The organism is Paraburkholderia sp. (assembly GCF_035656215.1).
Taxonomy (GTDB): domain Bacteria; phylum Pseudomonadota; class Gammaproteobacteria; order Burkholderiales; family Burkholderiaceae; genus Paraburkholderia.
The window spans coordinates 1-43,725 of the sequence record NZ_DASRSY010000477.1 but is presented as its reverse complement, the minus strand read 5'-3'; the positions used below and the strand labels follow the sequence as shown (position 1 = coordinate 43,725).

Sequence of the window (43,725 nt, the reverse complement as noted above, 5' to 3'; positions counted from 1 at the left end):
CTCGCGGTGCGGCAGGCCGAATGGGAACGCCAGCACGCGCACAAGACCCGCGGCGAGGCGGTTCGGGTAGTTCGCAAGCACACCGTCGAGCGCGTATTGCGCCTTGTACAGCGAATCTTCGACGCCCCAGCGCACCAGCGGCAAATCTTCCTCCTGACGGCCTTCGTCTTCGAAGCGCTTGAGCGTTGCCGAGATCAGGTAGAGCTGCGAGAGCACATCGCCCAGACGCCCGGAAATGCGTTCACGCCGTTTCAGATCGCCGCCGAGCACGAACATCGAGACGTCGGCGAGCAACGCGAAAGCGGTCGAAATACGGGTCGCCGCGCGGTAGTACGACAGCAGCGGTGCGTACGCCGTGCGCGGCCTGGCGATGAAGGCGCCGCCCGTGATGCCATAAACGAAACTGCGCACCACGTTGGAGAGCGTGAAGCTGACGTGACCGAAGAAGGCCGCATCGAAATCGCGCAGCGCCTTGGCGTGATCTGTTTCGCGCGTGGCTGCCATTTCCTTCAGCACATACGGATGACAGCGAATCGCACCCTGGCCGAAGATGATCAGGCAACGCGTCAGAATGTTCGCGCCTTCCACGGTGATCGCAATCGGCACCTGCTGATAGGCGCGCGCAAGAAAGTTCGACGGGCCCATGCAGATGCCCTTGCCGGCGGCGACGTCCATGCCGTCGTTGATGACCATGCGGGCGCGTTCGGTGATGTGATACTTCGCGATCGCCGAAATCACCGACGGCTTTTCGCCTAGATCCACCGCATGCGCGGACAGGCGGCGCGCCGCGTCCATCACGTAGAGATTGCCGCCCATGCGGCCGAGCGCTTCCTGCACGCCTTCGAACTTGCCGATGGCGGTGCGGAACTGACGGCGGATCGCAGCATAGGCGCCGGTGCCGCGCACGGCGATCTTCGCCATCCCCACATTCGACGACGGCAGCGAAATCGCGCGGCCTGCCGCGAGACACTCCATCAGCATGCGCCAGCCGTTGCCGACTTGCGCGCGGCCGCCGATCACCCAGTCGAGCGGAATGAAAACATCTGTGCCCGAGTTCGGACCGTTCTGAAACACCGCGTTCAGCGGCCAGTGACGGCGGCCGATGTTGACGCCCGGATGGTCGGTTGGAATCAGCGCACAGGTGATGCCGGGCTCTTCCCCGGAGCCGAGTAGGTGGTCCGGATCGAGCGCGCGGAACGCGAGGCCGAGAACAGTCGCGATCGGTCCGAGCGTGATGTAACGCTTGTCCCAGGTGACGCGAAAACCCAGCGTCTCGCGGCCATCAAACATGCCCTTGCAGACGATGCCGACATCGGGAATCGCTGCCGCATCGGAGCCGGCGTAGGGGCTCGTCAAAGCGAAGCAGGGGATTTCGTCGCCGCGCGCGAGGCGCGGCAGGTAGTGGTTTTTCTGCTCTTCGGTGCCGTAGTGCATCAGCAATTCAGCCGGGCCGAGCGAATTCGGCACCATCACCGAAACGGCGGCGGCCGAGCAGCGCGTGGAGAGCTTCATGATGACCTGCGAATGCGCGTAAGCGGAGAACTGTTTGCCGCCGTACTGCTTCGGAATGATCATGCCGAGAAAGCCGCGCTCCTTGATGTACTGCCAGGTTTTCGGCGACAGGTCCTGCCACACCATGGTGGTTTCCCAATCGTTCGCAAGATCGCACAGATGCTCGCATTCGACATCGAGAAACGATTGTTCTTCGGCCGAGAGCGTGGCCGGTCCGTAGCCGAGCAGCGTGTCCCAATGCGGGCGTCCGGAGAACAGTTCGGCATCCCACCAGACGGTGCCGGCCTCGATTGCGTCGCGCTCGGTCGGCGACATCTCCGGCAGGATCTTGCGGAAGATGTCGAGCACCGGCTTCGTGAGCCACGTACGGCGCAACGGTTTGATCGTGAGTAGGAGGGCAGGGAGGACGAAGACGATCGCGAGTACCGTTGTAGCCACCGGACCCGCTGTTCCGCTGACATGCGCGGCTGCCACCCAGACGATCATGAAGGCAAGCCACCATGAGGCACGCGCCTGAACATAGACGAGTGCGAGAGCGGCAATGACGAGTACTAGGATGAACCACGGCATGACGTTTCCTCCTGTTTCGATAGTGCGTGCGAACGCATCCACGGGTTGCGGACGGCTCGCGTTCTGTTGATCTTCTAACTGGCGGTGTTGCTTGCTACGCTGCGCGCTCGGGGCGCTTTCAAGTCGCCTTTAGCCGCTTCTTTTCAGTCGCTTTTTAGTCACTCATCAGCGGCTTTCGAGTCGTGCCTGCTTCGCTTTTTCGTGTCATGTCTGCAGTTCGACAGCGTGACGTCGCTTAGGTGCGGGACTTAGACGTGCTGCTCGGGTATGCGGTATTCATGATGTTTGCGAACGGACGGCCTGTGGCAGCGCCGTCCGCACCGTTCGGTTCAAGCCGTGCCGTGCAGCGCGGGCTGAAACGAACTCGCCTCGATGTTGCCACCGCGTCGTTCACCGTCCGAGACTGCCGGCCCCGACGATTCAAACCCGCCTGACGCCGGTTGTGCACCCGCAGCCGGGTTTGTGCCTTCCGCCTCGCCTTCCAGACCGCCGTCAGTGGCGTCGCCCAGCACGGCGGCGAACGTGGCCAGTTGCGAGCCGTCGGGCAGCGGCGCTTTAAGCGCGGCCACCATCAGCGAAGCGAGACGCGCGATCAGTTGCAGGTCGTTCATCGACTTGCCCTGCGAGAATTCCGAAATCAGGCTGTCGGTATCGGTGCCGGCCAGCACGCCGGACAGCGCGCCGATCGCGAAGTGCAAACGCCAGCCGAGCTCTTCACGCGGCAGATGCGGCAACGCACGCTGGAAGGCATCGAAAAAGCGCATCGCCACCGACTCGTAGTGCGCATTCAGAAAGTCCCGGATGAATGCCGACGGATCGGTGTAAGCGCGGCCCAGCAGGCGCAAAAACGCCTTGCCGCCGACACGCGGATCGCGCGACAGACGCAGCGCGGGAATAAACATTGCGCCGAGCACGTGCTCGCAGGTCAGACGTGCGCCGAGCATTTCGTCGAAGCGGTCCAGCAGTTTGAGCCGCTCCTGGTTGAGCCGGTCGAGTCGGCGCGCCAGCATCGAATGAATCAGCGATTCCTTGCTGCCGAAGTGATAGTTGACCGCTGCGAGATTCACCTCCGCACGCGAAGTAATCTGGCGCAGGGACATGGCCTCATAGCCGCATTCGATGAAGAGTGTTTCGGCGGCGTCGAGGATGCGGGACTTCGTGTCGCCGGCGTGCCGGCCTGTTGTGCGAACTGCCATTTTGCGTCTCCCACTTGCCGGGCATCCGGCTCGCAAACAAGCGATTCAAATGATCATTTGAAACAGCCGTTTTTTTCAGGATAAAGAAGGATCGGGACTGCGATCAAGGGCTCTGTGTGGACTAACTCCTCTAGAAGACCTGACGAAGGTCCGTTTTTCCCAATGAGCGCGGGCGCGTCAAACCGCGCGGAAATAAAAAAGGCCGTTCCGATCGAAATCGGAACGGCCTCGTATTGCTTGCTACCTGTTTGGCCTTGCGTCTGCTTTCTGCCGCCAGCTTTTTGCGCATTGCTGCTTCTGCTTTGCGCCTGCTTGCTTTTGCTTTGTGGCGGTTCGAGCCGCCTTTGTATCTATTGTGCCCGATAACGCGGCGGTGAAATAGCTGTTTAGTTCGAACGCTTAAAGCTGTGCTGCGACCTGTTTCGCCGATTGCGTCATGTCGATGCCGCGGCGTTCGCGGCTGAACGGAATCAGCACTGCGATCACCACCGCCACGATACCGATCACGACAGCCATGATCAGCGCGTAGTTGTTGCCGTGCGCTTCGGCGGCACTCGCCTGCAGCGGGCCGTTCACCGACGCGATCAGATTGCCGAGCTGATACACGAGGCCCGGGAACGTCGCGCGAATTTCATCGGGCGAGATTTCGTTCAGGTGCACCGGAATCACACCCCAGGCGCCTTGCACGGAGATCTGCATCAGGAATGCGCCAACGGCGAGCAGCACCGGCGTGGACGAGAAAGCCCACAACGGCAACACCGGCAACGCGATCAAGGCGGCGATGAAGATCGCGCGCTTGCGGCCGATCTTCTCCGAGATGTACCCGAAGAACAGACCGCCGCAGATCGCGCCGATGTTCAGCGTGATCGTGATCAACGACACCGTATGCGCGTCGAATTGATGCTGCACGCGCAGGAAGGTCGGATACAGATCCTGCGAACCGTGCGAGAAGAAGTTGAACGCGGTCATCAGCACGATCGCGTAGAGCGACAGCCCGACGTTCTGTTTCAAGGTGGCGATGAGGCCCGGACGCACTTTCTTCTCGAGCGTCTTGAAGGCGGGCGATTCCGGCACGTGCGCACGCACATACAGCACCAGCAGGGCCGGCAGCACGCCGACGAAGAACATGCCGCGCCAGCCGATGTATTGATAGAAGAGGCCGAACACGACCGAGGCAAGCAGGTAGCCGCTCGGATAGCCGGCCTGCAGGAGGCCCGAGACGATGCCGCGCGATTTCGGCGGCACGGTTTCCATCGTCAGTGCGCCGCCCACGCCCCATTCGCCGCCCATCGCGATACCGAACAGGGCGCGCAGCACCAGCAGCGTGGTCAGGTTAGGCGAAAAGCCGGACAACAATTCCAGCAGCGAGAAGCATGCGATGTTGACCATCAGCGTCGGACGGCGGCCGTATTTGTCGGCGAGCCAGCCGAAAATCAATGCGCCGACTGGACGCATTATCAGGGTCAGCATGATGCCGAAGGCAACCGTCGGGATTTTTGTATTGAATTCAGCCGCGATATCTTTCAATACGAACACCATTAGAAAGAAATCGAATGCGTCGAGAGTCCAGCCCAGATAGGCGGCGATCGTGACGTTTCTCTGTTCCCGTGTCCAGCTCATTGATTGTTCTCCTGAGTCTCCAATAACCCGTGTTTGACGACGGGCGGCTCTGCAGCCCCGTGCGCCCCGTGGTGCGGGCTTCGAGCGAGTGTACGCCGAGCGTTAAACGCTTGCATGATTGAACCCGCGTTTATCCGTATTAATCCCTGGAGCGAATTTCATGCTGAATCCCGCTGCATGGAAAATGTTTGGTAAATGTAATTATCGTATTAATCATGTTTGCCTGTTTGTTTGCTATTTGTAATGTTTATTGGGCGTCTGCTAACGATAATCCGGTCAATCCGGCTCCCGGATTTCGCGTGTCGGGTAGAGGTGGCACTCGCGGGATTCAGGTTGGCGGCGGCGGATGCCTGCAGGTATAACAGCGGCTCGCGGCATTCACGCCGTGCATACAAAGGGACTAACGAATGACGATTCCGCATCTATGCCTGCTCATCGTGGTAGTGCTGCCGTTTCCGTGGGTCATGCTGGCGAAGGTCAGCAAGCGCTATGACAATGGCGCGCCGCGTACCTATCTGTCGGGTCTCGAAGGCTGGCGCGCGCGTGCTTACGCTGCGCATCAGAACGCGTGGGAAGCACTGGCGATGTTCACCGCCGCGGTCGTCGTCGCGGGGCAGGCGGGCGGTTCGAGCCCGTGGATCAACTGGCTGGCGGTCACCTTTGTTGTCACCCGCGTGTTGCACGGCATTTTGTATGTGGCGAACCTGGCGTCGTTGCGTTCGCTGGTGTGGTTTGTCGGCGTCGCGTGTGTGGTGTCGATGTTTTTTGTGTCGGTGAGCTGAGGCAAGACGAAGCGTGGGGCGATGCTGGCGGATGCGCACGTCGTCCGTTGGCTCCCACGATACGGATGGGCTCAAGCGCTTGCGCTGCCGCTGAAGAAGGTTGGTGTGTGCGACCTATGCATATAGCGCATCAGTCGAGCTGAAAAATCAATGGACTCATGGTGCGGCACGAGGCGCTCATGCGCACAGTGCTTGGCAGGGATGCGGAGGCGGCGGCAACAGCGCTGTCAGAGCATCTGGCGATTCCGCCTCAGGAGGTTTATGGGCCAGGTTCGAGGATGACAAAGCGATAACTCGCGCACGACGACGGGTGTGTTCACACGGTCCTGGCCGTGCGACCTTTATTGACCTGATTCCGGTCTCACCGAATCGAAAATCTGATCCAGGTCGTACGCAAGCAGGAATACGCACCCCGTTATGCTATGAAAACCGCGCTCGACCGTCCCCGCTTCAGCCACGCCGACGTTTCCACGCCCTAGCACTCGACCGTTCCAGGTCACTTCGCCCTCCAGGACATAGATGAACTCAGGGCCAGTGTGAAGGTGATCGGGAAACGCTGCGCCAGGTGCGAACCTCACGAGCTGGATTGCGCGGCCGTTCGCCTTGCCCACGTTTTTCACTTCGACGCCCTTTGCGAGCGTTGACAATATCCATGGGACGTCGTTCGAATCGCACCAGCGAAATTGTGGCGCTGTCGACGGATCATGAGTCATATCGTGTCGCCTTTCCGCCTGCGTATGCCCACATAGAATTTCGCCGGTAACGAAAGCGGAAACTCGGATTGTTCGAGCGTGGCTGCTGTGATCAAAGCCACTGCGCCTTGCAGGCATGAGACCGCGGCAATCCGGGTCGATCAGCGGAACTATGCGTAAACGATGCAGGAAAACACCAGGCTCGCTACCGACACCCACCAGTATACTGGCCAACTGCCGGACGCCCTCACTTCGGGAAGGTCAGAACGAATCAGGTCAGGCGCCGTTCGTCGGACTCAACAGGAGGAAGACAAAAATGAAGCGCTTCGTTTCCCACTATCTGGTTGCACTCGCAACGACCATGGCCTGTTCGTTCGCGGGACCGGCGCACGCGGATGCCGCGCATCCAGTCGTCGCGTTGCTGCCGGGCGTCACCGATCCTTTCTACTTCACGATGCACCGCGGCGCGGAGCGGGCCGCGAATGAAGAGCACGTCCAGTTGTTATTCCAGGTGCCCAAAGCATGGAACACCACCGAGCAGGTGCCGATCCTCAAGGCGTTCATTGCCAAACACCCTGATGTACTGCTGGTTTCTCCGGTCGACAAGCAGCAATTGATCGGACCACTGAAGGAAGCGGCTGACGCAGGCATCAAGGTCATCACGGTCGACACGTATATCGGCGATGGCCACTATCAGACCGGCAAGGGCGATGCGGATTTCCCGCTGTCCTATATTGCTTCGGACAACATGGAAGGCGGACGCATTGCGGCGCGCTCGCTGGCGAAGGCCATCGGCGACAAGGGTACGGTCTATTGCGAAAACAACAAGCCTGGCATTTCAAGTACCGATGCGCGTGCCGATGGTTTCCAGGAAGAGATGAAGAAGCACCCGAACATCAAGGTGCTGCAAACGCAATATAACGAGGATGATGCGAACCGCGCTGCATCCCACGTCGCCGCGGTGCTCGCGCGCAACCCCGACCTTGCCGGCGTGTTCGGCGCCAACACCTTCTCCGGCAGCGGCGCCGCCCAAGGCGTCAAGGCGGCCGGCAAGCAAGGTGTTGTCAAGGTCGTGGTGTTCGACGCCGTGCCTGGCATCGACCAGCAGATCAAAAGCGGCCTCGTGGACATTGCGATTGCGCAGCGCCCGGATGAAATCGGCTATTACGGCGTGAAGTTCGCGGCAGATCTGATTCGCGGCAAGAAGATTCCGCCATTCAAGAGCACAGGCTTCGTGGTGCTCGACAAGACGAACATCGACCAGCCGGACATGAAGCAGTACATCTATTCGAACTAGGCAAGCGTTATCGAACGAGGACGTATCCCCACGTGCGCCGATGCGCACGTGGATATCGCTGCCGATTTCCCGGACGACTTTATGGACAACTCACGGCTTGACCGGCTCGCACTGGTCAGCAAGGTGTGGCCCTGGATTTTCCTTTGTGCGCTACTGGTGTTTTTCGAAGTCTGGGCACGGATATCGGACCATCGCTCGTTCATCTTCAACGTCTACAACCTGCAGTCGATCGGGCTGGCGGCCAGCGCGCCGCTACTTCTCGCAATCGGCCAGACGTTCGTGATCATCACCGCGGGCATTGACCTGTCGGTGGGATTTGTCATGGGGCTGGCCGCCGTGTGTGTCGCGCAATTCACGATATTGGGCAGCGGCTCGCCGTGGATCCTGCTGTTTTCCATTCCATTGACCGTCGCGGTATGCGCGATTCCGGGCCTCGTCAACGGCGTACTGATTGCGCGGCTCGGCGTACCTGCCTTCATCGGCACGCTCGGCATGTATGGCGTCGCCCGAGGGGCGGGCTTTCTGGCGGCGGGGAGCGGCATGACCGTGGCGGTAGACAATGCCGGGCTCGCGTGGCTCGGCCGCGGCTGGACCCCCGTGGCGCTGACCGCTGTTTTGCTGGTCATCATGCATTTCGTGTTGTCAAAGACGCGCTTCGGCCAGTACACCTATGCAATCGGCGGCAACCCACAATCGGCGATCCGCGCCGGCATCAATGTCAGGCGCCATCTGCTGGTGATCTATCTGATCGCCGCTGCGTTTGCCGCGATCGGCGGTATCGTCTATACGGCACGCTTTGCTGCGGGCGCTGCCAACGCCGGGGAGCCGATGCTTCTCGACTCGATTGCCGCGGTCGTGATCGGCGGCGCGAGTCTGTTCGGCGGTACCGGGAATGTTATTGGCACGCTGATTGGCGCGCTGATCATTGCGGTGATCGAGTTCGGACTGGTATTCATCGACGTCAACGCGTTCTGGCAGTTCATCGTGGTCGGCATTGTCATCATCATGTCGGTGCTGATCGACCAGTACAAGGAACGTCTCGGAGGTGCCCAATGAGCACGCCGATTCTCGAGGCGCGTGACATCTCGATTCGCTTCGGCGGCGTGGAGGCGCTCCGGCGCGTTTCGCTGCAACTGATGGCGGGCGAAGTGCTGGCACTCGCAGGCGACAACGGTGCAGGCAAGTCGACCCTCATCAAGATCATCTCCGGGGTCTACCGCGCCGACGCGGGTCACTTGCTGTTCAACGGCACGTCCTTGCAGATGCGCGACCCGCAGGACGCTCGCGCCCAGGGGATCGAGACGATCTATCAGGATCTCGCGCTTGCCGACAACCTGGATGTCGGGAGCAATATCTTCCTCGGACGAGAGCCGACGCGACGCCAATTCGGACTTCAGGTGATCGACCGGCCGCGCATGGCGCAGGTCGCACGCGAAGTGCTCGAGCGGCTCGATATCGTGATTCCCGAGCGCAAGCTCAGCGGTCCGGTGAAGATGCTCTCGGGTGGCCAGCGGCAGGCGATTGCCATCGGCCGTGCCATTTACTGGAATGCACGTGTGCTGATCATGGACGAGCCGACCGCTGCGCTCGGCGTACCCGAACAACGCAAGGTGATGGAGTTGATCGCCGCGCTGAAAGCCCAGGGCGTCTCCGTGATTCTGATCTCGCATAACCTTCACGACATCTTTGCCATTGCAGATCGCATTGTTGTGCTGCGGCGCGGCGAGATCGCTGGCGAACGGCTGGTGGCGGGAACTAACGGCGACGAAATCGTGCATCTGATGGTGGGCGACACGTACGCGAACGCGCGCGGATCGGGGCACTGAGCGCTGTATCGACTTTATGGGCCCGCAATCGGAAATTTCTTCGACGTTTAGGTGGGGCCACAGGCTCATCAAGCCCGCCCGTCCACCGTGTTGACTCCTGCGCGTCCGGATCGCGCCTATGAGACCACTTCGCGTGTGGCTATTTCGAATTATTGTGGCCTAACTGTCGCGCTTCCAAAACCGCTGACGACACAGTCAAGCCGTTATTCAGGAACCGATGCTACTCGAAACAGCGTGCGCAACATATCCTGCTAATCAGAGGGGTGACGAATGGGTCGGGGCGGGGCACGTCTGACACCACGGATTTGCCTACGAAATTTTGTTTCGTCTTTCTTATTTTAGAAGAAATTTCAGTTTGCTCAATTGTGAAAAAACACCATTGATAGCTTGCCTCAGCCACAATCTTCGCAACCACGTTTCGCAGCATTTTCTCTAAGATTTGGTGGTGTGCCGTCGACGCGAGATGTCCGGCGACGAAGTCCACCGTCCTATCCATTCGGAGAACTTGCGTGAACCTTGATCGTTTTCCTCGTCACAAGCTGACCTTTGGTCCTACCGCGATTCATGCATTGCCCCGTTTGAGCGAATCCCTCGGGGGCAAAGTCCATCTTTACGCCAAGCGGGAAGACTGCAATAGCGGTCTGGCGTTCGGCGGCAACAAGACACGTAAGCTGGAATACATCATTCCCGATGCATTGGCGCAGGGCGCCGACACACTGGTTTCGATCGGCGGCATCCAGTCGAACCAGACCCGGCAGGTAGCGGCCGTCGCTGCTCATCTGGGTCTGAAGTGCGTGCTGGTCCAGGAGAACTGGGTCAACTACTCGGACGCTGTCTACGACCGCGTGGGCAACATCCAGATGTCGCGCATGATGGGCGCGGATGTGCGACTGGTCAGCGATGGTTTCGACATCGGCATCCGTCCCAGCTGGGAACAGGCGATGCAAAGCGTTCGCGATGCGGGCGGGAAGCCTTATCCGATTCCCGCAGGATGTTCCGAACATCCGCTCGGCGGACTGGGGTTCGTCGGATTCGCGGAGGAAGTGCGGGCACAGGAAACCGAACTTGGGTTTAAGTTCGACTACATCGTGGTCTGTTCGGTGACGGGCAGCACGCAGGCGGGCATGGTGGTCGGCTTTGCGAAGGACGGCCGTGCCGACCGGGTGATCGGCATCGACGCGTCAGCGAAACCTGAACAGACGCGTAATCAGATTCTGCGCATCGCGCGCCACACAGCCGAACTCGTGGAGCTTGGCCGGCCGATTCGCGACGAGGACGTGGTGTTGGACACGCGCTATGGCGGTCCCGAATATGGTCTTCCGTCGGAAGGTACGCTCGAGGCGATTCGTCTCAGCGCGAAGCTGGAGGGCATGTTGACCGATCCGGTGTACGAGGGTAAATCGATGCAAGGCATGATCGATAAGGTTCGGCGAGGAGAGTTTCCCGATGGCTCCCGCGTGCTGTATGCGCATCTCGGCGGGGTGCCCGCGTTGAACGCTTATAGCTTCCTGTTCAGGAACGGTTGAAGCCCTGCTCGTGCACGATCGCCGGTCGCCGTCTGATTCCGTGACCCAATGGCGCAAAGGCTAAAAACACGATTTCTTTCTCTTTGCAGAATTCCAGCAGTTCCGTTTCTGGAAGATACGGATGAGCTTAGACCTGCACCACCGCTGACTTGATTTTCGGGGTCACGAAAATGTCTTCGCGCGCGATTCCTCCGGCAGCAAGGCCTATGCGCAGAGCCTCACCCACTTCGCGCTCGTTCCGATATCGCTCGGCACAATCGAAGTATCGATAGTCGGCTTCCAGCGCGTCTCTGGTCGCACGGGTAGTTGTAGCGGAATCGGGAATCAGCGTGCCAAATCCGAGCGCGGGCATACGGCCGCGTCCGTGATTAAGCGCTATCTTTTTGCTCCGGAAATTGGACGACTCAATCACTGCGACACCTCGCACTATTTCATGCCCTGCGGGACTTCCTCCCGGTCGCAGCATCGGTCTCGTATGGAAAGGTAGCGCGCAACATCGGAACGCTGCAAACCGGTCGCTGCGATCGCTTGCGATGCTGGCGCCACTCTGGCGCATCCCACGCGTCAGCTTTGTGAGTCTGCAAAAGGGTGAGGGCGAGGACGAAGCCCAATCGCCGCCCGTCGGCCAACCGCTGCTGCGTCTCGGGTCGGACGTAGCGGAAATGACCCCTCAAAATCACTGCGCCTTCGCGTCAACCGCCCCCGCTGCCGCATCTCCCGTCTGCGCCGGTGCTGCCTGCCTGTCCGGATGTCGCGGATCGTGCAACTGGTCCGCCGACCAACCGCCGCCCAGATCGCCGAATAGCGACGCTGCGTCGAGCAGGCGCGTCTCCTGAACATTCAGCGCGGTCTGCTGCGTGCTCAATTGTGTGGCCTGCGCGGTCGCCACCGTCGTGTAGTCCACCGTTCCCGCCTGATACTCGTTGAAGGCGATCTCGGCGCCACGGGTTGCGTCTTTCACGGCCGTATCCAGGACGACCGATTGCTCGGCCAGGATTCGCAACCCGCTCAAGTCGTCTTCAACGTTCTGGAACGCCGTCAACACCGTGCCACGATAGTTGGCGACAGCCGCGTCGTAGGCCGCTTTCGCCGCGTCGACGTCGGCGCTGCGCAAACCACCGTCGAAAAGCGTTTCAGTAGCGCTGCCACCCAGCGACCAGACGTAGTTGGCCACGTTGAACAGACCGGACAACGGCGACTGCGTAAAGCCGGCCAGCCCGGAAAGAGAAATATCCGGGTAATACGCCGACACCGCCACGCCGATCGCCGCGTTTTGCGCGGCCATCTTGCGCTCGGCGGAGGCGATGTCGGGCCGGCGTTCGAGCAGCGTCGACGGCACGCCGACGGGCACGCCCGGCAGCGTCGGCATCGCGGTGCTGTGCGTAATCGACAGCTCTTCTGGATTCTTGCCCACTAACACGGCGATCGCGTGCGCGTCTTGCGCGCGCGCCACGCCGAGCGCGATCAGGTTGGACTGCGCCGTCTCGAGCTGGGTGCGGGCAGTGATCACGTCGGACGGTGCAATAGTGCCCGCCTGATCCTGGTCGGACACGACGTCCAGAAAGTGCTGGTAGGCCGCGACCGTCTTCTGCAGAAGGTCGATATTGGCGTCGCTGGTGCGCAGTTCGATGATCGCCGTGGCCAGCGCCACCTCCTCGGAGAGCGTCGCATTGGCGAACGTCGCTTCGCTCGCTTGCGCCGTCGCGGCGTTTTCTTCGATCGTGCGCCGCACCTGGCCCCACAGGTCAGGCGCCCAGCTGACGTTGCCTTCCAGCGAACCCGAGTTGACTACTCTGGCCGCATTGCCGCTCCCGGCACGCGCCTTGGTGGCCGAGCCGGTTGCGCCGATGGTCGGAAACAGGCCGGCATGCGCCGCCCGCACTTCTGCCAGCGCTTCCTGATAGTTCGCGTAGTCCGCGCGCACGGTCTGGTTCGACACCGACACCAGCGGTTCGAGCTGGTCGATCAGCGGATCGTTGAATGCCGTCCACCAGTCGCCTTTCGGTTTCTCCGCCGCGGGCTCGGCTTGCGTCCAGCCCGGCAACTCCGAGTAGGTGGCGGCCACGTTGACTTGCGGGCGGTGGTAGTCCGGGCCGACCATGCAGCCGCTGGCCAGCAGGGCCAGCGTCGCGACAGTCAGCGACCGAAGCGGGCCAAGGCGGCCAAGGCGGCCAACGCTGCCAACAGGGCCAACGCGGCTCAGTGGGTCACGAAGCGGTCTACCAGGCGACCCGCCAGGTGACTCACCTGGCGACCCAAAGCGGTTACGGGAAATCTTCATCGTCATGCCCTCGTATCCGGTTGTCCGGGTTGCTGCGCGTCGCGATTCCATGGCAGGTTTGCGGACCATCTGACCAGCTTGAAACGCAAGCGGTCGAGGTAGAGGTAGATCACCGGCGTCGTGTACAGGGTAAAGACCTGACTCAGGATCAGGCCGCCCATCACCGTGATACCGAGCGGTTGCCGCAGCGACGCGCCCTGGCCGATGCCGATCGCCAGCGGCACCGCGCCGAGCACGGCCGCGAATGTGGTCATCATGATCGGCCGCAGACGGACCACGGCGGCCGAGTGAATCGCCTCCTTCGCCGGCATACCTTCGCTGCGCTGCAAGTGGATCGCGACATCGACCATCATGATCCCGTTCTTCTTGACGATACCGATCAGCAGGATGATGCCGATCATCGCGATCACCGAGAACGGCGTGCCGAAAATCAGCAATGCCAGCGTCGCGCCGATGCCCGCGGACGGCAGCGTCGACAGGATGGTCAGCGGGTGGATCGAGCTTTCGTACAACACGCCGAGCACGATATACACCACGCCGAGCGCTGCCAGGATCAGCAGCGGCACCGTCCCCATGGACTGCGAATAGGCCGCCGCCGCGCCGGCAAACGATCCGTGGATGCTGGCGGGCATGCCGATGTCGCGGATCGTGTTGTTGATCGACACGGCCGCCTTGCTCAACGAACCGCCCGCCGGCAGGTTGAACGAAATCGTCGCGGCCACGAGGCCGCTCTGGTGGTTCACCTGCGTCGACGTATGGCTGTTCGAGTACGAAGCCAGTGCCGCCAGCGGCACCATGGTTTCAGCCGACGTGCTGTCCGCACTGCCGGTCGAACTGCCGCCCTTGCTGTTGGCGATGCTGTTGGTGGTCGCGTTGGCTTGCGCGTTCGAATTGAGTGTGTTCGTGCCCGACGAAGTGGTCGTACCGGCTTGGGTCGCCACCGTTACGCCCGACACCGTGGCGCCCGGCATCTGCGTGCCCGCCGTGCCGGTGGCGTTGCCCGATGCCGTGCTCAGGTAAATCTGATTGAGCGCTTGCGGGTACTGCCAGTAATCCGGCGCCACCTCCATCACCACGAAATACTGGTTGAGCGGGTTGTAGATGGTCGACACCGTCCGCTGGCCGAACGCGTCATACAACACGTTGTCGATCTGGTTCGGCGCAAAGCCGTAGCGCGCCGCCGTCGTGCGATTGATTTTGACATACGTCTGCAGACCGTTTTGCTGCAGGTCCGAGTTCACGTCGAGCAACTGCGCGCGCTCCTTGCCGAGCGCGGCGACGAGTAGCGGTGTCCACTTGAACAGCGCGGCGGAGTCGTCGCTGGTGAGTGTGTACTGATACTCGGCAGCGGATTGCCGTCCGCCGATTCGCAGATCCTGCTGGGCCTGAATAAAGAGCCGCGCGCCCGAGACCTCGTTGAGCTTGGGCCGCAGGCGGTTCACGACCTCGGTGGCCGTGGCATGGCGTTGCGCCAGCGGCTTGAGTTCGATGAACACGTTCGCGCTATTGAGCGCGCGGCCGCCGGTAAAGCCAGCCACCGAGGCCACGGCCGGATCCTTCTGCACGATCTCCTGCAATTGCGTGAGCTTCTTTTGCATCGCCGGAAAGGAGATGCTCTGGTCAGCGATGATCTGGCCAATCAGGATGCCCGTGTCCTGTTCGGGAAAGAAGGTGGCCGGCACCAGCTTGAACAGGAACACGTTGGCCACGAGGAGTCCAATCAACAGCAGGATGACCAGCAGTGCATGGTCCAGTACGGCCGTGAGCGAGCGCGAGTAGGCATTCCTGAAGCGATCGAACTGCTTTTCGATCCACATCGCCCAACGGGCTTTCGAATGCCCGGCGTTGTCGCGGCTCAGCACATAGGCGCACATGGCCGGCGTGACCGTCAGCGAAATGACCAGCGAGATCAGGATGGCGACGGACAACGTGACCGCGAACTCATGGAACAGCAGGCCGACGACGCCCGGCATCAGCATGATGGGGAGGAACACCGCAATCAGCGACAGACTCATCGAGATCACCGTGAAGCCCACTTCGCCGCTGCCTTTCAGCGCCGCCTCTTTCGGACTGAGCCCCAACTCCATGTGGCGCACGATGTTTTCCAGCACCACCACCGCATCGTCGACCACGAAGCCGGTCCCGATGGTGAGCGCCATCAGCGAAAGGTTGTCGATGCTGTAGCCGAGCAGGTACATCGGCCCGAAGGTGCCCACGATCGACAGCGGTAGCGCGACGGCCGGCACCAGCGTGGCGCGCGGCGACTGCAGGAAAATGAACACCACGCCCACCACCAGCAGCACGGCGATGAACAGCGTACGCTCCGTGTCGCCCACCGACGCTCTGACCGACTCCGAGCGGTCGATCGCGATGCCTACGTGCACACTGCTCGGCAGCGTCGCCTCGATTGACGGCAGGACCTTGCGGATCTGCGCGACGGTGCTCACGACATTGCTGCCGGGCGTCGGATACACGATGACGAGGATGGCGGACTTGCCGTTGAAGAGCCCGGCATTACGGATATTTTCGTTCGAATCCCTGACCTGGGCCACGTCGCGCAACTGGACCGGCGCGCCGTTGCGGTAGGCGACCACCAGGTCGCGGTACGGCGCGGCATGCGTGATCTGGTCGTTGGATGTGACCACGTAGCGCTGGTCGCCCTCGTCGAGATGGCCCTTCGCGCTGTTAGCGTTGGCTGCGCTGATCGCCGCGCGCACGTCTTCCAGACCGATCCCGTAGCTGTTCAGCTTGCCCGGCTGCAGCTCGACGCGCACCGAGGGCAACGCGCCGCCGCCGAGCGTGATCTGGCCCACGCCCTTGACCTGCGAGAGCTGCTGCTGGATCACCGAATCCGCGGAATCGTAGAGCTGTGCCTTGGTGAGCGTGTCCGACGTCAGCGAGAGCACCATGATGGGGGCATCCGCCGGGTTGTACTGGCGATAACTCGGATTGCTGCGCAGCGTGGTCGGCAAGTCGGCGCGCGCCGCCTGGATGGCCGCTTCGACGTCGCGCGCGGCGCCGTTGATGTCGCGCTTCAGCCCGAACTCGACAACGATCATCGACGAACCGACGTAGCTGATCGAAGTCAGTTCTTCAACGTCGGCAATGGTGGCAAGGCGCCGCTCGAGCGGCTCGGCCACCGTGGACGCCATGATGTTCGGGCTCGCACCCGCCATGTTCGCCTGCACCACGATCACCGGAAAGGCGATGTTCGGCAACGGCGCAACCGGCAACCGGAAGTAGGCGAGCGCCCCGGAGATCAGGATCGCGATGGCCAGAAGCGTGGTCGCGACGGGCCGCCGGATGAATAACGCCGAGATGTTCACGGCGTGTCCTCCGCCCCGCCTCCAGGCGAATTTTCCGGTTTATTGCGGTTGCGCCAGCGTCTCGTACGCTCGGCCATTCTGTCGAAGAACAGATAGATCACGGGCGTAGTGAAAAGCGTCAGCATCTGGCTCAGCGTCAGACCGCCGATGATCGCGATCCCCAGCGGCCGGCGCAATTCGGAACCCGTGCCGCTGCCGAGCAGCATCGGCAGCGCGCCGAGCATGGCCGCGAGCGTGGTCATCAGGATCGGGCGGAAACGCAGCAGCGACGCCTCGAAGATCGCCTCGCGCGGCGCCTTGCCGTGATTGCGTTCGGCGTCCAGCGCGAAGTCCACCATCATGATGGCGTTCTTCTTGACGATACCAATGAGCAGCACGATACCGATGATGCCGATCACATCCAGGTCGCTGCCGGCGATCATCAGCGCAAGCAGGGCGCCGATACCCGCCGAGGGCAGCGTGGACAGAATCGTCACCGGATGGATGAAGCTCTCATACAGCACGCCGAGCACGATATACACCGCCACCAGCGCCGCGATCAGCAGATAGACTTCGCTTGACAGAGAATCCTCGAATGCCTGGGCCGCGCCCTGCAGCGACGAGGTGATCGACGGGGGCAGGTTCACCGACTGTTCGGCCTGATGGATGGCTTTGACGGCAGTGCTCAACGACGCATCCTTCGCGAGGTTGAACGAGATGGTGACCGACGGGAACTGCGCCAGATGGCTGATCACGAGCGGCGACTTCGTGATCTCGATCTTCGCGATGCCCGACAGCGGCACCTGGCCCCTGCTGCTGGTCTGGCTCGGCAGATACAGATTGCCGATCGACTGCACGTTCGGCAACGCTTCCGGTTTGGCGACGAGAATCACGCGGTACTGGTTCGACTGCTCGAAGATGGTCGAGACGATCCGCTGGCCGAGCGCGTCGTACAGCGCGTTGTCGATCGTCGCGGGCGTGATGCCGAAGCGCGCCGCCAGTTGCCGGTTGACCTCGACGTTCACGCTGAGGCCGTCGGTATTCATGTCGCTTTGCACGTCGGCGAGCGACGGGATCTTCTTCAGGCGCGCGATGAGTTCCGGCACGTACTTCTGGAATGCCTGCTGGCTCGGTCCGCGCAGCACGAAGCTGTACTGGTTCGGCGAGACCGTCGTGTCGAGCGTCAGATCCTGCTCAGGCTGCATATAGAGCTTGACGCCCGGCACATTGGCGACTTCCTGTTGCAGACGGCGCGCCACCTCTTGCGCCGTGTCGGAGCGCTTGTCGCGGTCGCGAAGATTGATCAGGAAGCGGCCATTGTTCAGCGTCGAGTTAATGCCGTCGATACCCACGTAGGAGGTCAGCGAGACGACATCCGGGTCTTTCAGGATCGCATCGGCGAGCGCGCCCTGGCGCTTCACCATCGCGGCGTACGAAACCGAGTTGTCGGCCACGCTGATCCCCTCGATCACGCCGACGTCCTGCACCGGAAAGAGGCCCTTTGGAATCACCACGTACAGGATGCCGGTCAGCACGACCGTGCCGACGGCCACCATGAGCGTCAGCACCTGGTGATCCAGCACCCAGCGCAGACCGCGTTCATAGGCGGCGAGCGTCTTGTCGAACAGGCCCTCGCTGATCCGCTCAAAGCGACTCGGATGACGTTCGGCCTGCGCGCGCAACATGCGCGCACAGAGCATCGGCACCACGGTCAGCGACACGATCGCGGAGATCACGATGGTGACGGCAAGCGTCACCGCGAATTCGCTGAACAGACGCCCGATCACGCCGCCCATGAAGAGCAGCGGAATCAGCACCGCAATCAGCGAGATGGTCAGCGACAGAATCGTGAAGCCGATCTGCCCCGCGCCTTCCATCGCGGCTTCGAGCGGTGTCTTGCCCGCCTCGAGATAACGCACGATGTTCTCGATCATCACGATCGAGTCGTCGACCACGAAGCCGGTGGCGATGATGAGCGCCATCAGCGAGAGGTTGTCGATCGAGTAATTCATCTGGTACATCACGGCCAGCGTGCCGATCAACGAAACCGGCACCGAGACGCTCGGAATCAGCGTGGCCGGCACGTTGCGCAGGAACACGAAGATCACCGCGATCACCAGCACGATGGCGAGGATCAGTTCGAACGCCGCCTCGTGGACCGACGAGCGGATCACGCCCGTGCTGTCCGACACCACGGTCACTTTCATGCCGGCCGGCAGCGTGGATTCGAGCTGCGGCAGTTGCTTCATGATCTGGTCGACGGTCGCGATCACGTTCGCGCCCGGTTGCCGCTGCACGTTGAGCACGATGGCCGGTGAGCCGTTGTACCAGGCGCCGCGCTCGACGTCCTGGGCGGCCTGACTGACCCGCGCGACGTCGCGCATGAACACCGGGGCGCCGTTCTGGTAGGCGATCACCGTGTCCAGATAGTCCTTCGGATCGGTGATCTGATCGTTGCCGTTGATCGTGTAATCGAGGTCCGGGCCGTCGAAATTGCCCTTCGGCTGGCTGACGTTGACATAGCTGAGCAGTGTGCGCAGATCGTCGATGTTCAGGCCGTAGGCGGCCAGCTTGTGCGGGTCCGCTTCGACGCGGATGGCCGGCACATTGCCGCCGCTGGTCGTGACCACGCCCACGCCCGATACTTCGGAAATCTTGGTGCCGAGACGGTTGTTGGCGACGTCCTCAAGCTGGGTCAGCGACATCGACCGCGATGTGACCGCGAGCGTCAGGATTGGCTGGTCGGCCGGATTGACCTTGGCATACGTCGGCGGTGCCGGCAGGCCGGAGGGCAGGTAGCTATTGGAGGCGTTGATGGCCTGCTGGACGTTCTGTTCGGCGATGTCGAGGTTCAGCGACAGATCGAACTGCAGCGTGATGACCGACGCGCCGTCCGAGCTATACGACGTCATCTGTTGCAGGCCGGGGATCTCGCCCAGTTGCACTTCGAGCGGCGCCGTGACCGTGGTGGCCATCACGTCCGGGCTCGCGCCCGGATAGAACGTCTGCACCTGGATGGTCGGATAGTCGACGTTGGGCAGCGATGAAACCGGCAGCACGCGCATGGCGACGAGGCCCACCAGCACGAGGGCGATCATCAGCAGCAGGGTGGCTACCGGTCGAAGAATAAACAGGCGGGAAATATTCATCGGCGCGTGAGTCTGCTACGACGAAGCAGCACTGGCCGACGCCGCCGCGGACGCCGCAGCGGGTTCGGAGGCGGCAGGCTCCGTGGCGGTGCCGCTGGCCGATGGAGCGGCCGACGCGGGTTTCGGTTTGGCCGCCTCGATCCTGGCGCCGTCGTTCAGCCGGTCTGTGCCGTCCGTGACCACCTGGTTGCCTTGGGAGAGGCCGGACAGGATGACCGTGTTCTTGCCGTCGCTCGGGCCGAGCTTGACCTTGTGCACGGAGACCGTATTGTTCGCGTTGACCAGATAGACGAAGTCGCCCGGTGCGCCGGTTTGCACGGCGGCGGTCGGCACCAGCACGGCGTTCTGCATCGTATCGACCAGCAACTTGACGTTGACGAACTCGTTGGGGAACAGCGCTTCGTCCTCATTGGCGAAAGTGGCGCGCAAGGTGACGGTGCCGGTCGCGGTGGCCATCTGGTTGCTGACTGCGTAGAGCGCTCCTGTGGCAACTTCGCGCGCGTTGTCGCTGGAATAGGCGGTGACCGGCAAGGTAGCACCGCCATTCAGGCGCTGCACGATGGAGGCCAGCGCGTCCTGCGGCACCGTGAACTGCACGGTAGTCGGCTTGATCGTGGTGATGACGACGATCCCCGTCGACGATGATGCCGTCACGTAGTTGCCCGGATCGACCAGGCGCAGGCCTACTTTGCCGGAGACCGGCGCGGTGATGCGGCAATAGGTCAGGTCGAGGTCGAACTGGGCGATGTTGGCGAGATCGGCCTGGACTGCAGCCTCGTCCTGCTGCACGAGGAATTGCTGATCTGCGAAGGTCTGCTGGGCGATCGACTTGCGCTCGTTCAACTGCGTGAAGCGGACAAGATCGGCACGCGCCTGGGCCAGCGACGCGCGGTCTTTGGCGAGTGTCGCCTGAGCCTGCTGCTTGCTGATCTGATATTGGCGCGGATCGATCTGGGCGAGGAACTGGCCTTTCTGTACTTCCTGGCCTTCGTGATAACCGACGGCAGTGAGGTAGCCGCTTAACTGCGGCAGCACGGTCACGGTAGCGGTCGGCGTGACCGTGCCGAGTTCGCTCAACGTGACTGGCATCGAACCGAGTGTGGCGCTCGCCACGGTGACGACGATGGGCGCGACCTTGCTCGCGGGTTTCTTCTGGGTCAACAGGTGGACAAGGACAAGCGCGATCAGCGCCAGCACGACAACCGCAAACAGAATGAGCCCGCGTCGGGAGCGCTTTGGTTGCCTGGACACGGCTTCGCTCATAGGTATCTCCGAAAACAGATGCTGCCGATGATAATCGGGCGGGGAGTCATTCTCTGCCGGGATTTTGGGAACATGCCACGGTTCTCGTGCGTTGTCACAACTCAATGAGTTTTTGGCATGGCGTTAGCTAATTGCAAGCAAAGCGACTGCGCAAAATGCATCACACCATGACCGGCACACGGCGACGTTATGGCCTCGCGATTGGATCCGTGACGATGAACACGCTTTGCAATCGGCGGTAATGTTTTGTCCAGGTGGCCCGGCGGAATAGCGCGTACGGCGAGTTGCCGACTGCCGGGAGGGCCTTGCTGACAGACTGTGTGTTGCACATGTTCGCCTTGGTGGAAGCGGGTGGACAACGATTGGGACGCGGCATGGCATCAATGTACCGGGTGCGCGTAAGGCTTGAGTTACCAGCTTGAAACATGTTGGGGTCTGAAAGACGCCATCGGGTGTCGTTCGGCCAGCAGCCTGCGGTAACGGATGGTTGAACGTGGGCTTTTGAGGGGGGCGGCTGTCACGGCGAGTGGCAATATTCGTCGAAACTCGTCGAAAGTTTTTTGAAATTATTCAAGCAGCGTTATCGCCCGCTCGACAGCCCGTCCGATACGAGGGCACGTCTCGGATGATGCAATGGCGAATACGCCTTTCTTCGCTCGCGCCCGTAATTTGCGCCATAGCCTGACCAGTAATCTTCAGTTTCATCGACGATCGGATTGCTGGGTGGGCTGCGAAGCCGCATCCCAATAGACGTTGAAGCCCATCAATGAAGTGAGCGTTTCCGCTGCCCGTTCCATCATGTCGCCGACTTCGGCCATCGACGGCACGGGGGCGTCGTCGATTCGCTCGATATAGGGGGTTGTCAGTGCCGCAATGGCATGACCGTCCCGGCCGAACACAGGGTAGGCCAGATTCTTCACCCCCTTGACCTGCCGGCTGGGCATACGTGCATTACCGTGTTTGCGGATCTGCGAGAGGTCCTTCGCAAGCTGTTGTGGGTCCACGGCCCGTTCGCCGTCCACCGGAACGTGCAGCTCGAACATCTCGACGCGTTGCGGTTCTTCCTGGAAGGCGAGCAGTACCTGTCCGGACGCGGTATCGGTGAGCCCTATCAACGTGCCGACCTTCAACGCAAAGCCCCAACGCTCCGGACTTTCGACGCCGGCGACGATCAGCACGCGTCCCTTCTGATACACGCACAGATGAAACGACTGGCAGGCATCTTTGGCGAGTTGTGTCATCAGCGGCAGCGCGCTCGATACTAGCGAGCGCACGGGCTGATGCCGGTGCGCCAGCTGGAAGAGCAACAGCGATAGAACATACCGGTCGCCGATGGTGCACAGGTAGCCGCGCGTTTCCAGCGTCACGACCATCCGGAATATTTCGGCGGTGGTGCGGCCGAGTTCTTTTGCGAGTTCCGCAAGAGACAAACCCTCCGCGTGGTCCGCCAGCAGTTCGATGATGTCCAGACCTTTTTCCAGTGCAGGTGCCGAATAGCGCGGTGCGTTGGCGTTCAAGTTTCCTCCTGAAATCGCAGATGAAATGGCGCACATGATAACCAGACGGATTGTAGGGTGACTGAGGGTTGTGTGAGCGTGAAACGACCCGTTCGGCGGACGGGGAAAACACCTACCAATTTTTCATCAATAAAATGTTATTTCATATATACAATTTACTCAGTGGTACGGCGAGAGTGGTCAGTTGCGCTCAACGGCCGGTTACTGAACAACCCGGAAAGGAGGGCGGATGGCCGCCGTAGCATTCGAGCAGGTCAGAAAATCGTTCGGTGAACAGGAGGTGTTGAAGCAGATCGACCTGCAGGTTCCGGACGGGGAGTTTGTCGTACTGGTCGGGCCGAGCGGATGCGGGAAATCCACGCTGCTGCGTGCGCTGGCGGGTCTCGAAAGCGTCAGCCACGGGCGCATCCTGATAGACGGCGAGGTCGTCAATGCGCGACCGCCACGCGATCGCGATATCGCGATGGTTTTTCAGAACTACGCGCTCTATCCGCACATGACGGTGCTCGAAAACCTGACGTTCGCGCTCAAGCTGCGCAATCGCGATCCGCAGGAGATTGCCTCGCGGGCGCAAAAGGCGGCGACGATGCTGGGTCTGCAGGATCTGCTAGACCGTCATCCCCGCCATCTGTCGGGCGGTCAGCGGCAGCGGGTGGCGATGGGCCGCGCGATTGTGCGCGACCCGAAGGTGTTCCTGTTCGACGAGCCGCTCTCGAATCTCGATGCGCGGCTTCGCGTGCAGATGCGCGCGGAGATCAAGGCGCTGCACCAGCGCTTGCGTGCCACGACAGTCTATGTGACTCACGACCAGATCGAGGCGATGACGATGGCAGACCGCATCGTCGTGCTCAACGGTGGCGCGATCGAACAGATCGGCACACCGCTTGCGTTATATGACGATCCCGACAATCTCTTCGTAGCGGGATTCATCGGCTCGCCTGCGATGAACTTCTTCGAGGGTACTTACGAACGGCACGAGGATGGCGCATGCGTGCGCCTCGGCGGGCTTGCGTTGCCGGCGCCGCTCGTCAACGCCACGAATGGACAGGCGGTGACGTACGGCGTTCGTCCCGAGCATCTGAGACTTGCCGGCGCGGACGGCATGCCGTTCGCGCTCGAAGTGATCGAGCCGACCGGCGCAGCGACTGAATTGTTCGGTACGGTCACCGGCCAGGCCTGTTGCGTGATGCTGACCGGCCGTACCGATGTGCGCGCCGGCACTACCATCGCGCTGCTAGCGGACCCCGCCAGGGTACTTGTGTTCGACCGCAGCAGCGGGCGACGGCTGCGCTAGACAGGATGGCGAGCCAAACCGTCGCGGGGCTCGCATTGCACAGTAGCCGCCGGCAAGCCGCGCGGTCCACGGCGGAACCCATAAAGGAGGAGACAATGATGCGTTATAAAACCATGTTCAGGCTCGCAGCTTCGGTACTTGCGCTCGCGGGTGTTGTCGCGTCGGGTCTCGCACATGCCGACGGCGAATACAAAGGCTACACGCTGCGGGTCAAGCTGATCGGCGGCGTCCAGTATGAGGCGCTCTACACGCGCATTCCGCTGTGGGAAAAACAGACGGGTGCGAAAGTCGAGATCGTATCGCGCAAGAGCCATTTCGAGCTCGACCGCGAGTTGAAACAGGACATCGCATCGGGTCATGTCGACTATTGCGTGTCGTCCAACCACACGAATTTCTCGGCACAGTATCCGATTTTCCGTGATCTGAAGAGCCTGTTCCCGGCCAGTTACCTGGCGGCGTTCTCGCCGAGTTTGCTCAAGCAGTCCGAAATTAAGGGACATCTGGTGCAGATTCCGCGCTCGGTCGACATTGAGGCGCTCTATTACAACAAGGCGGCCTACGCCGATCCGGCTAACCAGAGCGCCTATCACAAGCAGTTTGGCGAACCGCTCGCGCCGCCGAAGAACTATGTTGAATTTACGCAGCAGGCGAAGTTCTTCACCAAAGCGCCGAACTTTTACGGCACGCAATTCCCCGGCAAGGATGAAGCAATCACAGGCACGTTCTATTCGTTGTTAGTCGCCAATGGCGGGCAGTTGCTGGATGGGAAAAACCGTCCTGTGTTCAACTCGCCGATTGGCGTCAAGACGCTGAACTGGTTCGTGGACCTATACAAGGCGGGGGCCGTACCCAAGGGGGTGCCGAGCTATGTGTGGGACGATCTCGGCAACAACTTTGCTGCAGGCAAAGTGGCACTCGATCTTGACTGGCCAGGCTTCGCTTCGTTCTACAACGATCCGAAGACTTCCAGATTGGCTGGCAACGTCGGCGTGGTGCCGGCGCCGCTCGGCATTGCCAACAAGCGGCCGGGCTGGTCAGGTTCGCATAGCTTCTCGATCACGAAGACCTGTGACCGCCCGGAAGTCGCAGCGAGCTTCATCCAGTTCCTGACCAGCCTCGATTCGCAGATGGTGGAGGCGCGGCTCGGCACGATTCCGTCGCGGGTCGATGCGCAGCAGGCGATCGTGAAGGAGTTCGAGGCGAAACAGGATGCGTATATGGCGCATGCGATCTCGGTGTTCAGCACGGCGGCTCAGCAGGATGCCTTTACGCCTCCGCGGATTCAGCAATGGGACGAGATCTCCAATGCGCTGTGGCCGGAACTGCAGAAGGCGCTGATCGGCGACAAATCGTCCCAGCAGGCGCTTGACGACGCGGCGAAAAAAGTTTCCGACATCATGCAGGACGCATCCAACTAGTGACATGCATGGCGCGGCCCGTGCGCCGCGCCATGCAGTCGATCCGTTTCCCCCTGCCTCAATATGCGCTTCAATATGCGATTCAATATCCGCTATTCGTCTGCCGCACAATCCCCCGGGCCGGCCCTGCATGAGAACCTGGCAGTTCCGTTAAGATTGCTATTGCCGGCTTTTTTTTCGGTAGCGATCGTCGTTGTGCTGCCGCTGCTTTTTTCGCTCTACACGAGTTTCACCGCGTACAGGCTCATCGATCCGGACACGATCTGGAACGTCGTCGGGCTGCGAAACTATATGCGCGCGTTTGCGAACGGGGATTTCTGGGCCGCGTTCGGTCGTACCGTGCTGTTCCTGACGATTGCGTTGAATCTGGAACTGTTGCTGGGCCTCGGAATCGCGTTGCTGCTCAACCAGATTGTGAAAGGCCAGCGCGCGCTGCGCACCATCATGATGTTCCCGATGATGTTTTCGCCGGTGCTTGTCGGCTTTCAGTTCAAGTTCATGCTTAACGACAGCACGGGCGTCGTCAACCATGTACTGCAAACGGTATTCGGACTGAAGACCACGATTCCGTTTCTGGTCGATGCGCAATCGGCGCTTGCTTCGCTGATCGTGGCGGAGGTATGGAATTCGACGCCGGTGTTCGCGGTCATTCTGCTCGCTGGCCTGATGGCGCTGCCGAAGGATCCGATCGAGGCGTCCAAAGTCGACGGCTGCACGCCGTGGCAAACCTTCCGTTACGTGACGCTGCCTTACCTGATGCCCTTCATCTATATCGCGATGACGATCCGTTCGCTGGACGTCGGCCGGGCCTATGACATCGTGCGCATCATGACCAACGGCGGTCCGGGCGGCCGTACCGAACTGCTCTGGACGATGGTGGGCCGCATCGCCTACGACGACTCGCGCATGGGTTACGCGAACGCCATCGGCTACGTGTCCGTGCTCGTATCGGTGCTGTTCACGCTGTACTTTTTCCGCAAGCTCAACGCGGCGCGCAAACACATGGGGCCGGCCTGACATCATGCGTACGACATTCAATCGCGCTTCCAATCGCGCGTCCACATTCGATTCGCTGCGAGCACCGGTGAAGCGGGGAGCTTTGTGGCTCGCGGTCTTCCTTGTCATGGCGGTCATCTGCCTGCCCGGCCTTTGGGTCATGCTCAACGCCTTCCGCTCGAATGTCGCGATCCTGTCGAACCAGCCGCTGCTCGATGCCGGCAGCTATACGCTCGATAACTTCCGCAATGTGTTCGGCTTTGGTGGAATGGCGTCACTGCCGATTCGTCAGTACTTCGTGAATTCGGTCGTGATTTCTCTGGCGAGCACGATTGCTGCGATCGTGGTCGGGGTAGCCGGCGGCTATGCGTTTGCACGTTTCGAGTTCCGCCACAAAAAGCTGTTGTTTGTGGTGCTGATGCTCACGCGTGCGATTCCCGGCATCGCGCTCTCGCTGCCGATCTTCATGTTGTGGGCGTGGACAGGTCTGCTCGACACGCATATCGGCGTGATCATCGTTTACCTCGCGATGAACGTGCCGTTCACGGTCTGGCTGATCGACGGGTTCTTTCGCGAAGTGCCGGCGGAACTCGCCGAGGCCGCTCAGATCGACGGCTGCAGCCGCTGGCAGGCGTTCTGGCATATCGAGCTGCCGCTCGCCCGCTCGGGGGTGGCGTCGGCGGCGATCTTTGCGTTTCTGACCAGTTGGAACGAGTTCGCGCTGGCGTCGCAACTGTGCCGCAGCCCCGATACCAAAACCCTGCCCGTCGGCTTGATGGACTTTACAGCGCAGTTCACGGTGGACTGGGCCGGCATGTGCACGATGGCCGTAATCATCATTATTCCGGCCATCATCCTCACATTCATCGTTCAGAAACACCTGATCGCAGGTCTCACGCTTGGCGGCGTCAAAGGATAGAACAACCATGACCCACATCGAAACCGTAGAAATCCGGCAGGTCGACCTTCAGCCGAAGGTGCGGCGCACGGATGCCATCCAGTCGTTCGTCGTTCAGGAAACGGTGCTGGTCACGATCCGTTGTAGCGACGGCAGCGAAGGCACAGGCTACACATACACGATCGGCACGGGCGGCTCGTCGATCGTCGCGTTGCTGCACGACCATCTGGTGCCGCAGTTGATCGGCCGCAATCCCGCGGAATATGAAGCGATCTGGCGGCATCTGTTCTACCACACGCACGCGACGGCGGTCGGCGCGATCACGAGTCTCGCGCTGGCCGCGATCGACACCGCGCTGTGGGATCGCAATACGCGTGTGGCCGGACTGCCGTTGTGGATTGCCGCGGGCGGTGCAAAGCCACGCGTGCGGACCTATACGACGGAGGGCGGCTGGCTGCACCTGTCGGAGAGCGAACTTGTCGAGCAGACCTTGCAGGCACAGGAATCGGGATTCTGCGGCGCGAAGCTGAAAGTCGGGCGCCCACATCTTTCCGAAGATGTGCGGCGACTTGTGGCCGTGCGGGAAGCGGTGGGCGACGGTTTCGAGTTGATGGTCGACGCGAATCAGGGCTTCACGCTTTCGGAGGCACTGCGGCGAGCACACGCATTCGAGCCGCTGCACCTCGCATGGCTGGAGGAACCGCTGCCCGCTGAAAACATTGCCGGTCATCGGCAACTGAGTGCCGCCACGGCGGTGCCGGTCGCGGTCGGCGAATCGATATATCATCCCGCGCAGTTCGCCGAATATATGAAGGCAGACGCCTGTTCGATTGTGCAGGCAGACGTTGCGCGCGTCGGTGGCATTACGCCGTGGTTGAAGATCGCTCATTTTGCCGAGGCGATGAACATCGCAATCTGCCCACATTTCCTGATGGAACTGCATGTGAGTCTGTGCGCAGCGGTGCCGAATTCCGCGTGGGTCGAATACATCCCGCAGATCGACACCCTCACGGGCTCGCGTGTGAAGATTGAGCAGGGGTATGCGGTCGCGCCGGACGAGCCAGGTCTTGGCATCGATTGGGACTGGGACGCGATTCGTGCGAGCCAGCACGTATATAAGTCGATTGGTACGGCCGCCGGGCGTGTCGCGGCCGGCGGCGGATGATGGACCGCGCGCAGCCTGAGAGAGGCGCGGTGACGGGCGTGCACGAGCGGTTACGCTTCACAGAAAGCGCAGCAAATCGCACGACCTTTGGAGAACCTGATGAGACGTTGCCTGATGTTGGACCTCAAGGATTCCCCCGATCTGATTGCCGAGTACGAAGCCATGCATCGCGAGATCTGGCCGGAGGTGGCGAATTATCTGCGCATCCAGGGTATCACTCGCATGGAGATTTTCCGTTTGGGCACCCGGCTGTGCATGCTGATGGAGACAGATGACGCAATCTTCAGCGCTCAGCGGTTTGCGGATGCTGAAGCAAATGATCCCGTGCTGACGGAATGGCAGAGTCTGATGTCGAAGTTTCAGGCCCCAACGCCATGGACCCTGCCCGGTGAGAAATGGGTCGAAGCGGCGCTTATTTTCGATTTGTCACGGCAACCATGAGGGGTGGCTCGAAGGCCCTTCGTATTGGCGCCGAACTCCGGAGGGCGGTGGTGGAATCACCCAGGATCCGCCCGCTCTCTGAGCAATCGTGTGTCCCGTCCGCTATTGCGTCACGAACAATCGGTCAATCTACGCCACGGCCTCGTCAACCTGACTGCGCCCACTGACGGTATCATCGTCACATGAACTGGCGGAACCGCTGTCTCCACAAGGCTCCAGCCCACCGGATTGACGATCGAGAGGGAGTAGAATTCCCGCCAGGAAACATCATTCGCTAGCTGATTGGTTATTGAAGCCCTGTTTTTTTACAGGGCTTTATATTTTGTTTTGAGCACCATTTTTGGAATTTCCCCATGGAAATTAAAGTCAACTTTCTCGATAAGCTACGTCTTGAAGCCAGGTTCGATGACTTCACGGTGGTGGCCGACCAGCCTATCCGCTATAAGGGCGATGGCTCGGCGCCTGGTCCTTTCGATTATTTTCTGGCCTCATCGGCTTTGTGTGCAGCTTACTTTGTGAAGTTATACTGCGTAACTCGCAATATTCCGACCGAAAATATCCGCCTGTCGCAGAATAATATTGTTGATCCGGAAAACCGGTACCAACAGATTTTCAAGATTCAGGTTGAGTTGCCGGCGGACATCTCCGACAAAGACCGCCAGGGTATTTTGCGTTCCATCGACCGTTGTACGGTCAAAAAAGTGGTGCAAGCCGGGCCCGAGTTTGTGATTGAAGAGGTGGAGAGTCTGGATGCCGATGCTCAGGCGCTGCTGACTCTAAATCCCGATTCCGATGCCTGCACCTATATTCCAGGCAAGGACCTGCCGCTAGAGCAAACCATCGCCAATATGTCAGGCATTCTGGCAGGCTTGGGCATGAAGATTGAAATTGCTTCGTGGCGCAATATCATTCCCAATGTGTGGTCGTTGCATATCCGCGATGCGCATTCACCGATGTGTTTTACCAATGGCAAGGGAGCGACCAAAGAAAGCGCGTTGGCGTCGGCGTTGGGAGAGTTTATCGAGCGCCTGAATTGCAACCATTTCTATGGCGGTGCGTTTTGGGGCGAAGACATCGCGAATGCGGCGTTTGTACATTACCCGAACGAGCGCTGGTTCAAACCTGGCCCTAAAGATGCACTGCCGGCTGAGATTCTGGATGAGTACTGCCTGCAAATTTACAACCCCGATGGCGAGTTGCGTGGCTCGCATCTGATCGACACCAACTCCGGCAATGTGCAGCGCGGTATCTGTTCGCTGCCGTATGTGCGCCAGTCGGATGGCGAGGTGGTGTATTTCCCATCCAACCTGATCGAGAACCTGTACGTCAGCAATGGCATGAGTGCCGGTAATACGCTGACCGAAGCGCAGGTGCAATGCCTGTCGGAAATCTTTGAGCGCGCGGTAAAGCGCGAAATTCTGGAAGGTGAAATCGCATTGCCCGATGTGCCTCACGAAGTGCTGGCGAAATACCCCGGCATTCTGGCCGGGATTCAGGGATTGGAAGAGCAGGGCTTTCCGGTGCTGGTAAAGGATGCGTCGCTGGGTGGGACTTACCCGGTGATGTGCGTCACCTTGATGAACCCGCGCACAGGCGGTGTCTTTGCCTCGTTCGGCGCGCACCCAAGTTTTGAGGTGGCACTGGAACGGAGTCTGACGGAATTGCTGCAGGGGCGTAGTTTTGAAGGCCTGAACGATTTACCTCAGCCCACCTTTGTCAGTAACGCCGTGACTGAACCGAATAACTTCGTTGAGCACTTCATTGATTCCAGTGGTGTAGTGTCGTGGCGCTTTTTCAGCGCCAAAGCCAATTTCGAGTTTGTTGAGTGGGATTTTTCTGGCCAGGGTGAAAACTCCAACGCCGAGGAAGCCGCCACCTTGTTCGGCATTCTCGAAGACATGGGCAAAGAAGCTTACATGTCGGTGTACGACCAGCTGGGTGCCGTAGCCTGCCGGATTCTGGTGCCCGATTATTCGGAAGTTTACCCGGTAGAGGATTTGATCTGGGATAACACAAACAAGGCGCTGCTGTTCCGCGCCGATATTTTGAACTTGCATCGACTGGACGATGCCGGCCTGGCAGCACTGCTTGAGCGGTTGGAGAACAGTGAGCTGGATGAGCATTCCGATATTGCCACTTTGATCGGCATCGAATTTGACGAGAATACGGACTGGGGGCAGCTAACAGTTCTCGAGTTGAAACTGCTGATTCATCTCGCCTTGCAGCAATTTGAGGAAGCGCAGGAGCTGGTCGGAGCTTTTCTGCAGTACAACGACAACACGGTCGAGCGCGGATTGTTTTATCAGGCCTTGAATGTGGTCCTGGAGGTGATGCTCGATGACGACCTGGAACTGGACGACTACGCGGCCAACTTCCGTCGGATGTTTGGCAACGCTCGGATGGACGCGGTACTGGGGACAGTGGACGGCAGCGTGCGCTTCTTTGGGCTAACGCCAACGAGTATGAAGCTCGAGGGTCTCGATAGGCACCACCGCCTGATCGACAGCTACAAAAAATTGCATACGGCGCGGGCTAACGTGGCGGCTACAGCCAGTTAGGGCTACGAGTCATGGCTGGATACGATGATGCCGTTCATCCCCAGCACAAACGCATGTTCGATACCAGAGCGATCATCTGTGCCGGCGCGCATCAGTGAAAACCGTGGCATATAGCCATGTGTTGAGTTCGTTTTCGTCGCTGCCGAGGCGGTCGCAATGATAGCGAAAGGGCGGATGAGGCGGGACGGTGGACGACATCGTTAAGTCCGCGAGCAGTTCTACGATCTTGAGAAATAAGTATTCGTATTCGTTACGTTCCGACTTTTCCTGTTTTCCTTACTGTGACAGAACTGCGGCGCTACATGGCATGCGTCGAAGAAGGTCGATTTTTCGCTGAGGTGTGAATACGATTTCCCCATGACACTTCAAGGCACTGGGCCGAGTACCGGAACAGACATTCATGTCCGGTACTCCCTGCTCATGTTCAATCTCGCGACAAAGTTCTGATGGAGGTTCTCTGAGCTTCCGCTCTTGCCGGCGGCGTTGAGGGCTGGCGTGCCAGACACCGTTCAGTCACCGGTCCGGCTGCTTTTGTCGCGCCGACGGGCTAAGGTCATAAAGGCACGTACCGCCCCCGAGCTCTCATCCGCGCGACTGATCCTCATGAGATCCATGGTTAGGCCGGGCAGATCGAGAGGCCTGTAAACCACGCCAGGGAGCGTTATCTGCGCAATCGGTGCAGGCACGAGGGCGAGGCCAAGCCCTGCTGCCACGAGCGCCAGTACGCTCAGCGTGTTGGCAGCCTGATAAACCACCTTCGGCGGCCTGTCGAGCACCTCGCGCAACGCACGGACGAGGCTTTCGTCGGCCTCGTGGGCGGCGTAGAGGATAAGGGGAGCCTTAGTCAGCATTCTGGCCGTCAACCGTTTTTTGCTGGCCAGCTCATGATCGCTCGGCAGCGCGGCCAGGATTCGCCAGGTGCCGATTGGCTCATAGGTCAGGCGGCCATCACGGGCAAGCCCCGGGTCGGGCGTGTAGCCGATATCTACCTGGCCCGCGACGATGGCGTCCGCCTGTAGTTGGGGAGCCAATTCCCGCACGACGAGGTCGGCGTCCGGATACGTGCGATGGAACGCTCGCAAATCGTCAATCAGTTTGCCGCTGAAAACCGCGTTGCCCGCGAAGCCGACCCTTACATTGCCGGTCTCACCACGAATCGCTCGCTGGACGGTAAGCCGGGTGTGCTCTGCCTGGTCCAGCGTGCGGCGTGCTTCTTCGCGCAGCAACATTCCCGCTTCCGTTAGTTCAACTCGCCGGCTGGTGCGCAGGAACAGCGGACCGCCCAGTTCCGCTTCTAACGCGCGTATCTGCATGCTCAAGGCAGGCTGCACGATGTTGAGGCGGCGCGCGGCGCGCCCGAAATGACCTTCTTCGGCGGCCGCGAGAAAATAGCGCAGGTGGCGTAAGTCCATCGTCAGTCTCGCTCATCAGTTTTAATGATCAATCGGTCATTTCAATCTATTTGAATAAAAGCACATTATCGACGATTCTGGAAGCTATGCGCATGCGCTGCGCCCTAACAACGGAAGGAAACTCATCATGCAGACACTTGTTGAAGACCGTATTCAGATTACAGACTTGATCACGGGCTGGATGCACCGCGACTTGGGCGAGTGGGATCAGCTACGCGGCCTGTTTCATCCTGACGGCGTCATCGAGGTGACATGGTTCGAAGGGCCGTTTACCGATTTCGTCGCGGGATCCATAAAGATGGGCGCGTCGGACCTCAGAACCAAGCATCTGATCGGCACGCCCGTGGTGAACTTCAACGGCAGCAAGGCGATCGTGGAGACGAACGCGGTCATCGTCGCGGAAAACGTGCGGCTCGATCTGGGTTGCGAGTCACACAATCGGTTTTACGACCTGGTGGAAAAGCGCAATGGGATGTGGAAACTGGTTAAACGGCAAAGTGTCTATGACATGGGCGCGTTTACTTTCCCTCGCGGTCCCGTGGAAATCGACCGGGACGTGGTAGCGAAGTATCCGCGGGAGTACGCCGCATTGGCGTATCTGCTCGAGAAAGGCGGGTTCCCGGTCGAGCGTGTGTTTGCGACTCGTGGCAGCGAGCTGGAACGCAAAATGAAAGCGGACGGGCAACGCTGGCTTGCCGAATAACAGTCCGGGTTGACTGCTGGCGCGGTGTCGCTTTCCGGGCGAGACCCATCGCTCAAGCGAATTGAGCGACAGCGGTTGGGCCGTCGCTCGTGGTTTCTGCTCCCGGCTTGTCCGACGTCGGTTAACACGCCGTCGATTATTTTCGCACCGATATTGGCGATCGCCACTTGCGGGGCATTGACCTGTCGCGATAGCGTCGCCGCGACGAAATCCACAAGGTGATGGGTGCTGATCGCATCATTTATGCGGTCGACTATCCGCACCTCACTCACACGGGTCCGCGCGAATTTCTGGAAGATCTTCCGGTGAGCCAGGAAGACAAGGAAAAGATCGCGCATAGCAACGCGGAAGCGCTGTTCCGCTTGTGAGGCCGACGAACGCGGACAGGGGCTGCCCCGCGCTTTACTCCTGTCGGAGTGTCTGCGCGACAAGTCCGCGGAACCAGCGGTGGCCACCGTCGTTGTGATAGCGCGCATGCCAGAACTGCTGCACAAGCAGATCTGGAAGCCTGATCGGCAACGGAAAAACGTCGACGTTGGCAAGACGCGAAAACAGGTCGGCGAGTTCGTCCGGCACCGCGGCAATAAAGTCTGAGTTTGCGACGAGACTCGGCACGGCGAGCAGATACGGCACTTCCACGCCTACCTTCAGACGCGCGCCGTGTTGTCGTAACTCCTTCTCGAGCAGCTGATTGGTGAGCGCAAGCGTGCCCGCGACGACATGCTTTTTCTCGATGAAATCCTCGAGCGTCATACGCAGCTTCCTGCGCGTTGCTCCGCCTTTGATGATGCCGACCAGCGAGCGGCGGAACAAGGGCTGTTGATGCAGGTTCTCGCCAAGTTTGCCGAGATAACCGATAGCCAGATCGAGCGCGCCATCCTGCAGCGCGCTGGCCAGTTCCGGCGACGGCACCTGGATCGGTTTAAGCGTCGCGAAGGGCGCGCGCTCCCGCAGCGCCGCGAGCAGGCGTGGCAGCAGCACGATCACGCCCATGTCGCTCAGGCATACCGAGAACGTACGCGTCGTCGCGGCGGCGTCGAACGATTTGGCGCTCCAGATCTCCTGCTGGACCAGCGTCAGAACGTTCGCAACCCCCTCAATGAGCTGCTCGCCGACCGGCGTCGGCGCCATCACCGGGCCGGCCCGCACGAAGAGATCGTCCTGAAACAGCGTCCGGAGTTTCCCTAATGCGTGACTCACCGCAGGCTGCGTGAGACCCAGTCTGTCGGCTGCGCGCGACACGCTGCGCTCCTCGCCCAGCGCCTGAAGGACGTAAAGGAAGTTCAGGTCGGGTGGTCGCATGTATGCACCAGTTTCATAATGGGTATGAAAGTCATTGTATAGATTTATAGGCGCCACGCGTTTAACTTCGCATCCACAGTAGAAAAAGCAAGGAGACGAAGTGGTGGATTGCGACGTAATCATCGTGGGCGGCGGCCCGGTTGGCCTGTTTCTCGCAGCGGAGCTGGGGCAGCGTGGCGTCAGCGTCGAAGTGTTCGACGCTAAGCCAGGCACCAGTACTCATCCGGCCGCGAATGCCAACAGCGCACGCACGATGGAGCATTTCCGTCGCATCGGCATCTCGGCCGCGGTCCGGAAACTGGGCTTGCCCGGAAACTACGCAGCGGACGTGGCGTACTTCACTTCGATTGCCGGTCACGAGCTGGCTCGCCTCAATCAACCGTCTTCGCAGGCCGCTGTGGAATGGGCAAAGATGCACGCCTTCACCTGGGCTACGCCGGAGCCGCCACATCGCTGTTCGCAACTCTATGTCGAGCCCGTATTACTTGAGGCTGCGCGCCGTCACGCGAACTGTCAGGTCCACTTCAGCGCACGCGTGCTCGATTTCACGCAGAGCGGTCAAGGAGTCACAGCGACTGTCGAGATGGACGCCATAGCCGATCGCGCCGCGCAAACGCGCACGGTCACGGCTCGCTATCTGATTGGTTGTGACGGGCCGCGCAGCTTCGTGCGCAAATCATTGGGCCTGTCGTACGCAGGCGTGGCGGGAGAGAAGCGCGAATTCATGGGCGGCCAGATGGATGCCGTCTATTTCTACGCCCCCGACATCTACCGCGTGTGCCCGCATGCGCCCGCCTGGCAGTACTGGACTTTCGGCGCGAAGCAACGCGCGTTGATCATCGCCGTCGATGGTGAAGGCCACTTCATCATGAACGTGCAGACGCGAGAAGGAGAATCGCTCGACGAAGCCGATGTGAAGCGTCGTATCGCCGAGGCGATCGGTGCCGATATCCCGTTCGAAGTGAAGAGCAGTTCGCGGTGGACTGCGGGCTTCGCGCTCGTAGCCGAGAAGTTTTCGGTCGGACGAGTGTTTCTCGCGGGCGATTCGGCCCATCTTTTTACGCCGACCGGCGGACTCGGCTACAACACCGGCATCGAAGATGCAGCGAACCTCGCGTGGAAGCTCGAGGCTATGGTCAAGGGCGTGGCTGGCGACGCACTCGGCGCGAGCTACGAAGCAGAGCGCCGCCCGGCGGCGTTGCGTAACACCGCGTTTGCGCGCGGCTTCGCCGACAGTATCGGCAACGTGCAGATGCCCGCCGTCGCGCATGAAACGGGCGCCGCCGGCGACGCGGCGCGCGCCGCGGTTGGCGATTATCTGAAATTTCATGCGACCGCGGAATTCGTGATTCCTGGAGTGCATCTCGGCACACGCTATGAAGCTTCGCCGTTGCTGACGACGGAAGCTGGCGCGGCGTCGCCAGACACGGCAAACCTCTACGTGCCATGCGCGCGTCCCGGCCATCGGGCGCCGCATGTGTGGCTCGCCGACGGCGGTTCTTTGTATGACCGCTTCGGGCCGGGCTTCACGCTGCTGTGTATCGGCGAAGCGGGCGTGGATATCGAACGCGACGACGCGTACCTGAAGGCCGCGGCGATGCTGCCCGGGCTGACTGTCGTGCAGGTGGCCGAAGCTGCGGTGGCGGAACTTTACAAGGCGGCATTCGTGCTGATTCGACCGGACCAGCATGTGGCCTGGCGCGGCAGCGTGTTGGGTGACGAATTCGCAGCGGCCGTGCTGCGTACGCTCGGGTATCGGAAGGAGGAGGCCGCCTTGTTGGCGGCTCATGCATGCTTATCGCCCGCGTGAACGCTTTCGTTCACCGGTGCATTGCGTTGTACGGCGACAGGGTCACGAACAGGCCCTGCGAGAAAAAAGACTGAATAGTTTCGCAATGAAGCGAACGGAACCCTTGGAGACAGGTTATGCACGCGCAAGCAGTTACGCCACATAGCGTTATGGACGGCAAAAAAACGTCCTCGCTACAAATCCTCACCCTGTTCCTCTGTTTTCTGGTCGTCGCCGCCGATGGCTTCGACGTGGCATCGGTGGGTTACGTCGCGCCTTTGCTGAAGAAAGCGTGGGCGCTCAGTCCCGCGCAACTCGGGCCGATCTTCGGCGCCGGACTGTTCGGGCTCACAGTCGGCAGTTTCCTGTTTGGGCCGCTGGCTGACCGCATTGGCCGCAAACGCGTCATCACGATCTCGCTGGTGCTGTTCGGCGTTGGCAGTTTCGCGTGCGCCTATGCGCCATCGCCCCTCTGGCTGGTCGCGCTGCGCTTCGCAACAGGCGCGGGGCTCGGCGGCGCAATGCCGAACGCGATAACACTGTCGTCGGAATTCAGCCCCGCGCGCAGTCGGGCCCTGATGGTCACACTCATGTTCTGTGGCTTCACCCTAGGCCTGGCGTTCGGTGGCGCGGTTGCCGCGTTGCTCATTCCGCACTTCGGCTGGCAGGGCGTATTCCTGTTCGGCGGTGTCTTCCCGCTGGTGCTTACCCCCATCGTCTGGATCTGGATGCCGGAATCGCTGCGCTTCATGGCGGGCAAGACGCGTTACGAACAGGAAGCCCGCCACGTCATGAAGCGTTTGACGGGCGACGGAAACACGCCTGTGGAACAGATCGTGCCCGAAGACGCGAAGTCAGGGGGCGCCGCCGAGACGGCAGTCGGCACGCTGTTCAACCGGCGCTACCGCGCAGGCACGCTGCTGCTGTGGCTTGCATTCTTCTGCACGCTCTGGGTGTACTACCAGGTCAGTAGCTGGTTGCCGACTGTCATTACGGGCGCGGGTATCGATGCTTCTCATGCCGCACGTGTTGGCGCCATGCTGCCGCTCGGCGGCACGATCGGTTCGCTGCTCAATGCCCGCCTGATGGACCGGCTCAATCCGTTCTTCGTGCTCGCCGGTTCGTACGCGATCGCGGCGGTGTCGACCGTGCTGATCGGCTTCTCAATCAACGAGCCGATGTGGGTTTACGTATCCGTGTTCATGGCGGGATTCGGCCTGTCTGGCGCGCAGACGGCAGCGAACGTGCTGGTCGCCGGTTTCTACACCACCGCAGCGCGTGCCACCGGTGTGAGCTGGGCGCTCGGCGTGGGACGTATCGGCTCGATCATCGGTTCGATGACAGGCGGGATTCTGCTGGGCGCGTTCCATACCGTCACGGCCGCCTTCGCCGTATTCGCCGCACCCATGGTGATTGCCGGCGTCGCGATGCTCGTGAACGGGTGGCTATATCGCGGCAGGAGTAGCGCTGAAGCATAAGCAAAGATGCATGACGAAGACCGGCGCCGTCTATAAGCGCCATAGACCGATAAAACAAAACACCATACAGGGTTTGGAGACATGAAACATAAAGCGATTGCGGCGGCAGCCGCCTTTGTCCTGAGCGGCTCGGCCTACGCGCAGAGCAGCGTCACGCTCTACGGGATTCTCGACACAGGCATCGAACTCGTCACGCACGCCGGTGCGGCCGGCGACAGGCTCGTTCGCATGCCCTCGTTGACCGGTTCGATGCCGTCGCGTTGGGGTTTGCGCGGCAAGGAGGATCTGGGCGGCGGGCTCGCGGCAGTGTTCACGGTGGAGGACGGCTTTAACGTTCGCGCGGGCGACGTCAACCAGGGCGGGCGGCTGTTCGGCCGCCAGGCATGGGTGGGCCTGTCAAATCAGTATGGCGCGCTGACGTTCGGACGCCAGTACACGATGTCTTTCTGGGCAATTCTCGACTCGGACGCGCTCGGCCCGGACATCTACGGCGGCGTCGGCTCGCTCGATGCATATATTCCCAACGCGCGCAGCGACAACACAATCGCCTACAAGGGCAGTTTCGCAGGCGTGACGGCGGGCGCGACCTACTCGTTCGGACGCGACTCTGCCGGCACGGGTAATTCGCCGGGACAGGGTACCTGCGCGGGCTCGATTCCGGGCAACGCGCAGGCGTGCCGTCAATGGTCGGTCATGCTTCGTTATGACGCCAGCGCGTTCGGTGTGGCGGCCTCGTACGATGAACAGCGCGGCGGTCCCGGCGCGGCCGCCAACTTCTTCAACGGCGCGGCGCCAATTGCGCTGACCAGCAGCGGCGACAAGGACGCCCGCACGCAACTGAACGGCTACTTCAAGCTGGGGCAACTCAAGGTGGGTGGTGGCTGGCTGGGGCGCTGGGTTGACACTGCGGCGCCCGCACTCCCCAATGTGCGCAGCAATATCTATTACCTCACGGCGTCGTACTACGTAACCCCGGCGTTTATCGTCGATGGCGGTGTATATCGCACCATCGATCAGCAACAGGACACGCGCGCCACGCTGACCGCCTTGCGCGGTTCCTATCTGCTGTCGAAAAGCACCAGCGTCTATCTGCAAAGCGGCTACCTGTTCAATAGCGCCAAGGCGCGTTACACGCTCAGTCAGGGCGGTCCCGGTTCGACACCGGCTGCGGGCATCGGGCAACTGGGCGTGATGGCCGGCATCCGGCATTCGTTCTGAGGGCTCATCCCGTCGAGGCGCTCGTGCGCCACCACCGGTTTGCAGGTTTTTGTTGAGGTTCGTGCCCGTGCGGTGCGAGCCTCCGAAGGAGACATCACGTGGTAAAAAACAGGTTGCTTTGTACAAGGTCTTTATTGGCCGCAGCGCTCGGCATGCTGACCGCTTGCGGTGGCGGCAACGGCACCCTCTCGTCTAGTCCTGATCTGACGACGAATCAGGCATTGGTCGACTCCGGGGTGCTCGCCGGCAATCCGCCCGACGCCTCCGGCATCATCAGTTTCAAAGGTATTCCTTACGCGGCGGCCCCGGCTGGCGATCTGCGCTGGAAAGCGCCGCAAGCTGCAGCGCACTGGAGCGGCACGCGAGCCGCCACTCAATATGGAAATACATGCTGGCAAGGCACTGCGTTCGGGCCGGTCGACAACAGCCACGCTAGCGAAGACTGCCTGTTCCTGAACGTCTGGACCGGGGCCAAAACATCGGCGGAGCGGCGGCCGGTGATGGTCTGGATTCACGGCGGCGGATTCCAGTTCGGTACCTCTGGCGATCCGCGCTGGGAAGGCACCAATCTGGCGAAGAAAGGCGTGGTGGTGGTCACGCTGAATTATCGGCTCGGCGTGTTCGGCTTTCTCGCGCGTGCGGATCTCGACGCGGAAGCCGGCGCGAAATCGTCCGGCATGTACGGGCTACTCGATCAGATCGCAGCGCTGCAGTGGGTCAAAGACAATATCGCGGCGTTTGGCGGCGACCCCGGCAACGTTACCGTGTTCGGCGAATCAGCCGGCGCCCACGCCACTGGCATGCTGCTTTCGTCGCCACTGGCCAAAGGATTGTTCACCAGGGCTATTGCGGAAAGCGGCGCTTTCTGGGAAACCCCGAAGGGCGTAATGGCGTCGCACGTCGCGGCGTCGCGCACTGGCGCGCATCTCGGCGCCGCGCTCGGCGCGTCGACGCTTGCCGCGCTGCGCACCCTGCCTGCCTCGCAACTGATGGCCGATCCGACCGAACCTGCCTACAGCCCCAGCGTCGACGGTTATGTGCTGCCGGCGGATCCCGCGTCGCGCTTCGCGTCGGGTTTGCAGAACGACGTGCCGCTGCTCGAAGGTCAGAACGCTGATGAGGGGACGATTTTCTCCGCTATTGCCGGCGTACCGGCCGACACGAAAGAACACTTCATTGCCGCGGCGACCTCGGCGTTCGGCACGAACAGCATCAACACCTTTCTGCAGTTCTACCCGGCCACTACGGATGCTCAGGCACAACAATCCGAAGTGACGCTCGCGGGCGATCTGATCATCGCCTCACAGACCTGGGAGATGGCGAATCTACAGAAGAAGACCGGTAAATCGCCGGTCTACTCCTATTACTTCAGCCAGACGTCGCCGTATAACCCGCTGCCGATTCACGTCTCCGAAGTGCCCTACGTTTTCCAGAATCTCGTGGCGAACGGACACGGCGCACCGAATGCGGGCGACGTGGCGCTCGCGGATGCGATGTCGTCCTACTGGACGAACTTCGCGAAGACCGGAAATCCGAATGGCAACGGTTTGCCGGCCTGGCCTGGCTATACCGGAGCCGGCGGTCAGGTGATGGGGCTTGCGACACCGCTTCAGGTGCAGACGGAACCGACGACAGCGCGCTTCCAGTTCCTGAACAGCTTCAGGAGCCCAGGCAGTCTCGGGTTCTCTTTCTAGTTTGAGCAGGGTAGGGCGCAGCAAGGTGTCCCGGACTACCGCTGCGCACTCCGGTGGAGACAACATGCGAAAATTCGTTGCGACGATCCGGTTCCGAATGGCACTCGCTTTTGGTGTTCCCGCGTTCCTGACGCTCGCCTTGACCTTCATGGCAAACAAGGCGATTGTCGGGCAGGTACGTGACGCCGGCTCGGGCGCGCCAGTCACGACGCGGTTGCTCGTGATCGCAGTCGTGACGGTGACGATGCTGATATACGGCTACGTCCATCTTTACAGGGTGGTATGCGATGGACTTGGCAGGCAGACTCGCTCGTTCCAGTATCTGGCCGAAACGCTCGACCTGTCGCGGCGCTCGTCGGCGCGGCGCATGGATGAGTTCGGGCGCGGGGCGGTCTGGTTCGATCGTTTCATGCATCGGGTCGAGGATACGGTGCTCGCGGTGCAGGCATCGACAGAATCCGTGAGTTCAGCGACCCGGCAGATCGCCGCAGGCAACATGGATCTGTCCTCGCGAACCGAGGAGCAGGCGGCGTCGCTCGAGCAAACCGCCGCGAGCATGGCCGAGTTAACGGAGACGGTCGCACAGAACACCGACAGCGCCCGCGAGGCCGATGGTCTGGCCTCACGTGCGTCCAGCCTGGCGGATCGCGGCAACAACGCGGTGCAGGCGCTGGTTGCCACCATCACGAGAATCGAGGCGGAGTCGCGCAGGATCTCGGACATCACCGCCCTGATCGAAGGTATCGCCTTTCAGACGAATATCCTCGCGCTCAACGCGGCCGTGGAGGCAGCCCGGGCGGGCGACCAGGGGCGTGGTTTCGCTGTCGTGGCGGGCGAGGTCCGGGTGCTGGCACAGCGGTCTTCGTCGGCGGCGAAGGAGATCAAGGCGGTGATCGGATCGTCCGCCGCGATGGTTCGGGACGGCTCGTCGCAGGCGCAGGAGGCGGGGGCTGCCATCGAACAGGTCAAATACGCGATTGGAGAGGTGTCCACCCTTGTCGCGCAAATCTCGCTGGCGTCCGGGCGGCAAAGCCTGGGAGCCCAGCAGGTGGCCGCAGCAGTTGCGAAGATGGATCAGGTGACACAGCAGAATGCCGCGCTGGTCGAGCAGGCCGCGGCGGCAGCGCAATCGCTTGATGAGCAGGTTGCAAACGTGCGCGCCGTGCTGACCCAATTCAGAGTTTCGGACAGAAGCCTGATGGGTGCCTCGTCAATATGAGGTTGTCGCCGTCGTGTCTCCTTATATGTCGTAAATCTCTCTGGATCTGACCTTGGATGCTTTGACTCTTGCTATGGATTCCTCTATTTTTATGATTTGGAATATTTCGTTATTTTGACTGCATCTCAGCGACGGTGGGCGCCAGCTTCGGAACGGAAGCCCTGAATGACGGTTAGACGCCATGTACCGTTCATCTCCATCCAGACGGCTTCGTACTGGCTCGCAACCTCTATCGTCCCATTTGCGGTGCGCACGCTCGCCTCGATCGAGCCGCACACCAGCGCGAGGCGCTCACGCGTCTGAATCTCGCTGACGTGAAATCTCACCGCTTCGTAGCGCATCGCGCCACTCACGAGCTTGTCGAGGTAACTTTCGCGGTTGTCGCGCGCTCCCGTCGAATGGATATAGACGAGGCCCTCGTCGAGCAGCTCGCCGAGCGCGGCTATGTCGCCCGCCAGCATCGCGGCGCACCGCGCTTCTTCGAGTTGACGAATGATGTTCGCGTCTTCGCTATGGATCACCGATATGTCCTTTTCTCTCAATCGCGCGCGACGGCGCGGCAGCCGCCATGCCGTCGCGCACCGATTCTTACTGGCTGATCGCGTTCAGACGCGTCTTCTCGCGGCCCTTGAGGCCCAGCATTTCGCGCGCTTCAGCGGGGGTCGCGATCCCGAAGCCGAGGCGGGTGAGTACGTCGCGAATCAACTCGACCTGTTCGGCGTTCGAGGTCGCCAGCTTGCCCGGACCGATCATGAGCGAGTCCTCGAGACCCACGCGCACATTGCCGCCCATCAGCGCGGCCTGGGTGATCAGCGGCATCTGATGCTTGCCGGCGCCGAGCACGGACCATTGATAGCTGTCGCCGAACAGCTTGTCGGCGATACGCTTCATGTGCACGAGATTCTCGGGATCCGCGCCGATCCCGCCGAGAATACCCAACACGAACTGCAGGAAGATCGGCCCCTTGACGAGCCCACGGTCGACGAAATGCTTCAGGTTGTAGAGATGACCCACGTCGTAGCACTCGAATTCGAAGCGCGTGCCGTGCGCCGTCCCGAGACGCTCGAACACCTCCTCGATATCCGCGAACGTGTTGCGGAAAATCGCGCGGCGCGTGCTTTCGATAAAGTCATGCTCCCACGCGTGTTTGAACGTTTTCAGCTTATCGAGGACCGGAAAGATCCCGAAGTTAAGCGAGCCCATGTTGCAGGACGCCATCTCGGCCGAGATATCGAGCGCGCCGGCGAGACGTTCGTCGAGCGTCATATTGACGGCGCCGCCGGTGGTGAGGTTGATCACCGCGTCGGTCGCTTCGTGAATTCGCGGCAGGAACTGCCGATAGATCTCCGGCGCGAAGGCTGGCCGGCCGTCTTCGGCGTGACGTGCGTGCAGATGCAGAATGGACGCGCCTGCCTGCGCCGCGGCAATGGCTTCGCGCGCGATGTCGTCCGGCGTGCAGGGCAGATGCGGCGACATGCTCGGCGTGTGGATCGAGCCCGTGACCGCACAGGTAATGATGACTTTACGTGCCATGATGTTTTTCTCGTTTACTTGATCAGGCCGGTTCGGCCACGACGACATTCTCGATGTGTCCCACACCATCG

32 protein-coding genes and 1 pseudogene are annotated in these 43,725 nt (G+C 60.9%); 19 read left to right on the top strand and 14 right to left on the bottom strand.

Annotation, left to right across the window (positions count from 1 at the left end; genetic code table 11):
- The 3 genes from VFE81_RS28420 to VFE81_RS28410 form a co-directional block, all read right to left on the bottom strand.
- The coding region (locus tag VFE81_RS28420) for an acyl-CoA dehydrogenase (protein WP_325047760.1) at positions 1-2,082 on the bottom strand (2,082 nt) is incomplete at its 3' end.
- Between the two features lie 329 nt (positions 2,083-2,411).
- The gene (locus VFE81_RS28415; protein WP_325047759.1) at positions 2,412-3,278 is read right to left on the bottom strand and encodes a TetR/AcrR family transcriptional regulator; all 867 of its coding nucleotides are present in this window, start codon (positions 3,276-3,278) and stop codon (positions 2,412-2,414) included.
- Between the two features lie 399 nt (positions 3,279-3,677).
- Positions 3,678-4,898 carry an MFS transporter gene (locus VFE81_RS28410; protein ID WP_325047758.1) on the bottom strand — a complete coding sequence of 407 codons (1,221 nt, stop codon included), beginning with the start codon at positions 4,896-4,898 and terminating at the stop codon, positions 3,678-3,680.
- 407 nt (positions 4,899-5,305) lie between these two features.
- Here VFE81_RS28410 and VFE81_RS28405 point away from each other — a divergent pair, with 407 nt between their 5' ends.
- Positions 5,306-5,680: an MAPEG family protein gene (locus tag VFE81_RS28405; protein WP_325047757.1), complete on the top strand. Its 375-nt coding sequence runs from the start codon at positions 5,306-5,308 to the stop codon at positions 5,678-5,680.
- 341 nt (positions 5,681-6,021) lie between these two features.
- Here VFE81_RS28405 and VFE81_RS28400 read toward each other — a convergent pair whose 3' ends face one another.
- Positions 6,022-6,393, bottom strand: coding sequence for a cupin domain-containing protein (locus tag VFE81_RS28400; RefSeq protein WP_325047756.1), 372 nt, complete (start codon positions 6,391-6,393; stop codon positions 6,022-6,024).
- Between the two features lie 295 nt (positions 6,394-6,688).
- Between VFE81_RS28400 and VFE81_RS28395 the strand changes: the two genes are divergently transcribed.
- The 4 genes from VFE81_RS28395 to VFE81_RS28380 all read left to right on the top strand — a co-directional run bounded on the left by VFE81_RS28395 (position 6,689) and on the right by VFE81_RS28380 (position 11,021).
- Positions 6,689-7,669 (top strand): ABC transporter substrate-binding protein, encoded by a 981-nt coding sequence (locus VFE81_RS28395; RefSeq protein WP_325047755.1) that lies wholly within the window; start codon positions 6,689-6,691, stop codon positions 7,667-7,669.
- A gap of 48 nt (positions 7,670-7,717) precedes the next feature.
- Entirely contained in the window at positions 7,718-8,725 is a 1,008-nt protein-coding gene (locus VFE81_RS28390) for an ABC transporter permease subunit (RefSeq protein ID WP_325047754.1), read from the top strand.
- Positions 8,722-9,495: an ATP-binding cassette domain-containing protein gene (locus VFE81_RS28385; protein WP_325047753.1), complete on the top strand. Its 774-nt coding sequence runs from the start codon at positions 8,722-8,724 to the stop codon at positions 9,493-9,495. Before VFE81_RS28390 ends, VFE81_RS28385 begins: the two co-directional genes overlap by 4 nt.
- Positions 9,496-10,004: 509 nt before the next feature.
- Positions 10,005-11,021 (top strand): 1-aminocyclopropane-1-carboxylate deaminase, encoded by a 1,017-nt coding sequence (locus tag VFE81_RS28380; RefSeq protein WP_325047752.1) that lies wholly within the window; start codon positions 10,005-10,007, stop codon positions 11,019-11,021.
- 22 nt (positions 11,022-11,043) lie between these two features.
- On the opposite strand, the pseudogene VFE81_RS28375 reads toward VFE81_RS28380, so the two are convergent.
- The 6 genes and pseudogenes from VFE81_RS28375 to VFE81_RS28345 form a co-directional block, all read right to left on the bottom strand.
- Positions 11,044-11,433 (bottom strand): annotated as a pseudogene (locus VFE81_RS28375) (aldo/keto reductase); the annotation flags it as partial.
- Positions 11,434-11,697: 264 nt separating this feature from the next.
- A complete protein-coding gene (locus VFE81_RS28365; protein ID WP_414695679.1) occupies positions 11,698-13,122 on the bottom strand; it encodes an efflux transporter outer membrane subunit in 1,425 nt (474 codons plus the stop codon).
- Positions 13,123-13,304: 182 nt separating this feature from the next.
- Positions 13,305-16,628: an efflux RND transporter permease subunit gene (locus VFE81_RS28360; protein ID WP_325047751.1), complete on the bottom strand. Its 3,324-nt coding sequence runs from the start codon at positions 16,626-16,628 to the stop codon at positions 13,305-13,307.
- Positions 16,625-19,756: an efflux RND transporter permease subunit gene (locus tag VFE81_RS28355; protein WP_325047750.1), complete on the bottom strand. Its 3,132-nt coding sequence runs from the start codon at positions 19,754-19,756 to the stop codon at positions 16,625-16,627. Before VFE81_RS28355 ends, VFE81_RS28360 begins: the two co-directional genes overlap by 4 nt.
- Positions 19,757-19,771: 15 nt before the next feature.
- Complete coding sequence (locus tag VFE81_RS28350; RefSeq protein WP_325047749.1) at positions 19,772-21,019, bottom strand: efflux RND transporter periplasmic adaptor subunit; 1,248 nt, start codon at positions 21,017-21,019, stop codon at positions 19,772-19,774.
- Positions 21,020-21,720: 701 nt separating this feature from the next.
- Positions 21,721-22,572, bottom strand: coding sequence for an IclR family transcriptional regulator (locus VFE81_RS28345; protein WP_414695678.1), 852 nt, complete (start codon positions 22,570-22,572; stop codon positions 21,721-21,723).
- A 193-nt stretch (positions 22,573-22,765) separates the two neighbouring features.
- Here VFE81_RS28345 and VFE81_RS28340 point away from each other — a divergent pair, with 193 nt between their 5' ends.
- The 7 genes from VFE81_RS28340 (at position 22,766) to VFE81_RS28310 (ending at position 31,306) form a co-directional block, all read left to right on the top strand.
- Entirely contained in the window at positions 22,766-23,830 is a 1,065-nt protein-coding gene (locus tag VFE81_RS28340; RefSeq protein WP_325047747.1) for a sn-glycerol-3-phosphate ABC transporter ATP-binding protein UgpC, read from the top strand.
- A 95-nt stretch (positions 23,831-23,925) separates the two neighbouring features.
- On the top strand, positions 23,926-25,248 hold the full coding sequence (locus VFE81_RS28335; RefSeq protein WP_325047746.1) for a sugar ABC transporter substrate-binding protein: 1,323 nt from the start codon (positions 23,926-23,928) through the stop codon (positions 25,246-25,248).
- A gap of 162 nt (positions 25,249-25,410) precedes the next feature.
- Positions 25,411-26,265 carry a sugar ABC transporter permease gene (locus VFE81_RS28330; protein ID WP_325047745.1) on the top strand — a complete coding sequence of 285 codons (855 nt, stop codon included), beginning with the start codon at positions 25,411-25,413 and terminating at the stop codon, positions 26,263-26,265.
- 4 nt (positions 26,266-26,269) lie between these two features.
- Positions 26,270-27,163 (top strand): carbohydrate ABC transporter permease, encoded by an 894-nt coding sequence (locus VFE81_RS28325; protein ID WP_325047744.1) that lies wholly within the window; start codon positions 26,270-26,272, stop codon positions 27,161-27,163.
- 7 nt (positions 27,164-27,170) lie between these two features.
- A complete protein-coding gene (locus tag VFE81_RS28320) occupies positions 27,171-28,307 on the top strand; it encodes a mandelate racemase/muconate lactonizing enzyme family protein (protein WP_325047743.1) in 1,137 nt (378 codons plus the stop codon).
- A gap of 99 nt (positions 28,308-28,406) precedes the next feature.
- Positions 28,407-28,748 (top strand): L-rhamnose mutarotase, encoded by a 342-nt coding sequence (locus VFE81_RS28315; RefSeq protein ID WP_325047742.1) that lies wholly within the window; start codon positions 28,407-28,409, stop codon positions 28,746-28,748.
- A 353-nt stretch (positions 28,749-29,101) separates the two neighbouring features.
- Positions 29,102-31,306 (top strand): OsmC domain/YcaO domain-containing protein, encoded by a 2,205-nt coding sequence (locus tag VFE81_RS28310; RefSeq protein WP_325047741.1) that lies wholly within the window; start codon positions 29,102-29,104, stop codon positions 31,304-31,306.
- 509 nt (positions 31,307-31,815) lie between these two features.
- Here VFE81_RS28310 and VFE81_RS28305 read toward each other — a convergent pair.
- A complete protein-coding gene (locus tag VFE81_RS28305; protein ID WP_325047740.1) occupies positions 31,816-32,718 on the bottom strand; it encodes a LysR substrate-binding domain-containing protein in 903 nt (300 codons plus the stop codon).
- A 127-nt stretch (positions 32,719-32,845) separates the two neighbouring features.
- Between VFE81_RS28305 and VFE81_RS28300 the strand changes: the two genes are divergently transcribed.
- A complete protein-coding gene (locus VFE81_RS28300) occupies positions 32,846-33,421 on the top strand; it encodes a nuclear transport factor 2 family protein (RefSeq protein WP_325047739.1) in 576 nt (191 codons plus the stop codon).
- A 209-nt stretch (positions 33,422-33,630) separates the two neighbouring features.
- Positions 33,631-33,789: an amidohydrolase family protein gene (locus VFE81_RS28295; protein WP_325047761.1), complete on the top strand. Its 159-nt coding sequence runs from the start codon at positions 33,631-33,633 to the stop codon at positions 33,787-33,789.
- Positions 33,790-33,823: 34 nt separating this feature from the next.
- Here the strand turns inward: VFE81_RS28295 and VFE81_RS28290 are convergent, their stop codons facing one another.
- Positions 33,824-34,723 carry a LysR family transcriptional regulator gene (locus tag VFE81_RS28290; RefSeq protein ID WP_325047738.1) on the bottom strand — a complete coding sequence of 300 codons (900 nt, stop codon included), beginning with the start codon at positions 34,721-34,723 and terminating at the stop codon, positions 33,824-33,826.
- Positions 34,724-34,826: 103 nt separating this feature from the next.
- On the opposite strand from VFE81_RS28290, the gene VFE81_RS28285 reads away from it, so the two are divergent.
- The 5 genes from VFE81_RS28285 to VFE81_RS28265 all read left to right on the top strand — a co-directional run bounded on the left by VFE81_RS28285 (position 34,827) and on the right by VFE81_RS28265 (position 42,121).
- Entirely contained in the window at positions 34,827-36,533 is a 1,707-nt protein-coding gene (locus tag VFE81_RS28285; RefSeq protein ID WP_325047737.1) for an FAD-dependent monooxygenase, read from the top strand.
- Positions 36,534-36,682: 149 nt separating this feature from the next.
- The gene (locus tag VFE81_RS28280; protein WP_325047736.1) at positions 36,683-37,990 is read left to right on the top strand and encodes an MFS transporter; all 1,308 of its coding nucleotides are present in this window, start codon (positions 36,683-36,685) and stop codon (positions 37,988-37,990) included.
- Between the two features lie 81 nt (positions 37,991-38,071).
- Positions 38,072-39,208, top strand: a complete 1,137-nt coding sequence (locus VFE81_RS28275; RefSeq protein WP_325047735.1) for a porin — start codon at positions 38,072-38,074, stop codon at positions 39,206-39,208.
- A 152-nt stretch (positions 39,209-39,360) separates the two neighbouring features.
- Positions 39,361-40,902: a carboxylesterase/lipase family protein gene (locus tag VFE81_RS28270; RefSeq protein WP_325047734.1), complete on the top strand. Its 1,542-nt coding sequence runs from the start codon at positions 39,361-39,363 to the stop codon at positions 40,900-40,902.
- A gap of 64 nt (positions 40,903-40,966) precedes the next feature.
- Positions 40,967-42,121 (top strand): methyl-accepting chemotaxis protein, encoded by a 1,155-nt coding sequence (locus VFE81_RS28265; RefSeq protein ID WP_325047733.1) that lies wholly within the window; start codon positions 40,967-40,969, stop codon positions 42,119-42,121.
- Positions 42,122-42,246: 125 nt separating this feature from the next.
- Here VFE81_RS28265 and VFE81_RS28260 read toward each other — a convergent pair whose 3' ends face one another.
- Together VFE81_RS28260 and VFE81_RS28255 are read right to left on the bottom strand one after the other, a co-directional pair.
- Positions 42,247-42,642, bottom strand: a complete 396-nt coding sequence (locus tag VFE81_RS28260; RefSeq protein WP_325047732.1) for a nuclear transport factor 2 family protein — start codon at positions 42,640-42,642, stop codon at positions 42,247-42,249.
- A gap of 67 nt (positions 42,643-42,709) precedes the next feature.
- Positions 42,710-43,654, bottom strand: coding sequence for a 3-keto-5-aminohexanoate cleavage protein (locus VFE81_RS28255; protein WP_325047731.1), 945 nt, complete (start codon positions 43,652-43,654; stop codon positions 42,710-42,712).
- Positions 43,655-43,725: the final 71 nt, after the last annotated feature.

Excerpts from the sequence above, each read along its gene's own strand:
- VFE81_RS28415 (WP_325047759.1), bottom strand. The coding sequence starts at position 3,278 with ATGGCAGTTCGCACAACAGGCCGGCACGCCGGCGACACGAAGTCCCGC.
- VFE81_RS28410 (WP_325047758.1), bottom strand. The coding sequence starts at position 4,898 with ATGAGCTGGACACGGGAACAGAGAAACGTCACGATCGCCGCCTATCTG.
- VFE81_RS28405 (WP_325047757.1), top strand. The coding sequence starts at position 5,306 with ATGACGATTCCGCATCTATGCCTGCTCATCGTGGTAGTGCTGCCGTTT.
- VFE81_RS28400 (WP_325047756.1), bottom strand. The coding sequence starts at position 6,393 with ATGACTCATGATCCGTCGACAGCGCCACAATTTCGCTGGTGCGATTCG.
- VFE81_RS28395 (WP_325047755.1), top strand. The coding sequence starts at position 6,689 with ATGAAGCGCTTCGTTTCCCACTATCTGGTTGCACTCGCAACGACCATG.
- VFE81_RS28385 (WP_325047753.1), top strand. The coding sequence starts at position 8,722 with ATGAGCACGCCGATTCTCGAGGCGCGTGACATCTCGATTCGCTTCGGC.
- VFE81_RS28365 (WP_414695679.1), bottom strand. The coding sequence starts at position 13,122 with ATGGTCGGCCCGGACTACCACCGCCCGCAAGTCAACGTGGCCGCCACC.
- VFE81_RS28355 (WP_325047750.1), bottom strand. The coding sequence starts at position 19,756 with ATGAATATTTCCCGCCTGTTTATTCTTCGACCGGTAGCCACCCTGCTG.
- VFE81_RS28350 (WP_325047749.1), bottom strand. The coding sequence starts at position 21,019 with ATGAGCGAAGCCGTGTCCAGGCAACCAAAGCGCTCCCGACGCGGGCTC.
- VFE81_RS28345 (WP_414695678.1), bottom strand. The coding sequence starts at position 22,572 with ATGTGCGCCATTTCATCTGCGATTTCAGGAGGAAACTTGAACGCCAAC.
- VFE81_RS28340 (WP_325047747.1), top strand. The coding sequence starts at position 22,766 with ATGGCCGCCGTAGCATTCGAGCAGGTCAGAAAATCGTTCGGTGAACAG.
- VFE81_RS28335 (WP_325047746.1), top strand. The coding sequence starts at position 23,926 with ATGATGCGTTATAAAACCATGTTCAGGCTCGCAGCTTCGGTACTTGCG.
- VFE81_RS28325 (WP_325047744.1), top strand. The coding sequence starts at position 26,270 with ATGCGTACGACATTCAATCGCGCTTCCAATCGCGCGTCCACATTCGAT.
- VFE81_RS28320 (WP_325047743.1), top strand. The coding sequence starts at position 27,171 with ATGACCCACATCGAAACCGTAGAAATCCGGCAGGTCGACCTTCAGCCG.
- VFE81_RS28315 (WP_325047742.1), top strand. The coding sequence starts at position 28,407 with ATGAGACGTTGCCTGATGTTGGACCTCAAGGATTCCCCCGATCTGATT.
- VFE81_RS28310 (WP_325047741.1), top strand. The coding sequence starts at position 29,102 with ATGGAAATTAAAGTCAACTTTCTCGATAAGCTACGTCTTGAAGCCAGG.
- VFE81_RS28305 (WP_325047740.1), bottom strand. The coding sequence starts at position 32,718 with ATGGACTTACGCCACCTGCGCTATTTTCTCGCGGCCGCCGAAGAAGGT.
- VFE81_RS28300 (WP_325047739.1), top strand. The coding sequence starts at position 32,846 with ATGCAGACACTTGTTGAAGACCGTATTCAGATTACAGACTTGATCACG.
- VFE81_RS28290 (WP_325047738.1), bottom strand. The coding sequence starts at position 34,723 with ATGCGACCACCCGACCTGAACTTCCTTTACGTCCTTCAGGCGCTGGGC.
- VFE81_RS28280 (WP_325047736.1), top strand. The coding sequence starts at position 36,683 with ATGGACGGCAAAAAAACGTCCTCGCTACAAATCCTCACCCTGTTCCTC.
- VFE81_RS28275 (WP_325047735.1), top strand. The coding sequence starts at position 38,072 with ATGAAACATAAAGCGATTGCGGCGGCAGCCGCCTTTGTCCTGAGCGGC.
- VFE81_RS28270 (WP_325047734.1), top strand. The coding sequence starts at position 39,361 with ATGCTGACCGCTTGCGGTGGCGGCAACGGCACCCTCTCGTCTAGTCCT.
- VFE81_RS28265 (WP_325047733.1), top strand. The coding sequence starts at position 40,967 with ATGCGAAAATTCGTTGCGACGATCCGGTTCCGAATGGCACTCGCTTTT.
- VFE81_RS28255 (WP_325047731.1), bottom strand. The coding sequence starts at position 43,654 with ATGGCACGTAAAGTCATCATTACCTGTGCGGTCACGGGCTCGATCCAC.